Below are 57,671 nucleotides of genomic sequence, written 5' to 3' on the forward strand. Positions count from 1 at the left end.
GCCCATCGAACCCTATGAGACCGGAATGCTCGATGTCGGCGAAGGGCACTCGATCTATTACCAGCGCGTCGGCACGCCCGGCGCGAAACCGGCGGTGTTCTTGCACGGCGGACCGGGCGGCGGGATGGCACCATCGCACCGCCAGCAATGGGATCCGGAACTGTATGACGTTTTGCTGTTCGACCAGCGCGGCTGCGGACAATCGACACCATTCGCAGAGATCGAGAACAACGACACTTGGCGCATTGTTGCCGATATTGAGCGGCTGCGCGAAATGTGCGGGCACGATGCTTGGCAAGTGTTCGGCGGCAGCTGGGGAGCCACCCTAGCCCTCGCTTACTCTCAAAAGTATCCGGACCGTACGACGGAGATTATCCTGCGCGGTGTGTTTCTGGCTCGACAGCAGGAGAAGGGATGGCTTTACCGCTTCGGCGCGAGTCAGATCATGGCCGAGCAATGGGATCGCTTTATCGGTCTTATTCCCGAGGACGAGCGCGACGACCTTGTCAAAGCCTATCATGACCGTCTTACCAGCGATGACGAGGAAACCCGCCTAGCCGCCGCGCGCGAATGGTCTCTTTGGGAAGGTACGGTTGCGACTTTGCTGCCCAACGAAGGCTTGCTGGAAGAATTTGCCGATCCATCGAAAGCGCTGCCCTTTGCCCGTATCTGCGCGCGTTACTTCCTCGAGGATTTCTATCTGGAAGAGGCGCAACTCGTGAACGATTTGCACACAATCAAACATATTCCCGGCATCATCGTTCAGGGCCGCCATGACATCTGCACCCCGCCTACATCGGCGTGGGAACTGAAGAAAGCATGGCCCGAAGTAGACCTACGGATCGTGCACGATGCCGGCCATAGCGCAGGCGAACCGGGCATTATCGACGGGCTGGTTCGGGCAACCGACGAATTCGCTGGCAAGAAGGCCTGACACGCAAGCGAGCTTTCCTTGCTTGATTGCGCGCCGGAGACAGGCAAAGGCACTCCCATGATCCTCGTCATCGACAATTACGACAGCTTCACTTTCAACCTTGTCCATTATCTGATGGAATTGGGTGCAGAGGTGCAGGTCGAGCGCAATGATGCGATCTCTGCGGCCGATGCGATTGCGACGGGTGCAGAGGGGTTTCTGATCTCTCCTGGCCCCTGCACGCCGAACGAGGCCGGTGTCAGTCTGGATTTGGTCGCGGCCTGTGCGGATGCGGAGAAGCCGTTGCTAGGCGTGTGTTTGGGCCATCAGTCGATTGGTCAGCATTTTGGTGGCACAGTCGTTCGCGGCGGATTGATGCATGGCAAGACCTCGCCAGTTACACATGATGGAACGGGCGTGTTTGCAGGCCTCTCCTCACCCTACACCGCAACGCGCTATCACTCGCTGATTGTTGAGGATATTCCTGATGTTCTAGCCGTGAATGCTCGCAGCGACACGCCGGGGCTCGAGGGCGATTGCGCGATGGGCTTCCGCCATCAGACACTACCAATCCACGGCGTGCAATTTCATCCGGAAAGCATTGCGACCGAGCATGGTCACGCTTTGCTGGCGAATTTCCTGCGCATTTGCGGGATCGAACCGAAAGACCTGTAATGAAGACGCTCCCGCTCGAAGTCCCGCATATGAATGCGCAAGAGGCCGAGGAGGTCTTCGGCTGGATTCTAGACGGGGAAGCAAGCGAAGAAGAAATCGCACGTTTCCTGCTGGCGATGACCGAACGCAGCGAAACCGCTGACGAAATCGCAGGCGCAGCACGCGCCTTGCGGGCTCGGCTCATTCCGATTGAAGCGCCTGCAAATGCCATCGATGTTTGCGGCACGGGCGGAGACGGACACCATACATTGAACGTCTCGACTGCCGTTTCTCTGGTCGTTGCTGCGACCGGCGTCCCGGTGGCCAAACACGGCAATCGCGCAGCCTCTTCTAAATCTGGTGCAGCTGATACTCTCGAAGCGCTCGGGCTGGATATGGATGTCGCGGGTGAGACTGCCGAAAAGACACTGGCCGAACTCGGCATTTGCTTCCTGTTCGCCAAGAACCACCACCCTGCCATGGGTCGTATCCAACCAATCCGGCTGAAACTTGGGCGGCGGACGATTTTCAATCTAATGGGCCCGCTTTCAAACCCTGCAGGTGTCAAGAGTCAACTGATTGGCATCGCGCGCCCTGGCTATGTGTCGATCTACGCGGCGGCCAAGGCCGCGCTCGGCACCGATCGTACGATGATCGTTTCGGGTGATGAAGGTTTGGACGAACTCAGCCTCGCAGGTGGCAACGAAGTCGCCGATGTGCGCGGCAATGAGTTTGAAATGAAGCGCGTCGATGCCTCTATGATTGGCGTTCCCAATGCTCCTGTCGAAGCCATTCGCGGCGATGATGCAAAGCACAACGCTGCGGCTTTGAAAGCGCTGCTGGACGGCAACCCTGGCCCATACCGCGACGCAGTGATCTTCAACTCGGCTGCATCGCTAATCGTCGCAGGCACAGCCAAAGGCTGGAACGAAGGAGCAGACCAAGCTCGCGAGTCACTCGACTCCGGCAAAGCGCGCGAACTGCTGCAAAGCTGGATCGCGATGACGCAATGAATAAGCTGGATGAAATCTGCGCGACCAAGCGAGACGAGGTCGCAGAGCGCAAGGCAAAGACAACGCTCGCTGATCTGGACGCCAAAGCGAGCGGACAAAGCGCACCGCGCGGGTTTCGCGCCGCGTTGGAAGCGAAAGCGCAATCAGGCTACGGACTGATCGCAGAGATCAAGAAAGCTTCCCCGTCCAAAGGCCTGATCCGTGCAGATTTTCGGCCTGCCGAACACGCTAAGGCCTATGAGGAAGGCGGCGCAGCATGCCTCTCGGTACTGACCGATGCGCCTTACTTCCAAGGACATGAGGACTTCCTGATTGAAGCGCGCGCAGCGTGTAACCTTCCTGCTCTGCGTAAGGATTTCATGGTTGATCCGTGGCAAGTAGCCGAGGCGCGCGCGATTGGCGCTGATGCAATCCTGATCGTTGTCGCCGCGCTGGAAGACAGTGTTATGGCGGAGATTGAAGCCGCGTCCATCGAATACGGTATGGATGTATTGGTCGAAGTCCATAATGAGGCTGAGATGGAACGCGCAACCAAGCTCCAATCACGACTGATCGGCGTCAACAATCGCGACTTGAAGCGGTTTGTGACCGATTTGGGTGTGACCGAAAGGCTCTCGAAGCTGGTACCCGAGGGAACGCTGCTAGTGGGCGAAAGTGGAATCACAACGCACGAAGATTGCCGGAGGCTTGAACAATCCGGTGTCCGAGCATTTCTGGTTGGCGAGAGCCTAATGCGGCAATCAGATGTTGCCGCCGCAACGCGGGAGTTACTCAACGGATGAGTAAACTCACTCACCTTGATGATGACGGTAAAGCCCGCATGGTCGATGTCGGTGCGAAAGCGGAAACCGCTCGCACAGCGACTGCTACGGGGCGGATCACGATGAGCGATGATGCCCTTGCTGCCATTCGTGACGGGAATGTGCCCAAGGGCGATGTGCTCGCGGCGGCGCGGATAGCGGGAATTATGGCGGCCAAAAAGACTGCCGAACTGATCCCGTTATGCCATCCGCTTGGGCTAGATTCGATTACGGTTGATTTTGCGATAGAGGACGGGGCGGTTCACGCGACGAGCACCGCATCGTTGGTCGGCAAAACCGGCATTGAAATGGAAGCGCTTACAGCAACCTCCGTCGCACTGCTGACAATTTACGATATGGCCAAAGCGCTCGACAAAGGCATGGTGATTGAGGGCGTCAGGCTGCTAACCAAAACCGGAGGCAAATCCGGCGATTGGCACGCAGCGGAATGAACCCGCCAATTCCCTTGCACGAAGCGCAGGCACGACTACTCGATCTGGTGCGGCCGACTGCAACGGAGGCAGTTCGCTGCGAAGATGCTCTTGGGCGGTATCTGGCCGATCCGCTAATCGCGAAACGCACTCAACCTGCGGCTGATCTCTCGGCAATGGACGGCTTTGCCGTTTGCGGCGAAGCTCCGTGGAAAGTCATCGGCGAGAGCCGCTGCGGCGCACCATTTGGTGGCTTTGTCTCATCGGGCGAAGCAACGCGGATTTCGACCGGTGCACATGTGCCCGAAGGCGCCGATTCCATCGTCCTGATTGAAGATGCGGAAGTGAACACGGTCGACAGCTTGACGGCAACCGAGAAGCCGACACCCGGTCGCCATATCAGACGCGCCGGATCGGATTTCGAAATAGGTGCACAATTGCTCGACGCGGGCGTTCGGATCACCCCAGCACGGATCGCTCTGGCGCGAATGGCGGGCCATGCCGAGCTAACAGTTCATATGGCACCGAAAGTCGCGATTCTCGAATGCGGCGACGAACTTTCCTACACACCCGACATGTGCAACTTTGATGAAATTCCCGCCACTAACGGGTCGATGTTAAATGCGATGATTTCCTTGGAGAACATAACAGCAGCAACTGTTCCGCCTGTTCCAGACAATCTAGACTCATTGGCCGCAGCTATCGACGCCCATGCCGATCATGAATTGCTAGTAATCAGCGGCGGTGCATCGGTTGGCGACCACGATCTGGTGCGCCCGGCTTTGAAGAAACTCGGCGCGACCATCGACTTCTGGCGGGTTGCAATGAAGCCGGGAAAACCGCTGATGGTTGCAACGCGCGGCAAGCAAATCATTCTCGGCCTACCGGGCAATCCCGTGTCGAGCTTTGTCACTGCATTCCTGTTTATGCTGCCGGCGCTTCGCAAGATGCTGAGCGCAACGGATTGCTTGCCGCGACCGATAGATATCCCCTGCACCGAAGCGCTACCCGCAGTAGGCCCCCGCAGGACCTTTATGCGCGCAACGCTTGCCGATGGACAGGTCACGCCCATCGCTCAACAAGGTAGCGGCGCATTGGGCGCCCTTGCCGAAGCCAATGTGTTGATCGAACGCGCAGAGCATTGCGATGAGACGAGAGCGGGAACATCTGTTCCGGTCTACCTAATCGAAAATGGCGGTATTGCTTGACCTTCTGAATTAAGTTGCCTACTTGTTCCGCATTCGTTCACCATTCGGTAACGATGCAACTGATGCGATTAAGGAGCATTTTGCAATGCTGACGGCAAAGCAGCACGAACTTATCCGCTTTATCCAGCAACGTCTGGAAGAGACTGGTATCTCTCCCTCTTTTGAGGAGATGAAGGCCGCACTCGATCTGAAAAGTAAATCAGGCGTCCACCGGTTGATTTCTGCATTGGAAGAGCGCGGCTTTATCCGCCGCCTACCCAATCGGGCACGCGCGCTGGAAGTGCTCAAGAATCCTGAAGATGTACTGCCGAGTGCGATAACGAAGCCCGCCAATGACGTGGTCGCGCGGACAACTGCTCCGCCAGTTGCTCAACCTGAACCAGCCAATGACGTGATCGAGCTTCCTTTGCATGGCCGCATCGCTGCGGGTGCCCCTATTGAAGCGCTTGAAGGTCAGAGCAGTCTGCCGGTTCCGGCTGCCCTACTCGGCCCCGGTGACCATTATGCACTGGAAGTATCTGGCGATTCGATGATTGAGGCTGGTATTTTTGATGGTGATTTCGCACTGATCAAACGAACCACGACGGCCCGCGATGGCGAGATTGTCGTTGCATTGGTCGACAACGAAGAAGCCACTCTGAAATACCTACATCGCGATGGTTCGATGGTTCGCCTCGACCCTGCGAATGCGAGCTACTCTGCGCAAGTCTATCAGCCGGGGCAGGTGGAAGTTCAAGGTAAGCTTGCGGGCCTTCTGCGGCGGTACCACTAAGTTTTTGATGTGCGGGCGAGAGTTTAACGGCGTTCCCCGCGCCACCATCCGTGCTCTCCTTGAGAGTCGGCTACGGCGTCAAAACTCTCGTCGGATAGATTTATGGTTAGGCCGCCGGTTCTCTCCAGCAAGTTACGATCGGCTTTCAGCCATTTCGGCTGGCAGGAACGCGGCAGGTAACGGTCAGCGACTACGATATCCGCTCTATCGCAAGCGGCCGCCAATGCGCGCATCTCAACGCGATTGTTACTTCGCGCCATCAGCACCTGCCAATTACGACCATCTCGGCGTAGCGGGATGGTGCAGAAGTCAGCGCTGCACGATGCATCTGGCCATTGATCAAGCGGGATTGGCTTTCCATCCATGCCCGCCAGTTCGAGCAGGTTGTCGCGGGCATAATCGCTTCGACTTTCTCGAAGAACGAGCAATTCCTCACTCTCACCTGCGATCCCGACATGACGGCCATCGCCCGATATCAGGATATCGGGTGCAGCCTTGGTAAGAAACAACAAAGTGGCCAGTGCTGCGGGAGCGAAACCAAGCAAGCGCACACTCCCCCGCCACAGCCCGATCCACAACCCACCAATCACGAACAGCGCAAAAGTCGCACCACCCATTTCAGGCATCAGCTTGACGGCACCTGGTTGATCGGCCGTGAAATGTGCAATGCCGATGAGCAAGTCGAGCGACTTGCCTGTCAGCCACCAAAGCGGCGCGCCCACCCCGACAAGGTCCGCCAACAGCGACAGCGCGATCAGCGGCATAGATGCAAAAGTGGTGAGCGGAATACCAATGACGTTGGCGAAGGCCCCGTAAACCCCTGCACGATGGAAGTGAAACAGCACTATCGGTATCAAGGCGATCTCGATCACGAAGCCAGTAACAAGCAGCATCAACGTCCGCCGCCCTAGCCGCGTTGCCCAGCTCTCCTCGCGCGGCGCCAGGAACGCTCGCACGGGGGCAGAATTGTGCAACGCAACAATGGCTAGCACGGCTGCAAAACTCATTTGAAAGCTTGGCCCAACAAGCGATTCCGGCCACAGAAACAATACGAACATGGCGGCCACCGCCACCATTCGGAGGGACAGCGCTTCTCTGCCTAAAGCCAAAGCAATCAAGACCAGAATTGCTCCGACACAACTGCGAACAGTGGGGACTTCAGCGCCAGTCAGCAGTGTATATCCGACACCAGCCAAAGCCGCGACACCCGCAGCAACTAAAGGTAGACGAACGCGCAATGCCAGCCACTGCCAAAGCGCGAGCAACTTTATCGCAAGCAAATAGGCAGCAGCAATAACTGCACTGACGTGCAATCCGCTGATCGATAGCAGGTGCGTCAAACCGGCATCGCGCATCGCCTCCTCGTCAGCGTCACTGATACCACCGCGGTCGCCACTAGCGAGCGCCGCTGCGATGGAGCCTGCGGATCCTCCCAGCTGACTTCGGACATGGCTGGCCAATGCGCGCTGAGTCGACGCCAACGCTTCTTCCTTCGCCGCTGGTGCAATGACTTCAATCTCACCTAAGACCGAGCCAGTAGCGGCGAAGCCTTGAAACCATGCCGACCGGGCAAAATTGTAAGCCCCCGGCAACATCGGCGGAGCCGGCGGCATCAAACGTGCTCTCAAACGGATCACTGCGCCTTCCGACAATCCAGCCATATCTTTGTCAATCGGCACGTTGACGCGAACTTTCCGCGCGGTACCCACTTCTGCATCGCGATAAGCCAGAATCAAACGTACCCGGTCCCTAGCAGGCTGTTCGTCGCGCTCTAGAATACGTGCTTGCAGCATCATCACTTGCGGCCGTTCGATAGATTCTGCACCAACAATCTCCGAGCGGCTCCAGATAACAGCGACGCCCAGCGCAACCAACAGACTCACGGCAATTGCAGCTCTACTCAGATCAATGCTGCCTGCACTGTGCCGCCCCATGGACAGAGCGCCGAGCGCAATCAGCAAGCACACTCCAATCGCCGCAGACCATTGCCATGGGCTATCCAGCGTAAACCAAGCAGCAATCCCGCCAGCAAAAGACACCGTCAGCCACGGCCCCTTATCAAAGCCGGATTCGCTCAAGAATTGATTGATTTGGTCAGCAATGCTGGACAATCGCGGTCCAACCCGCCAAGTGCGCTGCACTGCAGCATATTCTGTGTCTGAGGCAGTCTCTGGCGCGTCATCCTGCCCATCATTATGGGGCACAAGAGCGTCACCATTGGCCATCAAGACTATTGGATAGGAAACGAATACTTATGGCAAGCAATAGAGCCGTAACCGATCAAAAAGTTGTTACCCGCTTTGCGCCGTCACCAACCGGATTTCTCCATATCGGCGGCGCACGAACTGCACTTTTTAATTGGCTTTTCTCACGTCGTTACGGCGGGAAGGCGCTGTTGCGTATCGAAGATACTGATCGCAAACGCTCAACCCAAGAAGCGATTGATGCAATTCTTGACGGCCTCGATTGGCTCGGACTCGATTATGATCAGGAGCCAACGTTCCAATCTGCGCAGGCCAACCGCCATGCCGAAGTGGCTCAGATGCTACTCGACAATGGTCATGCATATCGGTGCTACGCGACGCCCGAAGAACTCGAAGCAATGCGCGCGGAGCAGCGCGTGAACAAGCAGCCCATGCGTTATGATGGCCGCTGGCGTGATCGGGACCCATCAGAGGCACCGGAGGGTGCGTCCTTTGCCGTACGCCTAAAGACGCCAATTGATGGCGAAACTGCCATTGATGACCTTGTTCAAGGCCGCGTGACAGTTCGCAACGAAGAGATTGACGACTATATCATCCTCCGTGCCGACGGCACGCCGACGTACATGCTCGCAGCGGTGGTCGATGATCATGACATGGGTTGCACGCACATTATTCGCGGCGATGACCATTTGAACAATGCATTTCGCCAATTGCCGATCTACCGCGCAATGGACGCAATCGAAGGCGGTTGGTCCGATCCGACTTACGCGCACATCCCGTTGATTCATGGCAGCGATGGCGCGAAATTGTCTAAACGCCACGGTGCTTTGGGCGTCGAGGCATATCGCGATGAAATGGGCATCCTGCCCGAGGCGCTGTTCAACTACTTGCTCCGGCTTGGCTGGGGGCATGGTGACAAGGAAGAGATCACCCGCGAAGAGGCGATCGAATTGTTCAGCCTCGACGGTGTCGGCAAAAGCCCCTCACGCTTCGATATCAAAAAGCTCGAGAACTTGAATGGCCACTACATCCGCGAGGCTGACGATGCCCGCTTGGCAGAAATCGTCGCCGCAAAGCTAGGCGATGAAGCCGATCCGGAATTGCTCGAACAAGCTATGCCGGTAATGAAAACGCGAGCCAAAAGCGTCGAAGAACTGGCTGATGGCGCAGGCTTCTTGTTTGCGAAAGTACCATTATCCATGACCGACAAAGCTGCAAAATTGCTGACCGACGACGGGAAAGAGTTGCTTTCGGTAATCTCGGCCCGTCTGAAAGCAGAAAATAGCTGGACAATTGAGGCTCTCGAAGCCACTACGAAGGCACTTGCAGAGGAGCTCGAGCTGGGCTTCGGCAAACTGGCGCAGCCAATGCGAGCCGCGCTAACCGGAACGACAACGTCACCCGGGATTTTCGATGTGCTGGTCCTTTTGGGACGAGACGAGGCTCTTGCGCGAATTGACGCGCAGGCAGTTTCGCCAAGTCAGGACTGACGGGCGCGCGATTAAACCGGGCAAAGGAGAATGAATTTGGCGGATAAACAGGCAAAGCTGACGCTGAACGGAAACGATCACGACTACCCCGTTTTGCAAGGTAGCGTTGGCCCCGATGTAATTGATATCCGTAAGCTTTATGGCCAAACGGGTGCATTCACATTCGATCCTGGCTACAAATCGACCGCAAGCTGCGAAAGCGCGCTGACCTATATCGATGGCAATGAAGGGGTGCTACTGCACCGCGGTTATCCGATTGGCCAATTGGCCGAGCATTCCAGCTTCATGGAAGTCGCTTATCTGCTGCTTAACGGCGAACTGCCGAGCGGTGACGAGCTTGCCGATTTTGACAATACCATCACACGCCACACAATGCTGCACGATCAGCTGCGCCAATTCTATCAGGGTTTTCGCCGTGACGCCCACCCCATGGCAATCATGTGCGGTGTCGTTGGTGCGCTGTCTGCGTTTTACCATGACAGCACTGACATTTCCGACCCAGAGCACCGCAAGATTTCCAGCCACCGCCTAATCGCGAAAATGCCGACCATTGCGGCAATGGCGTATAAATATTCCATCGGTCAGCCGATGATGCAGCCGGATAACTCGCTGAGCTACACCGGTAATTTCCTGCGCATGACTTTCGGTGTGCCCGCTGAACCCTACGAAGTGCATCCGGCGATCGAAAAGGCAATGGACCGGATTTTCATCCTCCACGCCGATCATGAGCAGAATGCATCAACGTCAACGGTACGTCTTGCCGGTTCGTCGGGTGCCAACCCGTTCGCCTGCACTGCTGCCGGTATCGCGTGTCTGTGGGGTCCAGCCCACGGCGGCGCTAACGAAGCGGCGCTCAACATGCTGCAGGAAATCGGCTCTCCGGACCGCATTCCGCACTATATCGAGCGCGCAAAGGACAAGAACGATCCGTTCCGCCTGATGGGCTTCGGTCACCGCGTGTATAAGAATTACGACCCGCGTGCGACCGTGATGCAGAAGACTCTGCGCGAAGTGTTCGATGCACTGGAAGTGAGTGATCCGGTCTTCGAAACCGCATTGCGCCTCGAAGAGCTTGCGCTGAATGACGACTACTTCAAAGAGAAGAAGCTGTTCCCGAATGTGGACTTCTATTCAGGGATCATTCTCTCGTCGATCGGCTTCCCGACCACTATGTTCACTGCGTTGTTCGCCCTCGCCCGTACGGTTGGCTGGGTCGCACAGTGGAACGAAATGATCTCTGATCCAGGCCAGGTCATCGGTCGCCCACGTCAGCTTTACACTGGCCCGACAGAACGTGATTATGTGCCCGTAGACAAGCGGTAATCGCTACTCGGTGGCTTCAGCTACCGGTAGATCGAGTATAAAGCGCGCTCCCTGATCGGGCGCGCTTTTTACCGTCAGGTTTCCGCCCATCGCACGCGCGATTCGGCGCGAAATGTAAAGGCCAAGGCCGGAACCGCCATCACCGGTGCGGCCTAACCGTTCGAACTTCTCGAATACGACGGCTTGCTGGTCTTCGGTCAGGCCTTTGCCTTGGTCGGTCACGGTAACGCTGACACCACCATTCGATTGCGCAACGGCAATCTCGACGCTGGACCCTTCAGGTGAATAGCGGATCGCATTCGTCACCAGATTGAGCAGAATCTGCAATACGCGGCGAAATTCAGCGGTCGCTGGCGCTGTTTCTTCCGGACCCGGTGCAATTAACTTGATCCGGTTCTCCTGAGCGCGAACATTCAAAATGCCGACAGCGCGCCGGGCGACATCTGCCGCATCGATCTGATCAGGTGCCGTGGTGAAACTTGCAGACTCAACGACCTCCAAATCCGATAGGTCTTCAATCAGTGCCATCAAATGCTGCCCGGCATCGGCAATGTCAGATGCATAATTGCTATATTCTTCCGCTAGCGGGCCCGCCATTTTGGAACGGATCGTCTCCGCATTGGCGATAATGCGCGCAATTGGCTGGCGTAGCACTGGCGAAAGATCCCGCCCGATGGAATGCATAGTCTCCGGCTTTGGCGGCGCGCTCGCTTTACGCCGATCAACCAAGGGACGATTTGGCACGAGATAAAGGTCGAAACCATTGCTGCCCGGTTCAGGTTGCCCCAGCGGGATTAAGCTTGCGGTCCAGATACGTTCAGAGCCTTCGACATGGCATTCCGCACCATCCAGCAAACGCCAATGAAGCGGTTGCTCATGGCTATTGCCCGGGAAAGTAACGAACTCGGTCCATGGATGCCCACGCGCCTGCCGCATCCGGGCAGTCAAATCGGCCAGATCCCGGGCCTCGCTTTCAACGGTCAATACGCCTTGCCTCGTGTCTAAGCGGGCGGTTAACTCGGCAACCGATTGATCAATATCCCTCTTACGAGCAATCTTAACCGCCTCAGAAGGATCGGGTTGCGGTGCCGTCTGCCAGTTAGCCACGCCGATAAAGCACCCCCCACCTTCTCGACCAGTCGGTGTCGCTTCCACCCAAGCTGTGATCATTTCTTCGCCGTCGAACGCTGTAATCGTCCGCGCTAGTCGCAGCCCAGACTCTTGCACCTTTACGATCAACTCGCGCAGTTCAGGAATAGCGATTTCCCCGGGAATGACGCCGCCGCACCGCTGCTGCAGCGTTGCCAACGGTTCTTGCGATTCCACCAGCAGGTTTGCCGCGTCAGTGCGCGCACGAGCCAAAAAGGATCCTGAAAGCGAGGCCATCGTATCAGCCCGCAGCCAATCCGCTGGATGCCGCCAATATCTCCGCAGCGCGGTCGCGACGTAGCAAGTCAAAGCCATCGGGCAACGCGACGTTCGGGTGGATCACCACAAACTGCTCTTCAACCTCGTTCGGTTTGAGACCACCAGCGCGCAACGCCAACGCTAGGCGACCTAATTGCCGGTCATTGGTCGATTGCACGGCGAGATCGCGATCTTGCTGCGAAGCGGCCGCCAAAGCGGTTAGGAAGATTGCTACGCCTGCATGCGCAGCCGATAATGCCGCCATCGCCCCATTACCCAATCCGGCAACTAGGCGTGACATTAGACCAAGTCGGCTAGCGCCCTCGTCATATTCCGCCCTCAGATGCATTTCCGCCGCTGCAGTAATCTCATCCAAGCCCTCGCCGGCATGCGTTCGCCAAGTCAACACAGCCGCATGGAAAAGGTCGCCAGGAAGTTCTTTGAGCGGCAGCTCCATCCGGCCTTGTTGCTGGATAAAGCGCGCTTGCGCCGTCAGCACCGCCATCGCGTTACTGGACACATCCGGATCATCTGACGCGATAAGCGCTTGAAGCAGAGGTGAAAGAACCAAATCAATCGCGCTGCGATCATGCAGGCGTTGCGCCAGTTGACGTTCAATCGACAGAGCATGGCAGTGTGACAGGAAACCGGCATTGGTCAGCAAGTGGCCGACAAGTTCTTCGGAATGTTGTTCAACGAATTCGGGCAAATTGTCGTCACGGGCCTCACGTCCTTGAACGCCGAGCATCTGCCCTGCTACGCTGGAAGCCATTCCGCGAACCTGTGCTACGATCTCGTCGCTAAACAATGTATTGTCCGGGCTGACCACCAAATGCCCCAAAATCGGCGCAACTGTGCCGAGCGCGGCGTCGCCATGCGCAAGCTCGTCGCGCAGAACCGCTTCTACCGGTATTTCAGTTGTTTGGTTCATCGCCGTCTCTTCCATCTCCTGCTCCTACCGCAGCATGGTTAAGCCCGCGTTATCCTCAACGAGTAAGTTTGAAACAAAAGGAATATCAGCACCAGGACAGCAAGTAACTGAATAACTGGTACTAACTGACCGGCCACAAGGCCAATTCCCAGTACAATCGCCAGAACACCGCGATCTTCGAACAAATCTTGCAATTTTTTCGATCCATCTGGACCGTGCTGTTCCGCAGCCAATCGCAGCAACCCGACGAGAATTGTGACAGCAAATAGTGCCGAAACTTGCACGCTCTCCACCACGGAATACCAAGCCAGCGCGATGAGCGCAGCATCAAGCAAAACCGTAGGCAATATCGACAATATCCGGCGAACACCGGTTCGAGCAATACGTCCCTTCAAAATACCCGAGATCGCTCCACCAAAGCGAAACGCAAACGCCGCGATTGCTGCTAACGCAAAACCCGCAGCAGAATATCCGAGATAGCCGCACAATACCGCGACCCCGGTCAGGGCATAACCCAAACCGCCAACTGCTTGTGCAGCCTTCACCGGATGAGAATGCCTCCTAAGAACTGTTAGCCCTGCGTAATCTGCACCAGCACTCACCGGTGCAATCGGTGCGGCCGGGCTGAACATATTGCCCAACCAATTGTTCTCAAATGCCTGTAAAGCCTCATCATCGCGGAGGATTGCCCAATGATGATCAGATAAGGCGCTCTCGGCGATCTCACCCGTTTTTGTGCCGGATTGCAGAGCAAGCCTGAGCAAACTCGATTGCGGATCGACATCAGCAGGCATGTCGGCCAATTTTTCCACGAGTGAACCATTGGCCAGCATAATGCCTGCCCATGCAAATTCACGATCAAGCCTTTCGAAGCCCTCGGCAACAGCCTTCTCCGCTGGCAAAGTAAGAACCGTCTTCCCGCCATCGAGATGCTGAGAGGCCAGTTCCTCATCAAATGCGAGCCCGTCGGCAATGACCAGCAACTCGTCGGCAGCCTTAACTAAACCAGACAATGGGCGCGCATCGCGGATGACCTGGAACTGCGCACCAGCATTCTCAACGGCCTGCTGTAGCTCGACAAGTTCGGGATGGAGTCCGTCCGACAGACATGCGATTTGCTCACACCCCATCGAGATTGCGAAATCGATCTGCCGCTGCAAGATCCTTCGGCCACCAACACGAGCAAAAGCCCGCGGCTTCCCTTCACCACCGGAAAACTCTTCAACTGACGATAACAGTGCGACCCGCACTCGTATGCTCCTTGAAAGGGAGCACGTGTCTAGGCTGGGTAGGAGACGGTGCCAAGCGCCGATATTCGGCAAGGCATCTGCGCGATGCGCTCGTTACGCGACGAAATCCATATAAAAGGCTTCAATTTTGCGCACGATGGTCGGCTCACCGGGCGCGGATTCCAGCGCATCTGCTGACAGTTTGAGCAGCTCGTCGGCATGAAAACTGGCTGCCAGGCCTTTCAAGCGAAGCGCCGCCATTTCCCAGTTTCCGTCGCATCGCGCCCGCTTTAGAAGGTCGATTTGACGCTCTACGCTTTCTGCGAATGCACGGCGCAACTCCGCCAGGAGCGCAGGATCCTCACCTGCGGCGGCCGCAAAAGTAGCATCAAGAGTGCCGTTTTCATACAACATCATCTCATCAAATACGGCCCCGAAAGTTAAAATGAGGTTTCCCCCTGTGGAAAACATGTTAGATTCCGCACATGACCGGAGGACCAAACATCCGGGCGATAGGCCCAGAAGACGCGCAGGAAGCGCAGGTTGAAACCATATCCGAGGAAGCGGAGGACACCCTTTCGCTTACCGATGAGTACGAGAGCGATTGGGAATATGAAGAACCCAAAAGCCTGCAGTTAGGGTGGATTACACCCACTCTCGCGGTATTGGCCATCGCCGGTTGGACCGGGTTTTTTGGCTGGGCACACCAATCAGAGATACTGAGTGGCGGCACTCCGCAGCAATGGACCAGTTGGATCACCAGCTGGGCAATTCCTACTCTATTGATCGTATCGCTGTGGCTGCTGGCTATGCGCAATAGCACGCGCGAAGCGGCTAAATTTGGCGCAACGGCGCACATGCTGTCGGAAGAGTCAGCCCTGCTTGAGCAGCGTTTGACCACGGTAAACCGCGAGTTGAGCTTGGCGCGTGAATTTCTCGGTTCACAATCGCTGGAGTTAGAATCGCTTGGCCGTGTCGCTAGTGAGCGCTTGTCAGAGCATGCCGACCACTTGCAAAGCCTGATCACGGACAATGGCAGTCAAGTTGATGCCATCGCAAGTGTCAGCGCTACCGCATTGGAAAACATGGGTAAATTGCGCGACGACCTGCCGGTTGTCGCGAACTCAGCAAAGGATGTATCCAATCAAATTGGTACCGCTGGCCGGACTGCGAATGGTCAAATTGCCGAACTGGTCGCCGGGTTTGAGCGGCTGAACGACTTCGGCAAAGCCAGTGAGAGCCAGGTTGATTCCATCCAAACCAAAATCGAAGCGGCGTTGACCACTTTCGAAAACCAAACGGAAGAGATGGAAGAACTCGCCGAAACCCGCTTTGCCGCGCTGCGCGACAAGAGCGATGAGTTCCGTACCGAATTGGATGGCCGCGAAGTCGAAGCCTTGGCAGCAATGCGCCGCCGCGCGGAAGCATTGGCCGATGAATTCGCCAAATCACGCGAAGGTTTGGATCTCGAAGAAGAGGAAGCACTTCGCTCGCTCCGTGCGCGTCTGACGGCGATGCGTGAAGAAGCTAGCACCGTTAGCAATTCAGTGCAGGAAAGCGAAACCAACGCGCTCGAAAGCTGGCAGGCACGGATTGCGGCTTTGAAACAGCAACTCAATGAAGCGATTGTCGAGATTCAGAATATTGACGAGGCCGCGCTCGCTTCTGCCAACGCTAAGCTTGACGCTCTCCGGTCAGAGGCCGAAGCGGTCGATGCCCATATTATGGAACGCGACGGCAAATTGGTCGAACAGGTCGAGGCGCGGCTGGTAGCGCTTGGGGAAAATGAGGATGTAGCCATTCAAGCGTTGACTGCGCGGTTGGAAACGCTCGACAGTGAAATTGCAGCGCGCCGTGAAGCGCAGGAAAGCCAATCGGAACGTCTTGCCGGACGTAGCGAAGCAATTGCCGCACGCATTGACACTTTAAGAGCCTCTCTGGTCGCCATTTCAGACCTTGGCGAACGTACCGAGGAAAGCATGGCACGCAGTGCCGAGCAGTTGGTGTCTACATTCGACAATAGCCGAGAAGCCATTGAAGCCACGGATAGGGCGGTCAAGGACCTTACGGAGGCGAGCGTGCGCTTGCTGGAGCTTATCCAAGCCAGTGCGCAGCATAGCGGTGTCGAATTACCCGAAGCGTTGACGACTGCAGAAGATCGCCTGAAGGAAATTCGCGATCAGGCAGAAGAACTCAAAGGCGTGATCGGACAGGCTGGCGATAAGAGCCAGGAGCTTTCCGAATATGTCCTAGCAGCCCAATCAACTGGTCATGCATCGATTGAGCAAGTTGATGCGCTCCGTGACCGTATTGCCGGTTCCAATGCAGCAACTCATGAAGCGATCACGCTGCTGACCAGCGATCTGTCCAAACTGAACGATGAAAGCGATTTGCTTTCGTCCAAAGCACAGGACCAACTGCGAGAGGCTATTTCTGCGCTTGAAGAAGCAGCACGCAATGCGCCCTCAACTATCGAAGCTGGCCTGAAGGAAAGTGTCCAATCCGTTGCGAGCAAGCTTGGCCAGGACGCCGGAGAAGTGCTCGACAAGACACTCCACAGCGCTTCACAAGAGTCGATCAGCAAGCTCGAAGAGTCCGCTGCAAAGGCCAGCGGTGTCAGTCGTGATGCGGCTATCCAACTGCGTGATCAGCTATCCAAGGTCAACGAACTCGCCGCAAACCTTGAAACTCGCGTTTCAAGGGCACGTGAGCAAGCTGAAGAGCAAGTCGGTAACGACTTCGCACGCAGGATGGCTCTGATCACCGAAAGCCTTAACTCGAACGCTATCGACATTTCCAAGGCAATGTCGAGCGATGTGACCGATACGGCTTGGGCGTCATATCTGCGCGGTGATCGTGGCATCTTTACCCGCCGTGCAGTCAGCTTGCTCGATAGTACCGAGGCGCGTGATATCGCCGAGGTCTATGATGAAGATCCGGACTTCCGTGAGAACGTCAGCCGGTACATTCACGATTTCGAGAGTATGCTACGCAGCATGCTCTCAACCCGTGACGGCAACGCGCTCAGTGTCACCCTGCTGAGCTCCGATATGGGCAAGCTCTACGTGGCGCTTGCGCAAGCTATCGAGCGGCTTCGCGACTAAGCTGTTAGGAAGGCTCGGCGAGCAATTCCTCGAACAGATTGATCGTATCTGCACCGACCCATCCGTAGGTGTAGTTTGCTATATATAGCGCAGTTAGAACTGCTGCGATGATGGTCGCACGCAGCGCATGTCGCCCTGGTCGGAAATTGGCCGGAGCGCTGTCGGCTTGCCCGGGCACTTTGGGAATGCCCGCTTCGTCATGCGTTTTGACGCCGAAAGGCAGCATGACGAATGCCGTCATAACCCAGACCAATGCGTAGATCGCGACAATTGATGTGATCTTCATGTTGCTTACTCTGCCACCAGCATAACTCTGACCTGCGGTTTCTTCCCGCTCCAGCGCTGGGCGGCTCGGCGTGTTGCCAATCGCGTCGCTTCTGCAATGGCTTTACCATCCTTGCGGTCAGCGCCTTTGAGTCTCTTGAGCGCGCTAGAGATGTCAGACTGAGTCTCGTTCACAAAATCCGCGTAATCTTCATCCAACGGCAACCCGAAACACTCAATGCTCGCCCTACCCTTGGTATCAAGCGCCACAACGATCGCGCCGTTGTAGGCGATACGCCGCCGCATGGTGATCGATTCGCCATCGGCCGGAACAATGATGTCGCCATCAAGGACAAGCCTGCCCGTGTGGACCTGCGCGAGCCGGCTTGGCTTTCCAGGAGCAAGCCGCACGATATCGCCGTTCTTCTGGAAGACGTTCTCGGGAATCCCCGCCGCTTTGCCAACCCGCACTTGCTCCTGCATGTGGCGGATTTCGCCGTGTACGGGAACAAGTATCTCGGGCCGCAACCAAGAGTACATTTCCTCAAGCTCCGGCCGTCCCGGATGACCGGACACATGGATCTCGCTCTGACGGTCAGTAACCATCACCACTCCGCTATCCGCGAGCTTGTTCTGGATTTTGCCAATCGAGATTTCGTTGCCTGGTATCTGACGGCTGGAGAAGAGCACTACATCCCCGCGAACGAGTGCGAGCCGGTGATTTGACTCGGCAATCCGGGAGAGAGCAGCGCGCGGCTCACCCTGCCCGCCCGTTGCGACAATCATAACCTCACCGCGCGGCAGCCGCATTGCGGTGTCGAAATCCACTGGATCGGGGAAATCGAGCAGATAGCCGTGTGATTGCGATACTTCGAGGATACGGTCTAATGATCGCCCCGCGACACATACCTGGCGCCCGTGTGCTTTTGCCACTTCGCCGAGTGTCTGCAAGCGCGCGACATTGGATGCGAAAGTCGTTACCAGCACCCGCTTGCCAGCGTGCTTGCCGACTTCTTCCATCAGCCCCTGATACACAGCGCCTTCAGAACCACTTGGCTTCGGATTAAACACATTGGTGGAATCGCACACCATAGCAAGGACGCCCTCGTCGCCGATTTGCGTCAACTCTTCGCCGGTGGTGGGTTCACCGATGATTGGGTCCTCATCCAACTTCCAATCACCGGTGTGGAATATCCGGCCATACGGCGTGTCGATCACCAAAGCGTTACCTTCGGCAATTGAGTGCGCCAGCGGGACATAGCCAATATCAAATGGCCCGACCGAGAAGCTGTCAGTGCCCTCTATTACATTGAGCTCGACCTGATTGGATATTCCAGCCTCTTGCAGTTTTCGGCGGATCAGTTCGGCGGTGAATGGTGTCGCGTAAAGCGGTACGCCGATATCAGCAGCGAAGTAGGGGATCGCGCCGATATGGTCTTCATGCGCGTGAGTCAGGACAATACCTGCGAGATCGTCGAGCCGATCCTCAATGAATTCCAAATCGGCAAAGACCAGATCAACACCCGGATATTCGTTGCCGGAGAATGTCATACCGAGATCGACCATCAACCATTGGCCATCGCAGCCGTAGAGGTTGACGTTCATCCCGATCTCGCCAGAGCCACCAAGTGCTAGAAAGAGCAGCTCTTTTTCGGGGGTGAAGTCCTTCTTCACGAAGCAGCCCGATTGGCGAGAATTGCCAACCCTTGAATGGTCAAATCGGCGTCAACCACGTCGAAAATCTCAGTGTTATCGTCGAACAGAATCGCAAGCCCGCCGGTCGCAACGACCTTCGCTGGCCGCCCGATTTCATCGCGCATCTTCTGGATCAGTCCTTCCATCATCGCTACATAGCCCCAGAACACGCCGATCAGCATTTGATCCTCGGTATTCCGCCCGATTACACTCTTGGTGCTCGGTGCTTTGATAGCGATCCGCGGAAGTTTGGCAGTCTTTCCAACCAGCGCGTCGAGCGAGAGATTGATACCCGGTGCAATGATTCCGCCCTTGTAGGTGCCATTGAAATCAAGCGCTTCGAATTTGGTCGCAGTGCCGAAATCAACAACGATCAAATCGCCTTCATATTTCTCATGCGCGGCGACACAATTCAGCGCACGGTCTGCGCCCAAAGACTCCGGATGATCGACATCGATCTCGAAGCCCCATGGCGTGTCGCCTTTGCCTGCGATTAATGGCGTCAGGCCGAAATACTTCTTCGAAAGAACAGTCAGATTGTGATCAGCACGCGGCACGACCGAGGCGAAGATAATCTGTGTGATATCTTCCTTCTTGAAGCCTTCGATTCTCAATAGCTGAATCAGCCAAACCGCATATTCATCGCCCGTGCGGCGCGGATCGGTGGCAATGCGCCAGCGTGCTTTGATTTCATCGCCCTCAAACAAAGCGAAGACAACGTTGGTATTTCCGACATCGGCTGCAAGCAGCATAGTTTCGTTCCTTTAGGCCAATATCTTCAGGCCAATATCTCTAGGCCAGCATCACATCGCCAGCATGGATGGCACGGGTTGAGCCATCCGCCAAGCGCAGTAGCAGAGAACCATCATCAGCAAGACCGGCAAATTCGCCAGATTGCGTGGCTGTTTCAGTTTCGTGGAAAGTCAGAGGCGTTCCAACGGGATGGGCAGCATTGGTCCAACGCCTTAGCAACGGTTCCAAGCCATAGGTCCTCCAGCGCTCCAATTCGGTGTCGAACTGGACAGCTAGCCTTTCCGCAAAACCATTGCGGTCGGGTGCAGGGCCAAACTTTGCAAACGATACGGTTTCCCGATCAGACAAGTCGGGCGCCACCGCAAGATTTACACCGATACCAACAATTACCGCCTGCCCCTGCCCTTCGAGCAGGATACCAGCGAGCTTCGCGCGACCAATCAACAGATCATTGGGCCATTTAAGCGAGAGAGCATGAGGGTCCGGTACAAGTGACAAACATGCTTCGTATGCCGCCAACCCGGTCAGCAATGCCAAGGTCGATGCCGGAGGATCCGACTGAGCGATATGAACGACGGTCGAGCCCATAAAATTGCCGGAGCCATCAAACCAATCGCGCCCTTGCCTGCCGCGACCCGAACTCTGTCGGTCAGCAACCAACCAATGCCTCTCAGGCACACGCTCATTGTTGCTTAGACGCGTGGCCAGATCGCTGTTGGTCGACCCGGTTTCTGAAACGTATTCGATCAAATGACGAAGAACATCGCCGACGCGGCGCGCGCTGCGAGATCACCAAGCCATGGTGTCAGCAGATAACCGAGCGGCGACACAAAGATTGTCGTCACCAGAAGTACAACCCAGCGGGACGTTTCGCCCTTGGCTTCCACGACATCAGCAGGATCGTCAAAATACATGATCTTGACGATTTTGAGATAGTAGAACGCACCAATAACACTCGCTGCAATACCCAGCGCCGCCAGAATAATCATGTCCGCTTGGACAGCAGCTTGGAATACAACAAACTTGCCCCAGAAACCGAACAACGGCGGAATACCGGCAAGGCTCAGCATCATGATTGCAAGACATAGCGCAAGCAGACCGTGGGATCGGGACAGCCCGGCAATATCGGAGATATTCTCAACCTGATTGCCATCTTTATCCCGAAGCATCAGCACAGCGACGAAGCTACCCAAGGACATCGCCACATAGATCGCCAGATAGACCAGCATCGCAGCCGCGCCTGCTTCGGTCGCCGCCGCAAGACCGACCAGAATGAAACCGACATTGTTGATCGAACTGTAGGCGAGCAAGCGCTTGATATTCTCTTGCCCGATAGCCCCGAGTGCACCGACGACAATCGAGGCCAATGCGGCGAAGATAATGATCTGCTGCCATGCATCCGATTGCGCACCGAACGGATCAAGCGCAATCCGCATCGTGATCGCAATCGCGGCAACTTTGGGTGCTGTCGCGAAAAACGCGGTGACGGGTGTCGGTGCGCCTTCGTAAACATCCGGCGTCCACATGTGGAACGGCACAGCGGCAATCTTGAAGGCAAGACCAGCGAGGACAAATACCACGCCAAACAATGCGCCTGTGCCCATTCCATCGGCCAAAGCAGCGCGGATCCCAAGGTAGCTGGTAGAACCGGTAAAGCCGTACACAAGGCTCATACCGTAGAGCAAAATACCGCTCGCCAATGCGCCGAGGACGAAATATTTGAGACCAGCCTCTGCAGAGCGTTCATCGCTGCGGCTGTAGCTGGCCAGCACATAGGATGAGAGGCTGCTTAGCTCGAGGCCAATATAAAGTGTCATCAGATCAACGGCGGATACCATGATCCCCATGCCGACGGCACCAAATATCATCAGCACTGGATATTCAGGGCGATACTCGCCCTTCGCATCGAAGAATTTGGGCGTGACGATCAGACAGCCGATAGTCGCCAAATAGATCAGCAGCTTGGTGAAATTACCAAACGCATCCATGCGGTAGAGACCGCTCCACGCATCCGCACCTTGCGACAGGGCGTCGTTGGTGAACAGCTCCACCACAACCGCTCCTGCAGCTACAAGCGAAGCAATTGCGAGATAGGTGACCGTTTGGGCTGACTTGTTGCCTGCGAAGGCCGCAACCATCAGCAGGACCAGACCGGCGACCGCCAGAATAATTTCAGGCGCGGACAATTGGAATGAAAGCAGGAAGTCCATCAGTGCGCTCCCTCTGCTTTCTTGTCGATCTCAGGCATTGCGTTGGCAGCCTCTTCTAGCGGTTCGCCGACTACCAGTTTCGCATCCCCTTCAGGAGCGGCACGAGCAAGCCGCGCATCCAGCGCTGCAATGTCAGCACGCATTGGTGCAAGGAAGCTTTCGGGATAAACACCCATCCACAGAACCGCTGCAGCAATCGGGCCGAGCATGATCCACTCACGCAGCGACAAGTCCTTCATCGCGGCGGCGTCAGCGTTCTTCTGCTCACCAAAGGCCACCCGGCGGTAAAGATACAGCATATAACCAGCACCCAAGATGATGCCCGTCGTCAACACAAAGGTCGTCAGACTGGAAACCTTGTAGACACCCGCAAGGCTGAGGAATTCCGCGACAAACCCGCTAGTACCCGGCAGGCCAATGCTGGCCATCGTGAACAGCAGGAAGAACAGCGCATATTTCGGCATGTTGATCGCAAGGCCGCCATAACGGTCAATCTCTCGCGTATGCAGCTGGTCATAGATGATGCCCACGCACAGAAACAATGCGCCCGACACCAAACCGTGGCTCAGCATCATAATCATTGCGCCTTCAAGGCCCTGCACATTGAACGCAAACAGGCCCGCAGTCACAATCGCCATATGCGCGACCGAACTATAGGCGATCAGCTTCTTCATATCGTGCTGCACCAGCGCAATCAGGCTGGTGACGATCACTGCGACCATGGACAGACCGAAGATCAGCCACACGAATTGCGCGGATGCTTCGGGGAACATTGGCAGGCTGAAACGGATAAAGCCGTAACCGCCCATTTTCAGCAGAACACCCGCCAAAATGACTGAGCCTGCCGTTGGCGCCTGAACGTGCGCATCGGGCAACCAAGTATGCACCGGCCACATCGGCATTTTTACGGCGAAGCTGGCAAAGAATGCGAGCCATAGCCACGTTTGTGCCTCTGGCGCGAAATCGTAATTCATCAGCGTCGGGATGTATGTCGTGCCCGCTTCATTCACCATCCACAGCATCGCGATCAGCATCAGGACCGAACCGAGCAGCGTGTAGAGGAAGAATTTGTAGCTAGCGTAAATCCGGTTATCGCCGCCCCAGATGCCGATGATCAGATACATCGGGATCAGACCTGCCTCGAAGAAAATATAGAACAGGAACATATCCTGCGCGGCGAACACGCCGATCATCAGCAATTCCATGAACAGGAACGCTGCCATATATTCGCCCACACGCTTCTGGATCGATTCCCAGCTTGCGAGGATGCAGATCGGCATCAGGAATACAGACAACACAATCAGCATCAGCGCGATACCGTCGATGCCCAACGCATAGCTAAAGCCTGCGAACAGCTCTGCCCGCTCGGTAAATTGCCACTGAGCGCCGCCAATATCGTAGTTGACCCACAGCAGAATGCCGCAGGCTAGATTGATCAGCGTAGCGACCAAAGCAATGACACGTGCGGCCTCTGCCTTAACGAACAGACACGCAACCGCTGCAACGGCCAGAACGGCAAGCATAGTAGAAAGGATGGGAAAACCGCCCATTACATCAGCACCCATGTCACCGCCGCAACAACCCCGAGGATCATCACCAGCGCATAAGAATTAAGATAGCCCGACTGGATCTTCTTCGCCGCGACGGTGCCCTTTTGGACGACCCACGCCGCGCCATTGGGACCAAACCGGTCAATGATACCTTGATCACCAATGATCCAGAATTTCCGGCCCAGCCAGAATGCCGGACGGACAAACAAGAAGTTATAGAGCTCGTCGAAATACCACTTGTTGAACACGAACCGGTGCACATAGCGGAACTGGTCGACGAACTTGCCCGGGATCGAAGTGTCCTTGATGTAGGCCAGCCACGCGCCGAACAGGCCGAGCAGCATAACCACAAAGGCCGAGTATTTCACCCAATACGGAACCGCATGCATCGCATCGATCAAGTTTGCGTTGAAGAAGATCGAGCTGCCCCAGAACGCAGCATCATCGAGGAAGCTTGGCGCAAACACTTGTCCGGCAAAAATCGCACCGAGCGACAGCACGCCAAGCGGAACCAGCATTGAAACCGGGCTTTCGTGTGGTTGATAGCCACCAGTTGTGTCCTCGCCAGCTCCTTCCGGTGTCTTGTGGACGCTGTGCTGAATATGCTCGCTTTCGATCCAGCGTGGCTTGCCCCAGAAAGTCAGGAACATCAGTCGCCAGCTGTAGAAGCTAGTCAGCAACGCTGCGAACACACCCATCCAGAATGCAAAGGTGCCGAGGCCGGTTCCGCGCGCAAATGCAACTTCGAGAATAGCATCTTTCGACCAGAAGCCGGCAAAGCCAGCGCCGAGGTGATAAACACCCACGCCAGTAATCGCGAGCGTACCAAACATCATCGCCCAGAATGTGATCGGGATCTTCTTACGCAGGCCGCCATAATACCGCATGTCCTGCTCGTGATGCATCGCATGGATCACCGAACCGGCACCAAGGAACAACAGCGCTTTGAAGAATGCGTGGGTGAACAGGTGGAACATCGCCACGCCGTAAGCGCCTACGCCAGCGGCAAAGAACATATATCCCAACTGCGAGCAGGTTGAATACGCAATAACCCGCTTGATGTCCCACTGCGTGGTACCGATTGTCGCGGCGAAGATACAGGTTGCTGCACCGACGAATGTGACCATTGCGAGAGCTACCGGAGCAGCCTCAAACATTGGCGAGAGGCGGCACACCATGAATACGCCCGCGGTCACCATAGTCGCAGCGTGGATCAGGGCAGAAACAGGTGTAGGCCCCTCCATCGCGTCGGGCAGCCAAGTATGCAGACCAAGCTGCGCGGACTTACCCATCGCGCCGATGAACAGCAGAATGCACAGAATATCCATCGTGTGCATCCGGTAGCCCATGAAGCCAATAGTTGCGCCGCTCATCGTAGGGGCAGCTTCGAGAATTTCGGGAATGCTGGTCGTGCCGAACACGATGAATGTGCCAAAGATACCCAGCATAAAGCCAAGGTCACCCACTCGGTTTACCACGAAGGCTTTGATCGCCGCTGCGTTGGCGGTTGGTTTCTTGAACCAGAAACCGATCAGCAAATAGGATGCGAGGCCTACCCCTTCCCAGCCAAAGAACATCTGGACGAGGTTATCGGCGGTCACCAGCATCAGCATGGCAAAGGTGAACAGGCTCAGATAGGCGAAGAAGCGCGGTTGATCCGGATCCTCGTCCATATAGCCCCAGCTATACAGGTGAACGAGCGCAGACACGGTGGTGATCACCACCAGCATAACGGCGGTGAGCGTGTCGACGCGCAGCGCCCAATCGAAGCTCAGATTACCTGACTGGACCCATTGCAGAACCGGAACGACTTCAGCCGTAGCGGTGCCTGATATAAAGCCGTAAAAGATCGGCCAGCTGAGCAAGCAGGATACGAACAGCGAACCGGTCGTAATCGTTTTGACGACTGTATTGCCAAACGCACGGTTGCCCAACCCGCCGACAATTGCGGCGAGCAAAGGCAGGAATACGATAAGCAGTATCGAAGTGTGGAGCACCGGTGCTTATCCCTTCATCCGGTTGACATCATCGACCGCGATAGTGCCGCGGCCACGGAAATAGATGACGAGAATGGCAAGCCCGATAGCCGCTTCTGCCGCAGCGACGGTCAGCACGAACATCGCAAACACTTGCCCGGTCAGATCATTCAAGAACGCGCTAAAAGCGACCAATTGAATGTTCACCGCGAGCAGGATCAACTCGATCGCCATCAGAATGATGATCACGTTCTTCCGGTTGAGGAAAATGCCCAACACGCCGAGCACGAACAGGATCGCGCTGACCACGATGAAGTGCTCGATAGCGATACCACCTAGATTGGTCATAGCTCGACCCCCTTGCCCACTTCGGGGTTCTGCATTTCGGTCGCGTCTTCGGGACGGCGGCGGTTCTGTTTGCCGATGTCTTGCTGGCCGCGAACATCCGCAGCGCTTTTCTCAAGCGTCAGCACAATCGCGCCAATCATCGCCACCAGCAGAATGATACCAGCAGCTTCGAACAGGAAGATGTACTTGCTGTAGAGCAGTGTACCGAGCGAGGTGATATTGCTCTCGCCAATCATCGGTGCAGCAGACCCGTCAGCTACACCGAGTTCCAAGGCACCTGCTTTGTAAGCTCCGATACCGAGTACCAGCTCGGCCAGAAGCACCAGCGCAATCGCGATTCCTAGTGGGAAATTCTTGATGAAACCGGCCCGCATCTCGGCGAAGTCGATATTGAGCATCATTACTACGAACAGGAACAACACCGCGACTGCACCGACATAAACGATGACCAGCAGCATCGCGATAAACTCCGCGCCAACAAGGACCATCAGGCCTGCCGCATTGAAGAATGCCATGATAAGCCACAACACGGAATGCACCGGGTTACGCGCGGTAATTGTGAACACGCCACTGGCGATCACAAGAAGCGCGAACAGGTAAAAGGCGAGTGTTTGGATCATTGTTACGCGCGGCCCCTATCTGTACGGCGCATCGGCTTCAAGGTTAGCGGCCAGTGCGCGCTCCCACTTGTCCCCGTTGGCCAACAATTTCGCTTTGTCGTACAGCAATTCTTCGCGTGTTTCGGTTGCGTATTCGAAATTCGGTCCCTCGACGATGGCATCAACTGGGCACGCTTCTTGGCAGAAACCGCAATAGATGCACTTCGTCATATCAATGTCATAGCGCGTGGTGCGACGCGAACCGTCATCGCGCGGTTCTGACTCGATGGTGATCGCTTGCGCCGGGCACACCGCCTCACACAGCTTACAGGCGATGCAGCGCTCTTCCCCATTGGGGTAGCGGCGTAGCGCATGCTCACCGCGGAAACGTGGGCTAAGCGGGTTCTTCTCGAACGGATAATTGATCGTCACTTTGGGTTTGAAGAAATACTTCAAGGTCAGCATATGCGCCTTGACGATTTCCCACAGAGTGAACGATTTAATGAGATGTGCTAGAGTGCTCATGATGCCTCGCCTCCGCTGGCTGTTGCCACGGAGCATGTGCCCTTGATTTCCATAGTTTCGCCATCAGGCGTGGTACCCTTGATCGCAATGGAACTTGTACCAGCGTCTGTATCGAGATCACTAATGTCCAAATCGACATTAAACTCGGGTGCGGTCAGTTTTATATACAGGTTGGTCGGTAGAGAATCGAAGACCTGTGCGATCTTGCGGTCCTTCGCCAACACTTCACCATCGCCGGTAACTTTGTATAGCGTCAACACATTGCCGCGATGTGCCGCAGTAGCTTCCTCGGAAGGTGCGAACACAGTCAGATAGGCTGTCTCAGCGCGACAATCGAATGTCGTGCCGGACATCGCAGCAGCTGCGGCTGTGGCTAGGAGAATGCTCATAGCGGCGCATACCTCGTCAACATCAGATATCCGGAGATCAGGAATACGAACAGCAGGCTCAGCGGCAGGAACACTTTCCAGCCAAGGCGCATCAATTGGTCATAGCGGTACCGGGGCACGGTTCCCCAGGTCCAACTGAAGATGAAGAAGAAGACAAACATCTTCCCGAACAGCCATATCCAGCCCGGTATTGCGTAGAGCGGTTCCCACTCGACCGGCGGCAACCACCCGCCGAAGAATAGGATCGCACATAGCGCGCACATCAGCAAAATGTTGGCGTACTCGCCGAGCCAGAACAGTGCGAAGGACATCGAGCTATATTCGGTCTGATAACCGGCGACGAGTTCGGACTCAGCCTCGGTCAGATCGAATGGTGCACGCGCCGTCTCTGCCATGGCAGAGATCAGGAACATCACGAAGAGTGGGAACAGCAGCGGATTAAACGCAAAGGCATTCACGAAGCCCAGCCCGTGCCCCTTCTGCGCCACGATAATATCGTTGAGATTAAACGAGTTTGCCCACAGCACTACACACACCAGAATGAAGCCGATAGAGACCTCATAGGAGATCATCTGAGCAGCGGCGCGCATCGCGGAGAAGAACGGATATTTGGAGTTGGACGCCCAGCCCGAGATAACCACGCCGTATACACCCAGCGAACTCACCGCGAGAACGTAGAGCAATCCGACATTGATATCCGCCAGCACCGCTCCGGAGTTGAACGGAATCACCGCCCATGCAGCGAGTGCCACGGTGAACGTGATAATCGGCGCGAGCAGGAAAAGGCCCTTATTCGCCGCCGAGGGAATGATCGTTTCCTGCAGGAAGACTTTCAAGCCGTCGGCAAAGCTTTGCAGCAAACCGAACGGACCAACCACATTGGGCCCGCGCCGCATCATAATCGCGCCGAGAACCTTGCGGTCGACATAGATAATCATCGCAACTGCCAGCATCAGCGGCAGCGCAATCAGCAGAATACCTGCGATGGTCGCAGTGAACCACGCAAATTCGTAACTCATGCCGAAGGATTGGAAATATTCGGTCATCAGTCGCAGTCCCCGCCTTCGCTGTACGAGCCGCCACCGCCATTAGACGATTCAGAATTCGGCCCCCGGCCCAACTTTCCCATGAAAGATGGAGCGAACGTCGACAGCAGCATCAAGACAATAAGGAAAGCCAAAGCACCTCCAAAGAGTATCAGCACATTCATTCCGCCGCCTCCGCCAGTTCTTCACCGTGGATCAGTTCTGCAGAACATTGCTGCATCGTCGCGCTGGCGCGGGCGATGGGATTGGTCAGATAGAAATCCTTGATCGGATAGGCCGCAATCGTTCCTTCCGCTTTGGCCTTGCTGTCCGCTTTCGGAAGATCGCCAAAATCGGCCAAACCTTCTTCGCCCAGTGCAGGCACAGCTTTGATCATCGCGGCTTGCAATTCGGCAAAGCTGTCAAAACCAACGCTCACGCCCAAAGCATCCGCCAGCGCGCGCAGGATAGTCCAATCCTCGCGCGCATCGCCGGGCGCAAACACGGCTTTTTCGGCAAATTGCACGCGGCCTTCAGTGTTGACGTAAGTGCCATCCTTCTCGGCATAGGACGCCGCTGGCAGAATGATATCCGCGGCATGCGCGCCTTTATCACCGTGGTGGCCGATATAGACTTTCAGCGCGTCGACAAATGGCTCGAAATCCATTTCATCCGCGCCCAGAGAGAACACCACTTTCGGTTTCGCTTTGACGACATCCGCCATGCCGTTTTTCTGCGCGTAGCCGAGCATCAACCCGCCCATCCGTGCAGCAGAGAAGTGCATCACGTTGAAGCCATTCCAGCCATCTTTGACGAGCTTGAACTTATCGACGAGTTTGAGGCCAGCACCGAGCGCACCTTGCGCCAGTGCAGCACCGCCGAGGATAACCGCCGGCCGTTCAGCCTTCTTCATCGCATCGCCAAGCGCTTTGGGAATACGGTTTAGGACAGACAGATCTTCGCCGAGGAAGGTCGCAGGATATGTGGTTTCCCATTTAGGCCCGACCACAAACACTTGTGCGCCGTTCTTCACAGCCTTTCTAATACGGGCATTGACCAGCGCCGCTTCCCAGCGAACGTGGCTGCCCACGATCAGGATCGCATCAGCGGTCTCGATACCAGCAAAGGTCGTGTTGAAATTGACCGCAGCCAAGTTCGACACATCATAATCCATGCCGGTCTGGCGGCCTTCGAGCAGTTTGCTACCCATCGCGCCCAGCAGCGCTTTGGCCGCGAACATCGTTTCACAATCGACCATATCGCCCGCAATTGCAGCGACATTCTTGCCCGGCTTGGCTTTGGCGATGGCCTTAAACGCCTCGTCCCAGCTGGATTCAGCCAGCTTACCACGCTTGCGCATGAAAACTTTGTCGAGACGGCGCTTGGTCAAGCCATCGACTTGATAGCGGCCTTTGTCGCTGAGCCATTCCTCATTCACATCATCATTGATGCGGGGGAGCGCGCGCATAACTTCGCGCCCACGGCTATCGAGACGGATATTCGCGCCAACCGCGTCGGACACGTCGATGCTCAGTGTCTTCTTGAGCTCCCACGGACGCGCTTCAAATGCGTAAGGACGCGAGGTGAGCGCACCAACAGGGCACAGATCAATCACATTGGCGCTCAGTTCGTGCGCCGCAGCCTGTTCAAGATAGGTGGTGATCTGCATATCTTCGCCGCGATACAGCGCGCCGATTTCGTCCACGCCAGCGATCTCCTCGCTAAAACGAACGCAGCGAGTACAGTGAATGCAGCGGGTCATAACCGTCTTGATCAACGGGCCCATATATTTCTCGGTCACCGCACGCTTATTTGCGTCATAGCGCGTTGCACCGCGACCATAGGCCATGGACTGGTCTTGCAGGTCGCATTCGCCGCCCTGATCGCAAATCGGGCAGTCGAGCGGGTGGTTAATCAGCAGAAATTCCATCACGCCTTCGCGCGCGGTTTTCACCATCTCGCTGTCGGTACGGATTTCCTGGCCTTCGGCAGCCGGCAGCGCGCAGCTAGCCTGCGGCTTAGGCGGTCCAGGCTTCACTTCGACCAGACACATGCGGCAATTGCCGGCAATGCTCAGCCGTTCATGATAACAGAAGCGCGGGATCTCTTTGCCCGCAAGCTCACAAGCCTGAAGGACAGTCGCGCCTTCAGGGACTTCGAGTTCCTGTCCATCTACGGTTAGCTTAGGCATTATTCAGCAGCCTCCGCGAATTGCGCGTTATGCTCTTCGATACGTCGTTCAAGTTCAGGGCGGAAATGCCGGATCAAGCCCTGGATCGGCCATGCGGCTGCGTCGCCAAGTGCGCAGATTGTGTGACCTTCAACCTGCTTGGTAACCTGTTGCAACATATCGATTTCTTCGATAGCTGCATCACCAGTGCGCAGGCGCTCCATCATCCGCCACATCCAACCAGTGCCTTCACGACATGGCGTACACTGGCCGCAGCTTTCGTGCTTGTAGAAATAGCTGATCCGGCTGATCGCGCGGACGATATCGGTGGATTTGTCCATCACGATAACCGCTGCAGTACCGAGGCCAGACCCGACAGCCTTCAGACCATCGAAATCCATCGGCGCGTCGATAATATCCTTCGCCGGAACCAACGGAACCGAAGAGCCACCGGGGATTACAGCCAGTAGATTGTCCCACCCGCCAGTGATGCCGCCGCAATGCTTTTCAATTAGCTCGCGGAAAGGAATGCTCATTTCCTCTTCGACGACGCATGGCTTTTCGACATGGCCGCTGATCTGGAACAGTTTCGTGCCGTGATTGCCTTCATTGCCGAAGCTTGAGAACCAGCTTGCGCCACGCCGTAGGATCGTCGGCACAACCGCGATACTCTCGACATTGTTCACTGTGGTCGGGCAACCATAGAGGCCCGCACCCGCCGGAAATGGCGGCTTCAGGCGTGGCTGGCCTTTTTTACCTTCAAGGCTTTCGATCATCGCGGTTTCTTCACCGCAAATGTAAGCGCCTGCACCGCGGTGCATGAACACGTCGAAGTCGTAGCCGGAACCGCTAGCATTCTTGCCGATCAGACCGGCAGCATTTGCCTCATCAATGGCTTTCTGTAGCACTTCAGCTTCGCGAATATATTCGCCGCGAATGTAGATATAGGCAGCCCGCGCACGCATCGCGAAACCGGCGACCAACGCGCCCTCAATCAGCTTGTGCGGATCATGGCGGATAATCTCGCGGTCTTTGCACGAACCCGGCTCGGATTCGTCGGCGTTGATGACAAGGAAGCTCGGCCGACCGTCTTTGCTCTCTTTCGGCATAAACGACCATTTCAGGCCGGTCGGGAAACCAGCCCCGCCCCGCCCGCGCAGACCCGATGCTTTCATCTCGTCGATGATAGCATCATTGCCGCGCGCGATCAGCGCTTTGGTATTGTCCCAATCGCCGCGCTTCTTCGCAGCCTTAAGGCCAGCGTCCTGGAAGCCGTACAGATTGGTGAAAATGCGGTCTTTGTCTTGAAGGCTCATAGTGGCAGCCCTCCTTGCGAAACGAAGTAAATGGCGCCCACCACGATCAATGCGATGACGCCGAATTTGATCAGGCCCATCAAAACCTTCCACGCAATTACGACCAGAATAATGGCGATGATAATCGTGCCGATTTCCATCACATGTCCCCTGGTGAGCTTTGGTGACGGGCCGCTCTGATCCCGCGCAGTGCGAGCACTTGGAACAGCAAGCCAATACCCATCAGCGCGATGCCCAATGTCCGCTCACCAGCTGACGCATTATATGCGCCGATGAGGAAACTCGCGAGGCCGCAAATGGCGTAGAGGATGGTGCGGATGCCCATCACGCGCCCTTGCTTTTCGACATACGAATAGCAGCCAGCGAGAAAAACACCGCTCCAACGCCCATAAACACTGCGCCGCTAGACTGCCCTTCTCCGAAAGACAGATATGCACCGATTGCGACCGATAAGACCGCCGCAAAAAGTATCGCGAGAATGCCGCCATTCATTACCAGTCTCCCCGATAATCGTGATTGGCGTCGACCATTTCTTTGAGCGTAGTCGGCCCGCCCGAAGGCTCGGATGTGTGACGACCGGGCTCTTGCGTGCCCTCTTTCGGCTCTTCGCCCGCAGCGAGTGCATCCAGCACCGCATCAAGGCGTTCGACGGTCAAATCTTCGTAATTGCCATCATTGATCTGAACCATTGGCGCAGTCGCGCAATTGCCCATGCATTCGACTTCGGTCAGCGTCCACAGGCCGTCTTCGGACACTTTGCCCTTCTCCATCCCGCGTTTCTTGCAGGCAGAGATAATGTCGTCCGATCCGCGTAGCATGCACGGCGTGGTGCCGCACACTTGCACGTGGAATTTACCCACCGGAACAAGGTTATACATGAAATAGAAGGTCGCGACTTCGAGTACGCGAATAACCGGCACATCGATATAGGCAGCGACATATTCGATCACCGGCAGCGGCAACCAGCCCTGCGTATCGGTCTCCTCACCCACCTGGCGCTGCGCCAGATCGAGCAGCGGCATCACCGCCGATTTGGCGCGACCTTCAGGGTATTTGGCAATATGCCAGTCCGCCTTCTTGGCGTTTTCTTTTGTCCAAGCAAAAGAGTCCCAGCGCTCGCGCAGTTCCGGCGTATCGGGTGCGATGTGACGATCAGCCATCGGAATGTCCAATCAGATCAGCGTTATGTAACGTAATCAACGAAATCTTCTCGCCTTTGAATGACAACGAAATACCGGGCGGAGTTCTACGCGAAACACCTTTACAGCTCCACAATATGTAGACTGTGGACGGATCGCTTGCCCCACGAAACGGGCTGCGCGGCGTGCAAGACGCAAACTTCTCGAGCGCACCACGGCTCTCGCCGCTGGCAGATTTGGTGAAGTCGGAAACCTCCAGCTCGACCCCACCGACAATAGCTTCAACCAACCGCTCCGCAGCTGCAATTTGTGGATCAGAGCTATGTGCCACCGAAGTTAATATGAGAGCCGCGAGCAAACTCACCGGTCACACTCCCCGAACACCACATCAATCGCGCCAAGAATCGCGGTGGCATCAGGCAGCATGTGGCCTTTGCTCATAAATTCCATAGCTTGCAGGTGGCTGAAGGCCGTCGGGCGGATTTTGCAGCGGTATGGTTTGTTGCTGCCGTCGCTCACCAGATAGACGCCAAACTCACCCTTGGGGCTTTCGGTCGCAACATAGACTTCGCCCGCCGGGACGTGGAAGCCCTCTGTGTAGAGTTTGAAGTGATGGATCAGCGCTTCCATGCTCTGCTTCATCTCGCCGCGTTTTGGCGGGGAGACTTTGCGATCATCGCTGGCAATCGGGCCTTCGGGCATTTCTGCGAGGCATTGCTTGATGATCTTCGCGCTCTCGTACACTTCCTTCACGCGAACCATGAAACGATCATAGCAATCGGAATTGGTGCCAACCGGAATGTCGAAATCCATCCGGTCATACACTTCGTAAGGCTGCGATTTGCGCAGATCCCATGGAATACCCGCCGCACGGATCAGCGGGCCGGAGAAGCCCCAAGCCAGCGCATCTTCTTTGCTCACCAGAGCGATATCGACATTGCGCTGTTTGAAGATGCGGTTGTCGATCACGAGGCTCATCGCATCGCCGAACAGTTCCGGCAGGCGGCCATCGACCCAGTCACCAATATCGGTCAACAGCTTCAACGGCACATCCTGATGGACACCGCCGGGCCGGAAATACGCGCTGTGCATTCGTGCACCGGACGCGCGTTCGAAGAAGTTGAGGCAATCCTCGCGCAGCTCAAACACCCACAGATTCGGCGTCATCGCGCCGACATCCATCACATGCGCACCGATATTGAGCATGTGATTGCAGATGCGGGTCAGCTCGGCGAACAGCACGCGCAGATACTGCGCGCGCTCTGGCACTTCTATATTGAGCAACTTCTCAATCGCGAGCACATAGGAATGCTCCTGCGCGAGCGGCGAACAGTAATCGAGACGGTCGAAATAGGGCAGCGCCTGCAGATAGGTCTTATGCTCAATCAGCTTTTCAGTGCCGCGGTGAAGCAAGCCCACATGCGGATCGACGCGCTCGATGATCTCGCCATCAAGCTCCATCACCATCCGCAAAACGCCGTGCGCCGCAGGGTGCTGGGGACCGAAATTGATCGTGTAGTTGGAGATGACTTCGCCGTCAGTGGTCAGCGATTCTTCGAGCTGCATGCTCATTTCGCGTCTCCTGATGGTTTGGCGGCTTTCTTCGTCGCCTTTTTACCGGCGCCAGTGTCTTTCGGACTGTCCGTCGTTTTTGGCGTATCAACCGGTGGTTCTTCCGCCTTTTCATCGCCCGGAAGCACATACTCCGCACCTTCCCACGGGCTCATAAAGTCAAACTGGCGCAAATCCTGCGCGAGTTTGACCGGCTCATACACCACCCGCTTTTCCTCTTCGGAATAACGCAGCTCGGTGTAGCCGGTGAGCGGGAAGTCTTTGCGGAAGGGATGCCCTTCGAAACCGTAATCGGTCAGAATGCGGCGAAGATCGGTGTTGCCGTCGAACAGAACGCCATACATGTCGAACACTTCACGCTCGAGCCAGCCGGCATTGGGCCATAGCGTTGTGACGGTTGGCACAGCGGTGCTCTCGTCAGTCGAAAGCTTCACCATCAGACGGTGGTTCTTGGTGACTGACAGCAGCATATAAACGACTTCGAACCGCTCTGCACGATCCGGATAGTCGACACCGGCAATTTCCATAAGTTGCTGATACTGATGCTCGTCACGCAGTAAACGCAGCACATCTTCGATACTGTCGCGTTTAACCGTGAACAGCAACTCGCCATGCGCTTCGGCGGCATCAACCAGATGCACGCCCATCGCCTTCGAAAGCGTATCGAGCATACCATCATTGCTGGCATATTTCGGAGCGGAGTGAAGGACAGCCATCTTAGCGCTCAATCGTCCCGCTACGGCGGATTTTCCGCTGCAACTGCATCACACCGTAAAGCAGAGCTTCTGCTGTCGGAGGGCAGCCCGGAATGTAGATATCAACCGGCACAATCCGGTCACATCCGCGAACTACGCTGTAGCTGTAGTGATAATAGCCACCGCCATTGGCACAGCTGCCCATCGAAATCACATATTTCGGGTTGGACATCTGATCGTACACTTTGCGCAGCGCCGGTGCCATCTTGTTGCACAGCGTACCGGCGACGATCATCACATCCGATTGACGCGGGGAAGCGCGCGGGGTCACACCAAACCGCTCCATATCATAGCGCGGCATGTTCACGTGGATCATCTCGACCGCACAGCATGCGAGGCCGAAAGTCATCCACCACAATGAACCGGTCCGCGCCCATTCAAACAGGTCCTCAGTGCTGGTGACAAGGAAACCCTTGTCATTCACTTCTGTTTGCAGCGCGTTGAAATAATCCGCGTCGGGCTGGCGAACTTCACCACCCTGTGCCGTCGGAAGCAGCGAGCTTTGCTCGGCTAAAGGTATCTGCTGATTGCTCATTCCCAATTCAGAGCCCCCATCTTCCATTCATAGGCAAGGCCAATGGCCAGAATGCCGAGGAATACCATCATTGCCGTCCAGCCAGCCCAGCCGGTGTATTCAAGGCTAACCGCCCAAGGAAACAGGAACGCTGCCTCAAGGTCGAACAGAATGAACGAAATCGCAACGAGATAGAAACGCACGTCGAACGGGCTGCGCGGGTCTTCGAAAGCGGGGAAGCCGCACTCATACTCGCTGTTCTTCTCGGTGGTCGGCTCGTGCACACCTGTAAGGCGCGAAACGCCCATTGGGAGAAACACAAAAAGCACCGAGATTCCCAATGCAATGAACATGAAGATCAGGATCGGAAGATATTCCAAGGGGTCGAACAAAGCGCCACACTCTATCAGCTTCAAAAGATAAGCCGCGCCCTAGTCCTCTGCCCCGCGCTTCGCAAGGGGGCATAAGGTGCAAAATTGGCGAAAACCCGTGCGTTTTGCACAATGTGTCAATCGAGCGGCAGTCGTCGTATTTGAGTCGGGATTGGCGGTTTGTCCGGAATGAGGGCGCCGCCTTTGCCAAAACGGTCCCATTGGCCGTTCGCGACGTAGTACAGCGCACCGTCGTGAATGCTACCACCAAGCGGCTCGGTCCAAGCAGGATGGGCCTGCTCCAGAACTGTGAGATTGGTCGCGCTCATTCCATCTGGCGATAATTCTATCGAGACAATCCGCATTGGATTGGTTCCATTCTGGACAGCTATCAGCCGGTTGCCATACCGCCAAAGCCCGTCAATGCCGTCTAGAATCATTGGGGCTTGTGCCGACAGCCGGTGAACCGACATGGTCTGAAAATCAAACACGCCGATACCGTAACGATAATCGCTGATGTAGAGTTTGCTACTATCGATACTCGTGGCCAGACCCTGCGGCGAACGAAATTGTCCGGGCTCAATCAAAGTGTTTATGTAGCGGTACGATGGCTCTGCAAAATACACGCCTCCACCTACTGGATCACTGAAATATGCAGTGCCACTATCGGCAACTGTCACGTCGGAAAGATTGACGTCTTCCGGTGCGCGCAGCCGGGAAATTGTCGTCGTTTCGGCGTGCCGCTCCGTATGGTAGGCGCCGACATGGTAGGCACCTTCTTTCGGCGTCATTCCAAGGGCTCCGGCTGCAATCCAGCGATGTGTACCCGACGGATCAAATGCTATCCCGCTTAAGCTCTGTGGTTCCAATCTTCCATTTCTGGACAGATCTTTTACGCCCCACGAGCCATCGGCGCTTTGTCGGTGGAGTTTTCGCGAAACAACCGAGGTGGCGTCGAGTAAACCTGTCTGTGGATCAATCGCGACGCCCTCCACCAAGAGGGCATCGGCAGGGATGGTAGCCGCCAAGGAGCTTGCGGCAATTGGACCAGAATTCCGGTCCAGCATACTGCCCAGCTTTGCGGCAATAGCGGTATCACCTGCCATTTCCAGGATTTGCGCGCGCGCCGCATCGCTGAACGAGTAGCCCCTTTCGGCAAGCCACATCGCTTCTTTCACGGCACCGGCGATGTTCTTGGCTCCGGCATGATGTCGAAGCAGCCTCAGCCGGACCGAAGAGCTATCCGGAAACGCTTCCGCCAATTCCTGCAGGCCCGCTAGGTCGGCAATCTTGCCCGTTTCAGCATCAACTTTGCGCCAGACAGAGGCGGGCGAAACCGTCGAACCCGCGCCTGCGGCCGAAACCGGCTTAGGCGGCGGTGCGTAGGCGCATGCTGACAGCAGCAATACGCCTGCGATGCCTGCCGCCGCACGCATCATTTCAGTTGCGTCGCAATCGCTTTCTTGGTGGCTTTGCCATAGGGCGGCTTGAAGCCCGCCAGTTTCGCCACATCGATCTTGGGTTGCTGATAGACCGACCGCGCGTGGCTGAACTCTTTGAAGCCTTCCGGCCCATGATAGGAACCGATGCCCGAGGGTCCGACACCGCCAAACGGCAGATCATCCATCGAGATATGGAAGATCACGTCGTTCACAGTCACCCCGCCGGAAACTGTTTGTTTCAAGACCTGCTCGCGCTCGCCGCTGTCCTCGCCGAAGTAATACAAGCCAAGCGGGCGATCGTTCTGGTTCACATAATTAATCGCCTCGCCAACATCCTTGTAGGTTTTGACGGGCAGCACAGGGCCGAAAATCTCTTCCTGCATCGCTTCCATATCGTCGGTGACGTTGCGAAGGATCGTCAGCGGCATCTTGCGGCCGTTGGAGTTGGAGAAGTCTTCATCTGCCGGATTGACCTCAATCACATCCGCACCCTTCGCCTTTGCGTCCGCTACCATGCCTTGCAGTCGGTCAAAATGGCGGTCGGTGACGACAGAGGCATAGTCCTCATTGTCGAGCAATGTCGGGTATTGTTCGTGTACGCCAAGCTGGACGCCAGCGATGGCAGCCTCTTCCTTGTCTTCGGGTACGATCATGTAATCGGGCGCAAGGCATATCTGCCCGGCGTTCATCATTTTACCCATCGCTACGCGCGAACCGGCTTTTTCCAGATCAGCGCTACGCCCCAAAATGACCGGTGATTTGCCGCCAAGTTCAAGCGTTACAGGCACTAGGTTTCGGCCCGCAGCTTCCATCACTTTGCGACCCGTTGCGGTCGAACCGGTAAACAGCAGATGATCGAATTGCAGTGATGAGAACGCCTGAGCCACTTCGGGGCTACCGGTAATGACCGCGACTTCATCTTGCGAGAAATATTCGCCGACCAGTTTTTCCATCATTGCCGAAGTCGCTTCAGTGAACTCCGAAGGCTTGATCATCGCGCGGTTGCCGGCGGCCAAAATCTGCATCAGCGGATTGAATGTCAGTTGAACCGGGAAATTCCACGGACTGAGAATACCGACAACACCTTTGGGCTCGTAACGAACCTCTGCCTTAGCGCCCAGCAAGCCCAGCGGAAACGTAACCTTACGCTTGTCAGCCTTGGACCATTTGTCGATGTGCTTGAGGCAATATTTGCCGAAATTCACCGAGCTGACGATATCGGTCATCATGCCCATATCTACGCTGCGATTACCGAAATCGGCGCTCATCGCTTTGCACAACTCTTCGCCGTGATCTTTTACCAAAGACATGGCGCGTTTGATGCGATCTTTGCGCACGCTGATATCTTCCGGGCGCGCGGCGGTGAAAGCATCGCGCTGCAGTTTCAGGATTGCTTCCATTTCAGCTTTTTTGTCGGCGGCCATTATGTCTCTCTCCATTGGTATCTATTTGCCACCGATTGTCGCGGAGTGTGCAGCGAATGACAAGCCCGAATGACCACGCTGACTTGCAAAGTGAATCCGTCGCATAGCTATGTCGATTGATTTTGATGCGCTGCAACATTAGGTCACTTGGCAACGATACCCCTAACTGGAAAGCATCCCATGACCCAATTCTCTGCCGCCGACCCAATTGTTATCTTGTCCTATGCCCGTACACCGATGGGTAGCATGCAAGGCGCATTGTCCGATGCGTCGGCAACAGAACTGGGCGCGACAGCGGTGAAGGCTGCGGTGGAGCGCTCGGGCGTATCGGGCGATGCAATTGACCGCATCTACATGGGCTGCGTGCTTCCTGCCGGTTTGGGTCAAGCCCCTGCCCGCCAAGCTGCGTTGAAGGCTGGTCTGCCAAAGTCAGTTCAAGCCACCACAGTCAACAAGGTCTGCGGTTCGGGCATGCAAACGGTCATCATGGGCGCAGAGGCTCTGGCTGCTGGTTCCATCGACACGGCAATCGCAGGCGGTATGGAGAGCATGACCAATGCGCCGTACCTGCTCAAGAAGCACCGCTCGGGCGCGCGGATCGGGCATGACACTGCCTATGATCATATGTTCCTAGACGGCCTTGAGGATGCTTACGAAGAAGGCCGCGCAATGGGCACCTTCGCTCAGGATACCGCCAACGAATATCAACTGACTCGTGAGGAAATGGACGAGTACTCGATCGAGTCGCTTCGCCGCGCCAATGCTGCCATCGAAAGCGGCGCGTTTGCCGACGAAGTTGTTCCGGTGACGATCAGTACCCGCCGCGGCGACACAGTGGTCGACACCGACGAAGCTCCAGGTCGCGGTTGTCCGGATAAGATCCCGACACTTCGCCCCGCTTTCGCCAAGGATGGGACGATCACAGCAGCCACTTCGAGCTCGATTTCGGACGGTGCTGCCGCGGTTGTTCTGACTCGCAAGAGTGTTGCTGAAGAAAAAGGTCAGGAAGCGGTTGCCACCATCGTCGCGACCGCCGCTCACGCTCAGGAGCCTTCAGAGTTCACCATCGCGCCAATCGGGGCGATCAATTCTGTCTTGGAAAAAGCTGGCTGGTCCACTGACGATGTCGATATCTGGGAAGTCAACGAGGCCTTCGCATGTGTTGCCATGTTCGCGATGCGCGACATCGGCATCCCGCATGACAAGATCAATATCAACGGCGGCGGCACGGCTCTGGGACACCCCATCGGCGCCAGCGGGACACGGATCATCGTGACCTTGCTCAATGCTCTGAAGAAGCAGGGTAAGACGCGCGGCGTGGCAAGCTTGTGCATCGGTGGCGGAGAAGCAACCGCTATCGCTGTCGAAATGGCCTAAGAACCAGCCACTTACGGTTTTGATTCGGATACCGGACTGATTGGTGGTACCTAGCGCGCTTCGTTTCATGGAGGGAATATTATGAAAAAACTGATCGTACTCGCTAGCTGTGTCGCTCTTGCTGCTTGCTCAAAAGGTGAAGCCCCTGCTGAGCCTGATGCCGAAGTGACCGCAGAGGCACCTGCTGAAGAAGAAAGCATGGCGGGAACCTATGATGCGACCTATCCCGATGGCACCAAGCGCACCACCACCATCGACGCCGACGGCAACTTTGTGAACTATGATGGTGAAACAGAAGTTGGCCGCGGTACGGTTGCAATGGTCAACGATCAAACCTGCTTCAACTCGGCTGAAGAAGGCTCTGCTCCTGTATGCTATACCGATGGCGAACCAGCCGAAGACGGCAGCTGGGTAGCGACCGCTGATGACGGCACCGAAGTGACTGTTATGAAGCGCGCTGAGGAAGCTGCTGCTGAATAAGCTAGCGCTTCAACCACCTACGAAAAGGGCGGCACTTTTGCCGCCCTTTTTTGTGCTTTAACGATTGAAACAGAACCCTACGGTTCACCCGCGCCCCATATCCTGTTTTGCTTGATCCAGCCCTCTCGGCCGCCCACGTCGAACTCGCACCATCCGGCTGAACAATTGCCAAGCGAACCGACAACACCAACGGCCGCGTTCCACTTCAGTTTGCCAGTATCAGCGGGCGCATCACGCATCGCCGCCACGCCTTCTCCGACAACAACAGCACCGCGATTGGCGCTGAGCAGGTTGCCGCTGACCCAACCTTCAGTCCCTTCGGAATCGCGCACAAGACGCCAACCTTCAGCCACGCGCACGACCTTCACCGGCAATCCGTCACGCTTATAAACCCACTCGATCTTATACTCACGGCTGGGTCCGACACGCATGTTCAGTTCCGACGTGTCGATGGTAGCCCAATACGGCGTTTCGCGCTTTTGCGCTTGCCCAGGAACGGACACCAAAGCTGCGACCATAATGATAGGGAGAATCCGAAACTTCATGATAGCTTCTTAACGCGTTCGCAGGTCATGCCACAAGCAGTCATCTTAACCTTCGGAATGCTTCACGCTTGACGCTTCGCCCTGCCCCGTCCTAGCGACTTCAGTATGCCCAATAGTAATGACACAGCGACGCGGCGGGTCGACGGCACTCCAAAGGTCGTCGTCACTCGCCAATTGATGCCATCGGTCGAAGCGCGGATGGTCGAGTTATATGATACGTCGCTGAATTCAGGCGATACTCCGTTTTCTCGCGAGCAGCTCGTCGAGGCGATGCAGGACACCGATGTGATCGTGCCGACGGTAACCGACCGTATTGATGCCGATTTGATTGCCAAAGCCGGTGAGCGGCTCGGACTAATCGCAAGCTTCGGTGCCGGAACCGATCATATCGACCTGAAGGCTGCGCGCGATCGCGGCATTATGGTGACCAACACGCCGAGCGTATTCACCGACGATACCGCTGACCTCACCATGGCTCTGATCATCGGCGTGCCGCGAAGGGTGCGTGAGGGTGTTGCATTGGTCCGCCGCGGCGAGTGGACCGGTTGGGCACCTTCTGGAATGCTGGGCCGTCAACTGGGCGGCAAAACGCTGGGTATCATCGGCATGGGCCGGATCGGCCAAGCGGTTGCCCACCGCGCCCGCGCCTTCGGTCTCAAAACTGCCTATCACAACCGGCATCGGCTTCCGCTCGCCGTCGAAACCATGCTTGGCGCAGAATTCTTCGAGCATGAAGACGAACTGATCGCCGCATCGGACATTGTGACACTCCATTGCCCTGCGACAGAGCGGACCATCGGTTTCTACGATTCCGGTCGGTTCGATCTGATGAAGGACGGATCCTGCCTGATCAACACAGCGCGTGGTGATCTGGTCGATCAAGAAGCGCTGGTTGCAGCGCTTGAAAGCGGCAAACTGGCGGGCGCCGGTCTGGATGTCTATCCTGACGAACCGAAGGTCGACAAACGTTTGCTAGCACACCCGAATGTTATGACCCTCCCCCATATCGGTAGCGCAACCGCCGAAGGTCGCGAGGCCTCAGGCCTGAAAGTCATCGCCAACATCCGTATGTGGGCCGATGGGCACAGACCGCCGGATCAGGTTCTGGACGCGTTGGTCAGCTAGCCAATTGCGCTCGCGCATCGGCGATAATGGCCAGTATTTCTTTCACCGTTTTGCGCGATGAACCCATCTCGAAATGCTTTGCCGAGACCGCATATCGCCGGTCGGACTCGCTTACCTGACCACGTGCACATTCGGGAGCAACAACACCGTCATGCTCCGACCAGATTGCAACGGTCGGAACCGATGGCTTCTGAGCCGGGTCTTCGTCGAATGGCGGATTTTCAACCGTGTGATCGTTGATCGCATCGTAGAGACGCCAAGCGCGGTTTGCATGTCGATTGCCGGAGAACGGTGAACCGAGCGTCACCACCATTGATACCAATTCTGGATGCCGTTGCGCCAGAACGCGAGCGTATATTCCACCAAGACTCCAACCGATGATCATCGCTGGACAGTGCTCGGTCATCTCAACCAGTCGCTGTTCAGCGCAGGCCATGTAGTCTTGCCTGATGCCGGTATTCACGCGAACGCCCCAACCTTGGGCATCAAAGCCAGCTTTGCGAAGCGATTTGCGCAACAGGGCGGTTGCCTGATCGCCTGACATCATTCCAGGGATGACCAGCGCAGGTTCGCCATCTGCAATTTTCGATGCGGCGACCGGCCGTCTGAACGGCGTGACCAAAACCTTCGGCACCGCAAGCAATTCTCCAAGCGAGTATCTTAGCGACGGCGCCTTCACAAATTGCCAGTCTACAAATTGTCGTGCTGTGGCATACCCAGTACGTGGAAACCGCCGTCTACGCGGATGATCTCGCCTGTGGTGCATGCACCGGCATCACTGCATAGATAGACCGCAGTACCGCCCACTGCCTCCAGCGTGGCGTTAGCACGCAGCGGCGCGTTCGTTTCGGTATGCTTCCACGTTTTGCGCGCACCGCCAATGGCCGACCCTGCGAGAGTTTTCATCGGACCCGGGCTGACCGCGTTGACGCGGATGCCTTCAGGACCAAGATCATTGGCAAGATAGCGAACAGCCGATTCCAGCGCCGCCTTGGCAACGCCCATAACATTGTAATTCGGCGTCACCCGATTTGAACCCATATAGCTTAGCGTCAACAGCGTCCCGCCATTCTCGACCATCATCGGATGCGCGCGGCGCGCCACTTCGATGAAACTATATGCAGAAATATCCATCGATTGTTTGAAGTTTGCCCGCGACGTATCGAGGATACGCCCGGTTAATTCAGATTTATCCGAAAAGGCCACGGCGTGGACAAGAAAGTCGAGCCTCCCCCACCGCTCCTGCAACGCACCAAAGGCTGCGTCCAGCGAGGCGTCATCGGTCACATCCACGTCGACCATGAAATCGGAGCCTATGCTTTGCGCGAGTGGTTCCAGACGCTTTCCGAAAGCGTCGCCCTGATAGGTGAATGCGAGCTCTGCTCCCGCCTCAGCACAAGCCTTGGCTATCCCCCAGGCGATTGACCGATCATTGGCAACGCCCATGATCAAGCCTCGTTTTCCCGATAACACGCCCATCTTGCAACACCTCACATAGCGGCACTTTGGCCTCAAAATCGGGTTACGTTCTACCCATGGAATCTCGACAACAGCATCGTCCCATTCGTCCCGCCAAAGCCGAAGCTATTGGTCATCACCGTATCAAGCCCTGCGTTTTCAACCAGTGCAGTGGCGATCTCTTGCGGTTTCAACGCCGGATCAAGCGTCTCGACATTGATTGACGGAATGATGAAGTCGTTTTGCAGCGCCAGCAAACAATAGACAGCCTCCTGTGCGCCAGTTGCTCCTTGGCTGTGCCCGGTCATGGACTTGGTCGAGCTGACCGGAGGAGTCGCGCCATCACCAAAGACGCGGCGTACCGCCTCAATCTCTCCGACATCGCCAACCGGCGTAGATGTTCCATGCGCGTTGATGTAGCTGATTGTGCGGTCTTCGCTGAGCGTCCGAAGCGCACTGAGCATTGATCGCTCACCACCCTCTCCTGATGGGGCAACCATGTCAGCGCCATCAGAAGTGGCACCGAACCCAGTCACTTCCGCGTAAATCTTGGCACCGCGCGCTTGTGCGTGCTCGAGGCTTTCCAGCACCACGATCGCACCCCCTCCACCGATGACAAATCCATCACGGTCTGCATCGAACGCGCGGGAGGCTCTCTCTGGCGTGTCGTTATATTTGCTCGACATCGCGCCCATCGCATCGAACAGGCAAGACAGAGTCCAATCCAACTCTTCGCCGCCACCGCCAAACATCACATCCTGATTGCCCAGTGCAATCTGCTGCGCGGCCATCCCGATACAGTGAAGCGAGGTCGAACATGCCGAGGTGATCGAGAAGTTCATGCCCTTGATCTTATACGCGGTCGCCAGATTGGCGCTTACGGTCGAGGACATCGTCTTTGGCACCGCAAATGGTCCAATACGCTTGGTCGCACCCGTTTTAAGAACGATTTGGTGCGCTGCGAGCATTGCCGAGGTTGAGGGGCCACCGGACCCAGCAATTACGCCGGTCATCGGGTTGACGACATCCTGCTCTTCAAGGCCTGCATCTTCGATTGCTTGACCCATGGCGATGTGCGCATATGCAGATCCTGGGCCCATGAAGCGCAGGGTACGCTTATCGACATGTTCTTTAATATCGAGGTCGATTGCGCCTGCAATCTGCGAACGGAAACCATGCTCGGCCATATCCTCGTTAAAGGTAATACCCGACTTGCCCGCCTTAAGCGAAGCAAGCACTTCCGCCTGATTATTTCCAATCGAGGATACGATCCCCAGCCCAGTGATGACAACGCGACGCATAGTTTCTCTCACGCCCCTGACCGACTAAGCATCGGAAAGGGCGACTTTCATATCTTTGACCTGATAGATGACTTCTCCGTCGACCTCGACCCGGCCATCGGCCACACCCATAGTCAAACGACGGGTTTGTACCGCTTTGGTGAAGTCTACGAAATATGTGAGCATTTTTCGGTCAGGGCGTACCATACCGGTCAGTTTGACTTCGCCGACGCCCAGCGCGTAGCCGCGCCCCTGCCATCCGCGCCAACCGAGATTGAAGCCAGTCAACTGCCATAGGCCGTCCAATCCGAGACAGCCGGGCATGATCGGATTTCCGGGAAAATGACAGTCGAAGAACCAGAGGTCGGGATTGATATCAAATTCTGCCACGACATGGCCTTTGCCATGCTCGCCCCCATCGCCTGAAATATCGGTGATCCGGTCCATCATGAGCATCGGCGGTTCGGGCAATTGAGCATTGCCAGGGCCGAACAACTCGCCGCGCGCACATTTCAACAGGTCCTCGCGGTCAAAGCTGGTTGGAAAATCGGTCATTCCCGGCATTACTCCTTGGTTGTAACGAATTACGCGTGATTGCGACTAGCACCGTGCATTCAGGAGGGAAAGAACGCACAGCCATTTTAGGTTGATTTCGTTCACACAGCCTATTTTGCTACGTTGCTTGCTCCATCCGCAGCGCCAAGCTCTGGCCCACGGCAAGGTTTGATGTCTTGTGGTTCCGGCCTTGTGGCCGCTGCCTTAAACTGGGCATAGTAGCCAGCCAGTTCGGGTCGGTCCTTAAATGTGACCAGCTCAAAACCAACTCGCTCGAACTCGCAGGATAGCAACAGCGGATCGATACCGTGTTGATCGGTTGGCCGATCAACATCGACCACAATCACTTGGCCGCCCTCTTTCAGCGCGGGCCATAGACGATGAAGGAACGCATAGGGCTCCTGCACCTCATGATACATATGGACGAGAAAAATCCGGTCGAAGCTTTTCTCGGGCAGTCGCGGATCGTCAGGCGCGCCTAGCTTTATCGAGACATTGTCGAACCGCTCTTTCTCGACCCGGTTACCGAGGCGCTCAAGCGCGTCCTCATCGATATCCTGCGCAAGCACACGGCCTTCTGCGCCGACCCGCTTGGCCAAACGAACGGTGTAATACCCCTCGCCTGCGCCGATGTCGGCGACAGTCGTGCCGAGTTCGATCTCCGCAAGGTCCATAACGGTTTCCGCTTCGCCCGCCGCATCACGCGCGGTCTCGGTCGAGAATTCATTCGAACCCAAATCGGATACCGGGCGATCTGGCAGAGGGAACGCACGCGCAGTTTCTGGGCGATCACTCTCGTCGACGGTCGGCTTGCAGCCAGCAACCGCCACAATAATCGACAATGCCACAACCGCGCCGCGCATTATTCCACATCCTCCACGTCTACCGTTTCACCGGTAACACGTTGCGCCAGCGCAGCCGAGATAAATTCGTCAATCTCGCCATCAAGGACATTGCCCGGCGAACTTGAAGTCGCGCCAGTGCGCAAATCTTTGACCATTTGGTAAGGCTGTAAAACATAGGAACGTATCTGGTGGCCCCAACCGATTTCGGTCTTGGATTCGTACTCCGAACCCGCAGCCGCTTCACGCTCAGCCATCTCTTTTTCGTAGAGACGCGCTTTCAGCATATTCATCGCGGTTGCGCGGTTCTTATGCTGGCTACGGTCATTCTGGCTGGCGACGACAATGCCCGTGGGTTGGTGCGTTATCCGTACCGCAGAGTCGGTCGTGTTGACGTGCTGTCCGCCCGCGCCCGAGGCGCGGTAAGTGTCGATCTTCAGATCGCCTTCATTGATATCAACTTCAAAATCATCGTCGATGACGGGATACACCCAGACCGAGCTAAAGCTCGTGTGCCGCTTCGCAGCGCTGTCATATGGGCTGATCCGAACGAGGCGATGAACACCACTTTCGGTCTTGGCATAACCGTAAGCATTCTCGCCTTTGACCAGCAAAGTTGCCGATTTGATGCCAGCTTGATCGCCGGCGTGGTAGTCAACCATTTCGACTTTGTAGCCGCGCTTTTCGGCCCAGCGCGAATACATCCGCTGGAGCATTTCGGCCCAATCCTGGCTTTCTGTACCGCCGGCACCTGCGTGAATCTCGATATAGGTGTCATAGCCATCAGCTTCGCCCGCGAGCAGTGCTTGAACCTTGTCTGCATCAGCACGGTCGGCAAGCTTTTGCAAGCTGGCGTGACCATCGTCGACGATGTCCTCATCGCCTTCAGCTTCGCCCATTTCGATGAATTCAATCGCGTCAGCCATTTCGGAGGAGATTTCGCGTACCGTGCCGACACCGCTTTCGAGCACGCGGCGCTCGCGCATAATCTTCTCGGCCTCTTTCGGATTGTCCCACAGAGTCGGGTCTTCGACACGCGCATTAAGCTCGTCCAAGCGGCGCAAAGCGCGCTCCCAATCAAGCGACATCCGCACCAACTGCAGCGCAGCTTCGATCCGTTCGATATTGGCCTGCCCTTCGGCACGCATGACATTATTCTCCCAAGGGTAGGCCCAGCATTCGCGGTCCGCTTAGCGGACAGATGAGGTTTGTAAAGTTAAGCAGCACAGTAAGCGGGGGCACAGGATGGCTAATAGATACCACCTTGATCTTCGACAAAGTCCTCCGGCGCTTCTTCCCTAGAAGACGCCGTTGCCTGCTCACCCTGCGCTGCAGAGCCCTGCTTGATCAGCGCGATGATTTCTTTGCGCTTGCTCTCGATCTCATCACGGCGAGTAATCCGCGGTGGTTCGGTATCAGGCTTGAAAGCTTCCCAAATCACGCTCGCTTTGGGATCGCTACCGGGCCACGCGTCGAACACACGCTTGCCCGAGATACGGTCCACGCGCACCATTCGCACACCGGCGGGCGCTACAAACGGATCACCGCTCATGCGCTCCTTGGTTTCGCTAAAGAACTGGCGAACAATCGGCGCAGCGACCGTGCCGCCCTGCGCATAGCCGCCCAGATTACGCGGTGTGTCATAGCCGATATAGGCGCCTGCAATCACATCGGGCGTGCCGCCAACAAACCAAACGTCCTTTGGACCTGTGGTCGTGCCGGTTTTGCCGAACATTGGAAGACCAAGGCTACGTAGCGCTGTGCCAGTGCCCCGTTTTACAACACCTTCGAGCATATGCACGGTCTGGAACGCGGTACGCGCATCGAGCGCTTGTTCGCCGCCTGGTGCTATACGCGGCATGGCTCCACCATCCCATTCGGGCATATTGCAGCCATTGCAGGCCCGCTTATCCGCGCGGTAAATCACCTTGCCACGGCGATCTTGCACATAGTCGATAACCGTCGGCTGGTTGAGACGCCCATGATTGGCGAGCGCAGAGTAAGCGCTGACCATCTTCATCACAGTAGTCTCGCCCGCACCCAGCGCGAACGCCGGATAAGGTTCGTAGCTGCCAATACCGACATTCTCGATCATATCGACGACTTTGGGCATTCCTGATTCCATCGCGATATGAACGGTCATCAGGTTGCGCGATTGCTCGAGCCCCCAACGCATAGTGTGGAGACCACCACCACCACCGCCTGAGTTGCGGAAACACTTCTCGCCGAGACGGGAACCTTGATAGTAACAGTAGGTCTGGTCGGGGATTTCGCTCGCTGGAGTCATCCCATTATCAAGACCCGTCGCATAGACGAACGGCTTAATCGTCGAGCCCGGCTGGCGGTTGGCCTGGGTTGCGCGATTAAAAGAACCAAGCCGACTATCAAAACCGCCTTGCATGGCCAGCACGCGGCCAGTCTGCGGGTCCTGCGCGACGAAGCCACCAGACACGCCGGGAAGCGTACGCACGCGGAAGCTATTGCCCGATTGCTCGACCGCAATAACATCGCCAGCCTTCAACGCGTTTGGCAAGTTAGTCAGCGGCGCTTCCTCGCCATCAGAAAAGCCGATTTTCGCAGAACCGCCTTCTCGCTCTGTCACAACACCGACACGCCAGCCCTCGTAATTTATGCCCAGGAATGAGCTGGCAAGCTGCCCGCTCCAATTGCCTGCATCCATATCGATGGTTGCGATCGGACCACCCCAACCACGATTTCCGTGATAGCGGACCATGCCGCGGCGCAGAGCATTGCGCGCTGCATCCTGCATTTCCGGATCAAGCGAAGTGCGCACCCACAACCCGCCGCCATAGACGCTGTTCTTGCAATCATCCGCAGCTTCACAGAACTGACCGATCAGCTCGCGTCGCACTTCCTCGAGGAAATAACCTGCATCGACCGAGCGGGTACGCGAACGCTGTGTAACCAGGCCCAACGGGAGAGCCTTGGCGGCATCCGCCTCTGCTGCTGTGATAAATTCGTTCTCTGCCATTTGCCCGAGAACAAAATTGCGCCGTGTCAGAGCACTCTCGGCATTCTTCGCACGGCCATAGACCTCTGGTGCCTTCGGCAAGATCGCGAGGAACGCCATTTCATGCAGTTCCAGATCGCCGACATCCTTGTCGAAATAAGCGCGCGATGCAGCCTGCACGCCGAAGCTCCGGCGGCCCAGCGGAATCTCGTTGAGATAAAGCTCCAAAATTTGCTGTTTGGTCAGCACGCCTTCGATGCGGCGCGCCAGCATCATTTCTTTCAATTTCCGCGTGACCGAATATTCGTTGGTCAGCAGAATATTCTTCGCGACCTGTTGTGTGATGGTTGAACCGCCTACCGCACGCTCATCCGACCCCAACTTACTGACATAGTCGATTACCGCGCCAGCCAAACCGCCGGCATCGATACCGCCATGGCTGAAGAAGGTTTTGTCTTCCGCAGCAAGATAGGCTTCGATCAGCGTTTGCGGAAAATCAGAATATTGCAATTGCACGCGGCGTTCACGCGCATAGGAGTGAACAATGTCGCCCTCAATACCGCGCACCACTGTTGGCAATGGCGGTTCATAGTCGAGCAGCGTTTCCGCATCAGGCAGATTGCGAGCGAGTATGATCCAAAGAACCAGCCACAACGCGAGGAATATGCCGAGCGCAACCGCGCCCCAACGGAACCAGCGCTTCTCGCGCCAGCTGTTCTTGCACCAAGCCCAAACGCCGCTTGCGTCGCGGCGAATGCGATAGCTCAAATTCTCAAATGTCGATGTCTCAGCCATAATTTGCGGAAACCTCTAGCATGGCGATTCTGACTAGCGCCAGAGCGTTTTGCACTCTCGCTGGTGATGGTGATAATTCGGTCACTTACCTACCGATTCATTCGGTGCTTTGCCGCGCGAAATATATACGGATTGCGCGAGCCATAACTTCGGCAAATTGCTGGCGCCCATTCTCGGACGATAGGCGCGCCGCATCGCTGGGATTGGTGATGAAGCCTGACTCGAATAGCACCGCAGGCACGTCAGGAGCGCGCAAAACCCCTAACGCGGCAGCACGGCGGCGTTGAGGGTGGAATTTGAGAATGCCGTTACCTTCGCGGGTTATCAAACGCGCGAACTCATCCGAGTTTTGCTGCACACGCCGCTGAGACAATTCGACCAGAATATTGCTAACATCCTGACTTTGCCCCGCGATAACGGCACCGTTTAGCGCACTCGCTTCGTTCTCGCGTTCGGCAAATCGCGCCGCAGCTTCACTCGATGCTTCGTCAGACAGCGTATAAATGCTCGCACCGCTCACGGTGGTGACCTCACCAGACGAATCGGCGTGGATTGAAATGAACAGATCGGCATCCAACCTGCGGGCAATCTCGGGGCGCTCCTCGAGAACCAGAAATGTGTCGTCATCCCGTGTGAGCGCTACGCGAATACCACCCTCTTCAACCAGCTGATCTCGCAACGCTTGTGCCAGTCCCAGCACCAAGTCTTTTTCGCGGTAACCTGCGCCAATCGCTCCCGGATCATGCCCACCGTGCCCAGCATCAATGACGACAAGCGGACGCGAACGGTCTTCCGGCCCCAGAATCTCGGGCAGATCAACCGGTTGGCCAGCCTCCGGCAACGCGAGACGAATGACATAGTCGCGCCCCAAATGCGGCACAGGAATCGATAGTCCGAGCGCATAGAGCCCGCCAATAAGCAGAACAGGTGCCAGAAAAATCAGCCAAAGTTGCATACGCAGCGACATTGCGCGCCTTTGTTACTGTCTTGCGTATACATTGCGCAATATGGTTGCGGTAAGAAACCCACGGTGCTAGCAATCGCTGCGTTGGAACGGGTTCGCCTTATTCACTCCGCAGGATGGAAATTCAGCGGCTTAGAATTAAGAAACTCACCAACAAGAACTCGGGCAATCGCCCAAGTCATTCACAGGTTGATGCAGACATGAGAAGCCTCTCCCCGATCCACTCGCAGCAGCCACAGCGCTGCGGCGTAGCGTGGACGGACCGGGCAGCGCACACAATGCGCACTCTCCTCTCGGCAGACACATCACCCCGGCATGATGCGCAGAAACGCGTCGGCCGGTTTTATAACACCGCTGCGACCAAGATGGTCGGCGGTTTTCACACATATTTGCGTCACTCATCGGTAGGACTGAACCCGTGTTTGGGCCCGCCCGGCGGCGCATGGAGACAATTCAATGGCAACGCGCATGCTAATCGATGCGCGCCACTCGGAAGAGACCCGGGTGGCGGTACTAAAAGGCAACCGGATTGAGGAATTCGACTTTGAATCTGCCGAACACAAGCAGATCAAAGGTAATATATATCTAGCGAAAGTTACGCGGGTCGAGCCCTCGTTGCAGGCGGCATTTGTCGACTTTGGCGGTAATCGCCACGGCTTCCTTGCCTTTAACGAAATCCATCCAGACTATTACCAGATCCCGACAGAGGATCGCGAAGCGCTGCTCGCTGAAGAAGCTGAAGCCGCTGAGGAAGAGGCGCGCCTGCGCGCTGAAGAGGAAGAAGAAGGCAATGTTCCCGGTGAGGAATATGATGCCGATGACGAATCCTCCGAAGCGCTAGCGGAAGACCTTGCCGAAGACGGCATGGAAGAAATCGACACATCCGAAAAAGACAAAGTCGCGACCATCGAAGAAGGCCATGTTGATGGCGACGATGATGACAGTGACGATGACGATTCGGACGATGAAGAAGATACTTCCGAAGACGGCGACGGAGACGAGAAACCCAAGGGCCGTCGCGGTCGCGGACGCCGGGGTCGCAATGGCAAAGGTCGCCGCCAAGGTGGCGGTAAAGGCCGCAGCCGTGCAAAAGAAGTAGACGAGGTTCGCGCCAAGCGTATGGCGCTGCGTCGCCGCTACAAGATTCAGGACGTTATCCAGCGCCGTCAGGTTCTGCTCGTCCAGGTCGTAAAAGAAGAGCGTGGCAATAAGGGCGCTGCTCTCACCACCTATCTTAGCCTTGCCGGTCGCTACACCGTGCTTATGCCCAACAGCAGCCACGGCGGCGGTATCAGCCGCAAGATTTCCAGCGCGCAGGATCGCAAACGCCTGAAGCAAATCGTTGGTGATCTTCAGCTGCCCAAGACGATGGGGCTGATCGTCCGCACTGCCGGCCTCAGCCGCACCAAGACCGAGATCAAGCGCGATTTCGATTATCTTGCCCGCCTATGGGACGAAATTCGTAACAATACGCTTGGCTCCAGCGCCCCTGCCCTGATCCATTCGGACAGCGACCTGATCAAGCGCGCGATCCGCGATATTTACAATCGTGAGATCGAAGAAGTGATTGTCGAGGGTGAAGACGGCTACAAGCTGGCCAAGGGTTTTATGAAGATGCTGATGCCCAGCCATGCGCGCCGGGTGAAGGCTTATTCAGACCCGGTGCCGCTGTTCCAGCGCTACGGAGCGGAAGATCAGCTGCGCGCGATGTATGACCCCGTGGTCCAGCTCAAATCGGGCGGCTACCTGGTTATCAATCCGACCGAAGCCTTGGTTTCGATCGACATCAACTCAGGCCGTTCGACCAAAGAGCACGGTATCGAGCAAACTGCGACCGCCACTAACGTAGAAGCCGCGCGCGAAATCGCCCGTCAACTGCGTTTGCGCGATATGGCCGGTCTGGTCGTGATCGACTTCATTGACATGGAATACAATTCCAACGTCCGCAAAGTCGAACGCGCGATGAAGGACTCGCTCAAGAACGACCGTGCACGCATTCAAGTCGGGCGTATTTCGGGCTTTGGTTTGATGGAAATGAGCCGTCAGCGCCTCCGCACCGGCGTGCTCGAGGCATCGACTCGCGAATGTCCGCACTGCGATGGCACCGGCCTTGTCAGGACCGCATCGTCTGCCGGTCTATCGGCCCTGCGCTTGATCGAAGACGAAGCAGCCAAAGGTAAGGGCACTGTCATCCAACTGGGTGCGAGCACCGAGGCGGCTGTCTATCTGCTCAACACCAAGCGCAGCGAACTGACTGAAATCGAAGATCGCTACAATGTGACCGTCGAAGTCATGCCCGAGGGTGAAGACGAAGGCGCGAAAATGTCGGTCGCAAGCTCCGGCCCTCGTCCGACCGAAGCGCCAAAATTCGAACCAATCGTCGATGATGACGATGATGATGACATCGAAGAAGAAGCTTATGAGGACGAAGATGATCGTCCGCAGAAGAAGCGTCGTCGTCGCGGCGGTCGTGGCCGCAAGAAAAACACCGATGGCAGCGATGAAAGCGGATCCGACCAGCGCGGGCATCAGCGTGATGAAGAGCTCGATGAAGACGGTAAGCCTAAGAAAAAGCGCCGCCGCCGTGGTGGACGCGGTCGCCGTGGTGGCCGTAACCGGAACAATAATGGCGCCGAAAACGGTGACAATAACGGTGACGACAATGAGGTAACGGCAGATGACGCCAAAAACCTCGATAACGTGTCGGAGCAGGTGAAAGAGGACATGGCGGTCGTTGCTGGTCCGGATGATGCACCGCAAACCGCGGAAGCTGCAGCCGAAGAGAAGCCAAAGCGGAAGCGTGCCCCTCGCAAGAAAAAGGCGGATGACGCAGCCACTGAAGAAGCGGCGGCTGAAGAGAAGCCCAAAGCTAAGCGGGCTCCACGTAAGAAGAAGGCTGACGCTGATGCTCCCAAGGCCGACGTAGACGCACCAAAGGCGGAAGAAGCTGAAAAGCCCAAAGCCAAACGTGCTCCACGCAAGAAGAAGGCTGACACTGCTGACGCATCTGCCGAGGAAGCTAAGGAAAAGCCGAAGCGCGCTCCTCGCAAGAAGAAAGCCGATACCGAGGCTGCCGATCCGGCGAAACCCGCACCGGCAGCGAAAGCCAAATCATCTGCTAAAGCTGACGAAACCGCCAGCGAAGATCAGCCCGCCAAGAAGCGCGGCGGCTGGTGGCAGCGTACTTTCGGCGAGTAATTAACTCTCCAGAACAATCGAACGCCACTCTTGTGAAAGCAGGGGTGGCGTTTGGCTTTTCTGACGAAAGGAAAGTCTAGGTGGCCGCCTTCACGCCAACGCCCCATTCCATCCACCCGACAGGCTTCGGTGTTTTGGGTGTGTAGCGCTCACCCAATTGCTCGACTTCGAAACCGCCATCGCGCACAGCGGTGGTGATCGGACGCGTCAGATGGCAACCGCCTGCAATCGGTTTCCAGATCGGCTCGATCCGATCTTGCCATTTTGCAACGGATGCATCAGGCGCCCGGCCGTGCTCCAAATAGAGCAGCTTCCCACCCGGCTTCAGAATGCGCCGCATTTCACGGACGACCTGCGCCTGATTTTGAACCGAACACATCGTGTAAGTGCACACCACGGTGTCAAAGCTGGAATCTTCAAACGGGATTGCCTCGCCAATCCCGTCGCGAATATCGGCTTTCCAGCCCTTCTTCTCAGCCTCTGACTTGGTATATTCTAGCAGCTTCGCGCCCGGATCGATCCCCGCATAGCTGGTGATCGCAGCATCATTGTAGAATTGCTGGTTGATCCCCCCGCCACAGCCGATCTCAAACACATCGCCTCTGGCCATAGGTACGAGCTGTGACCGCAACTTCATAATTTGCGGCGCGCCGCAGGCCAGCTTGATTACGCGCGGCACGCCGTGCTCATCCCACCATTTTACAATGCCCATTTTCGCTCTTCCCAATTGCGTGCCCCGGCGGCATGATACCCGAAAAATAACCGTTGAGGGGATAATTCATGGCCAAGGTTCATCGCACACCGGATTCACGCTTCGCAGATGTCCCCGACTACCCCTTCGATCCACGCTATCACATCCTCAAAGATGGGCTTCGGCTGCATTATGTTGACGAGGGCCCGCGCGATGCCACTCCCGTCCTGATGATGCATGGTGAGCCAAGCTGGAGCTTCCTCTATCGCAAGATGATCGGGCCTACGGTCAACGCAGGATATCGAGTTTTGGCGCCCGACCTCATCGGCTTTGGCAAATCAGACAAACCGACGTCAAAGAGCGAGTTTTCCTATGCGGGTCACGTCGCGTGGATGCGCGAGTGGTTCGAAGCGATGGGGCTGAACAATGTTGTCCTCGCTTGTCAGGACTGGGGTTCGCTGCTTGGATTGCGGTTAGTTGCTGCAATGCCCGACAAATTTTCTGCGGTAGTACTATCGAATGGCGGTTTGCCCGCAGGCCAAGAACCACCGCCAGCCTTCGCAAAGTGGCGCACTTTCGCCAAAATGAGTCCGATCTTCCCGATTGGCGGAATCATCCAGAAGGCAACGACATCCGAACTAAGCGATGCCGAGGTCGCTGCCTATAACGCTCCTTACGATACGCGCGGTAGCAAGGCCGCAGCACGGATATTCCCCGCCCTCGTCCCGCTGGGCGAGAATGTGGCGGTGCCCGATCAGTTGAAAGCGTGGAAAGCGCTCGAGCAATTCGACAAGCCCTTCACCTGTTGCTTTAGCGACAAAGACCCAATCACACGCGGCGGTTTTGCGACATTTCAAGAACGCGTTCCCGGAGCAAAACACGACTTGCACCGCACTCTAAAGGGCGGACACTTTATTCAAGAAGATGATCCGGAAGGGTTCGTCGGCGCAATTCTCGACACGGCGAAAATGGCCGGAGTCTAACAAGCCCGCGTCTGAGTAATCGGCGACTACGGCTCGATCCGTGAGCCATCGAATGCAAACAACCCGCCGCTATCGCTTGGCGTAAGGCCATTTAGCGTGCGGAGCAGATTGCGCGCGGCGGCCACGGGTTTGGTCAACTGACCATCGGGCAAATTGCTCTGAAATGGCTTGGACAAATCGCTATCGACTGTGCCGGGGTGAAGTGCGGCGACCACAGCTTGCTTGTGTGTCCGGCCAAGCTCGATGCCGAAGTTCTTGATCAGCATGTTCAGCGCCGCTTTTGAAGCACGATAGGAGTGCCACCCGCCCAAGCCATTGTCACTGATCGATCCGACCCGCGCAGACAGCGCAGCAAAAATTGCCCGCCTGTCACGCGGCAGCAACGGCAGGAAGTGCTTGGCAATCATTGCCGGACCGATCGTGTTCAGGTGCAGCACTTCAGCCATCGAGGCGCCATCGAGCGCGCGATAGCTGCGCTCCGGTCCAGTGCCATTGCTCAAGGTCAGAACACCAGTGGCAACGACTACGAGATCGGGCGCGAGATCAGGCTGATGCTCTTTGACCAACGTAGCAGCAGCAGCGATGCTGTCTTCGTCACGCAAGTCAAAGCGGAACGGGATGGTAGTATCTCCCGCAACCGCGTCACCATTTCGTGATCCGGCGAAGATTGTTCCGGTGCCATCTGCGGCCAATGACTCGCACAGCGCCGCCCCGATTCCGCCGGAAGCCCCGAAGATCACCGCGCAGCCCGGCTTTCCGGCTTTGTCATATCCTACATTGCTCATGTCGGTTAGACGGGCGAATGGCTCGCTCGTTCCCCCATTCGTTCCACTGTTCGTTCAATCCTTTGCAATGAACGTGAAATATTGTTCATCAGAACCCTGTTCCATG

General features: G+C 56.4%; 56 protein-coding genes (1 of these 56 only partly in view). 15 read left to right on the forward strand and 41 right to left on the reverse strand.

Going from position 1 to position 57,671, the window contains the following annotated elements:
* The 7 genes from pip to lexA all read left to right on the forward strand — a co-directional run.
* Positions 1-934 carry the 3' portion of a prolyl aminopeptidase gene (pip, locus tag J9777_RS05190; RefSeq protein ID WP_209347691.1) on the forward strand. It extends 29 nt beyond the left edge of the window, so 934 of the gene's 963 nt are visible here — the last part of the coding sequence; its start codon lies off the left edge, out of view; it ends in the stop codon at positions 932-934.
* A 57-nt stretch (positions 935-991) separates the two neighbouring features.
* Positions 992-1,588: an aminodeoxychorismate/anthranilate synthase component II gene (locus tag J9777_RS05195; protein ID WP_209347692.1), complete on the forward strand. Its 597-nt coding sequence runs from the start codon at positions 992-994 to the stop codon at positions 1,586-1,588.
* A complete protein-coding gene (gene trpD / locus J9777_RS05200) occupies positions 1,588-2,580 on the forward strand; it encodes an anthranilate phosphoribosyltransferase (RefSeq protein WP_209347693.1) in 993 nt (330 codons plus the stop codon). Before J9777_RS05195 ends, trpD begins: the two co-directional genes overlap by 1 nt.
* Positions 2,577-3,362 (forward strand): indole-3-glycerol phosphate synthase TrpC, encoded by a 786-nt coding sequence (gene trpC / locus J9777_RS05205; protein WP_209347694.1) that lies wholly within the window; start codon positions 2,577-2,579, stop codon positions 3,360-3,362. The genes trpD and trpC overlap by 4 nt, the downstream gene beginning before the upstream one ends.
* The gene (moaC, locus tag J9777_RS05210) at positions 3,359-3,832 is read left to right on the forward strand and encodes a cyclic pyranopterin monophosphate synthase MoaC (RefSeq protein WP_209347695.1); all 474 of its coding nucleotides are present in this window, start codon (positions 3,359-3,361) and stop codon (positions 3,830-3,832) included. Before trpC ends, moaC begins: the two co-directional genes overlap by 4 nt.
* Entirely contained in the window at positions 3,829-5,019 is a 1,191-nt protein-coding gene (locus J9777_RS05215) for a molybdopterin molybdotransferase MoeA (protein ID WP_209347696.1), read from the forward strand. The genes moaC and J9777_RS05215 overlap by 4 nt, the downstream gene beginning before the upstream one ends.
* An 85-nt stretch (positions 5,020-5,104) precedes the next feature.
* The gene (lexA, locus tag J9777_RS05220) at positions 5,105-5,791 is read left to right on the forward strand and encodes a transcriptional repressor LexA (protein ID WP_209347697.1); all 687 of its coding nucleotides are present in this window, start codon (positions 5,105-5,107) and stop codon (positions 5,789-5,791) included.
* A gap of 23 nt (positions 5,792-5,814) precedes the next feature.
* Here the strand turns inward: lexA and J9777_RS05225 are convergent, their stop codons facing one another.
* On the reverse strand, positions 5,815-8,016 hold the full coding sequence (locus tag J9777_RS05225) for a ComEC/Rec2 family competence protein (protein ID WP_209347698.1): 2,202 nt from the start codon (positions 8,014-8,016) through the stop codon (positions 5,815-5,817).
* A gap of 29 nt (positions 8,017-8,045) precedes the next feature.
* Between J9777_RS05225 and gltX the strand changes: the two genes are divergently transcribed.
* Both gltX and J9777_RS05235 read left to right on the forward strand, forming a co-directional pair.
* Positions 8,046-9,485 carry a glutamate--tRNA ligase gene (gltX, locus tag J9777_RS05230; RefSeq protein WP_209347699.1) on the forward strand — a complete coding sequence of 480 codons (1,440 nt, stop codon included), beginning with the start codon at positions 8,046-8,048 and terminating at the stop codon, positions 9,483-9,485.
* A 36-nt stretch (positions 9,486-9,521) separates the two neighbouring features.
* The gene (locus tag J9777_RS05235; protein ID WP_209347700.1) at positions 9,522-10,808 is read left to right on the forward strand and encodes a citrate synthase; all 1,287 of its coding nucleotides are present in this window, start codon (positions 9,522-9,524) and stop codon (positions 10,806-10,808) included.
* Positions 10,809-10,811: 3 nt separating this feature from the next.
* Here the strand turns inward: J9777_RS05235 and J9777_RS05240 are convergent, their stop codons facing one another.
* From J9777_RS05240 to J9777_RS05255, 4 genes are all read right to left on the reverse strand, one after another.
* The gene (locus J9777_RS05240) at positions 10,812-12,170 is read right to left on the reverse strand and encodes a HAMP domain-containing sensor histidine kinase (RefSeq protein ID WP_348631941.1); all 1,359 of its coding nucleotides are present in this window, start codon (positions 12,168-12,170) and stop codon (positions 10,812-10,814) included.
* A gap of 28 nt (positions 12,171-12,198) precedes the next feature.
* On the reverse strand, positions 12,199-13,146 hold the full coding sequence (locus J9777_RS05245; protein ID WP_209347702.1) for a hypothetical protein: 948 nt from the start codon (positions 13,144-13,146) through the stop codon (positions 12,199-12,201).
* A 38-nt stretch (positions 13,147-13,184) separates the two neighbouring features.
* Complete coding sequence (locus J9777_RS05250) at positions 13,185-14,396, reverse strand: hypothetical protein (protein WP_209347703.1); 1,212 nt, start codon at positions 14,394-14,396, stop codon at positions 13,185-13,187.
* A gap of 93 nt (positions 14,397-14,489) precedes the next feature.
* The gene (locus J9777_RS05255; protein ID WP_209348611.1) at positions 14,490-14,789 is read right to left on the reverse strand and encodes an Hpt domain-containing protein; all 300 of its coding nucleotides are present in this window, start codon (positions 14,787-14,789) and stop codon (positions 14,490-14,492) included.
* Between the two features lie 71 nt (positions 14,790-14,860).
* Between J9777_RS05255 and J9777_RS05260 the strand changes: the two genes are divergently transcribed.
* The gene (locus J9777_RS05260) at positions 14,861-17,479 is read left to right on the forward strand and encodes an ATPase (RefSeq protein ID WP_209347704.1); all 2,619 of its coding nucleotides are present in this window, start codon (positions 14,861-14,863) and stop codon (positions 17,477-17,479) included.
* Positions 17,480-17,483: 4 nt separating this feature from the next.
* On the opposite strand, the gene J9777_RS05265 is transcribed toward J9777_RS05260, so the two are convergent.
* From J9777_RS05265 to J9777_RS05385, 25 genes are all read right to left on the reverse strand, one after another.
* Complete coding sequence (locus J9777_RS05265; RefSeq protein ID WP_209347705.1) at positions 17,484-17,765, reverse strand: DUF1467 family protein; 282 nt, start codon at positions 17,763-17,765, stop codon at positions 17,484-17,486.
* A gap of 5 nt (positions 17,766-17,770) precedes the next feature.
* On the reverse strand, positions 17,771-19,417 hold the full coding sequence (locus tag J9777_RS05270) for a ribonuclease J (protein ID WP_348631942.1): 1,647 nt from the start codon (positions 19,415-19,417) through the stop codon (positions 17,771-17,773).
* The gene (locus J9777_RS05275; RefSeq protein ID WP_209347706.1) at positions 19,414-20,190 is read right to left on the reverse strand and encodes a type III pantothenate kinase; all 777 of its coding nucleotides are present in this window, start codon (positions 20,188-20,190) and stop codon (positions 19,414-19,416) included. Before J9777_RS05275 ends, J9777_RS05270 begins: the two co-directional genes overlap by 4 nt.
* Positions 20,191-20,230: 40 nt before the next feature.
* Complete coding sequence (locus J9777_RS05280) at positions 20,231-20,941, reverse strand: biotin--[acetyl-CoA-carboxylase] ligase (protein WP_209347707.1); 711 nt, start codon at positions 20,939-20,941, stop codon at positions 20,231-20,233.
* On the reverse strand, positions 20,938-22,401 hold the full coding sequence (gene nuoN / locus J9777_RS05285) for an NADH-quinone oxidoreductase subunit NuoN (RefSeq protein WP_209347708.1): 1,464 nt from the start codon (positions 22,399-22,401) through the stop codon (positions 20,938-20,940). Before nuoN ends, J9777_RS05280 begins: the two co-directional genes overlap by 4 nt.
* On the reverse strand, positions 22,401-23,951 hold the full coding sequence (locus J9777_RS05290) for an NADH-quinone oxidoreductase subunit M (protein WP_209348613.1): 1,551 nt from the start codon (positions 23,949-23,951) through the stop codon (positions 22,401-22,403). The genes nuoN and J9777_RS05290 overlap by 1 nt, the downstream gene beginning before the upstream one ends.
* Complete coding sequence (nuoL, locus tag J9777_RS05295; protein WP_209347709.1) at positions 23,951-25,948, reverse strand: NADH-quinone oxidoreductase subunit L; 1,998 nt, start codon at positions 25,946-25,948, stop codon at positions 23,951-23,953. Before nuoL ends, J9777_RS05290 begins: the two co-directional genes overlap by 1 nt.
* Before the next feature lie 6 nt (positions 25,949-25,954).
* Complete coding sequence (gene nuoK / locus J9777_RS05300; protein ID WP_209347710.1) at positions 25,955-26,275, reverse strand: NADH-quinone oxidoreductase subunit NuoK; 321 nt, start codon at positions 26,273-26,275, stop codon at positions 25,955-25,957.
* A complete protein-coding gene (locus tag J9777_RS05305; protein WP_209347711.1) occupies positions 26,272-26,895 on the reverse strand; it encodes an NADH-quinone oxidoreductase subunit J in 624 nt (207 codons plus the stop codon). The genes nuoK and J9777_RS05305 overlap by 4 nt, the downstream gene beginning before the upstream one ends.
* Before the next feature lie 15 nt (positions 26,896-26,910).
* Positions 26,911-27,399 carry an NADH-quinone oxidoreductase subunit NuoI gene (gene nuoI / locus J9777_RS05310; protein ID WP_209347712.1) on the reverse strand — a complete coding sequence of 163 codons (489 nt, stop codon included), beginning with the start codon at positions 27,397-27,399 and terminating at the stop codon, positions 26,911-26,913.
* The gene (locus tag J9777_RS05315) at positions 27,396-27,788 is read right to left on the reverse strand and encodes a hypothetical protein (protein WP_209347713.1); all 393 of its coding nucleotides are present in this window, start codon (positions 27,786-27,788) and stop codon (positions 27,396-27,398) included. Before J9777_RS05315 ends, nuoI begins: the two co-directional genes overlap by 4 nt.
* Entirely contained in the window at positions 27,785-28,834 is a 1,050-nt protein-coding gene (gene nuoH / locus J9777_RS05320) for an NADH-quinone oxidoreductase subunit NuoH (RefSeq protein ID WP_209347714.1), read from the reverse strand. Before nuoH ends, J9777_RS05315 begins: the two co-directional genes overlap by 4 nt.
* A gap of 160 nt (positions 28,835-28,994) precedes the next feature.
* Positions 28,995-31,004: an NADH-quinone oxidoreductase subunit NuoG gene (gene nuoG, locus J9777_RS05325; protein WP_209347715.1), complete on the reverse strand. Its 2,010-nt coding sequence runs from the start codon at positions 31,002-31,004 to the stop codon at positions 28,995-28,997.
* Positions 31,004-32,299 carry an NADH-quinone oxidoreductase subunit NuoF gene (gene nuoF / locus J9777_RS05330; RefSeq protein ID WP_209347716.1) on the reverse strand — a complete coding sequence of 432 codons (1,296 nt, stop codon included), beginning with the start codon at positions 32,297-32,299 and terminating at the stop codon, positions 31,004-31,006. The genes nuoG and nuoF overlap by 1 nt, the downstream gene beginning before the upstream one ends.
* Positions 32,296-32,439 (reverse strand): hypothetical protein, encoded by a 144-nt coding sequence (locus J9777_RS05335; RefSeq protein ID WP_209347717.1) that lies wholly within the window; start codon positions 32,437-32,439, stop codon positions 32,296-32,298. Before J9777_RS05335 ends, nuoF begins: the two co-directional genes overlap by 4 nt.
* On the reverse strand, positions 32,439-32,624 hold the full coding sequence (locus J9777_RS05340; protein WP_209347718.1) for a hypothetical protein: 186 nt from the start codon (positions 32,622-32,624) through the stop codon (positions 32,439-32,441). Before J9777_RS05340 ends, J9777_RS05335 begins: the two co-directional genes overlap by 1 nt.
* Positions 32,624-32,791: a hypothetical protein gene (locus J9777_RS05345; protein WP_209347719.1), complete on the reverse strand. Its 168-nt coding sequence runs from the start codon at positions 32,789-32,791 to the stop codon at positions 32,624-32,626. Before J9777_RS05345 ends, J9777_RS05340 begins: the two co-directional genes overlap by 1 nt.
* Complete coding sequence (gene nuoE, locus J9777_RS05350) at positions 32,791-33,459, reverse strand: NADH-quinone oxidoreductase subunit NuoE (protein WP_209347720.1); 669 nt, start codon at positions 33,457-33,459, stop codon at positions 32,791-32,793. Before nuoE ends, J9777_RS05345 begins: the two co-directional genes overlap by 1 nt.
* Positions 33,452-33,802 (reverse strand): hypothetical protein, encoded by a 351-nt coding sequence (locus J9777_RS05355; RefSeq protein ID WP_209347721.1) that lies wholly within the window; start codon positions 33,800-33,802, stop codon positions 33,452-33,454. Before J9777_RS05355 ends, nuoE begins: the two co-directional genes overlap by 8 nt.
* Complete coding sequence (locus J9777_RS05360) at positions 33,799-35,010, reverse strand: NADH-quinone oxidoreductase subunit D (protein ID WP_209347722.1); 1,212 nt, start codon at positions 35,008-35,010, stop codon at positions 33,799-33,801. The genes J9777_RS05355 and J9777_RS05360 overlap by 4 nt, the downstream gene beginning before the upstream one ends.
* Positions 35,007-35,726 (reverse strand): NADH-quinone oxidoreductase subunit C, encoded by a 720-nt coding sequence (locus J9777_RS05365; RefSeq protein WP_209347723.1) that lies wholly within the window; start codon positions 35,724-35,726, stop codon positions 35,007-35,009. The genes J9777_RS05360 and J9777_RS05365 overlap by 4 nt, the downstream gene beginning before the upstream one ends.
* Position 35,727: 1 nt before the next feature.
* Positions 35,728-36,300: an NADH-quinone oxidoreductase subunit B gene (locus J9777_RS05370; RefSeq protein WP_245228511.1), complete on the reverse strand. Its 573-nt coding sequence runs from the start codon at positions 36,298-36,300 to the stop codon at positions 35,728-35,730.
* Positions 36,297-36,671, reverse strand: a complete 375-nt coding sequence (ndhC, locus tag J9777_RS05375) for an NADH-quinone oxidoreductase subunit A (protein WP_209347724.1) — start codon at positions 36,669-36,671, stop codon at positions 36,297-36,299. The genes J9777_RS05370 and ndhC overlap by 4 nt, the downstream gene beginning before the upstream one ends.
* A gap of 116 nt (positions 36,672-36,787) precedes the next feature.
* On the reverse strand, positions 36,788-38,089 hold the full coding sequence (locus J9777_RS05380; protein WP_209347725.1) for a hypothetical protein: 1,302 nt from the start codon (positions 38,087-38,089) through the stop codon (positions 36,788-36,790).
* Positions 38,086-39,516, reverse strand: coding sequence for a coniferyl aldehyde dehydrogenase (locus J9777_RS05385; RefSeq protein ID WP_209347726.1), 1,431 nt, complete (start codon positions 39,514-39,516; stop codon positions 38,086-38,088). Before J9777_RS05385 ends, J9777_RS05380 begins: the two co-directional genes overlap by 4 nt.
* 180 nt (positions 39,517-39,696) lie before the next feature.
* On the opposite strand from J9777_RS05385, the gene J9777_RS05390 reads away from it, so the two are divergent.
* Together J9777_RS05390 and J9777_RS05395 are read left to right on the forward strand one after the other, a co-directional pair.
* A complete protein-coding gene (locus J9777_RS05390) occupies positions 39,697-40,893 on the forward strand; it encodes an acetyl-CoA C-acyltransferase (RefSeq protein ID WP_209347727.1) in 1,197 nt (398 codons plus the stop codon).
* 81 nt (positions 40,894-40,974) lie between these two features.
* Complete coding sequence (locus tag J9777_RS05395) at positions 40,975-41,373, forward strand: hypothetical protein (RefSeq protein WP_209347728.1); 399 nt, start codon at positions 40,975-40,977, stop codon at positions 41,371-41,373.
* A 77-nt stretch (positions 41,374-41,450) separates the two neighbouring features.
* Here J9777_RS05395 and J9777_RS05400 read toward each other — a convergent pair whose 3' ends face one another.
* Positions 41,451-41,918 carry an SH3 domain-containing protein gene (locus J9777_RS05400; RefSeq protein WP_209347729.1) on the reverse strand — a complete coding sequence of 156 codons (468 nt, stop codon included), beginning with the start codon at positions 41,916-41,918 and terminating at the stop codon, positions 41,451-41,453.
* A gap of 105 nt (positions 41,919-42,023) precedes the next feature.
* Here J9777_RS05400 and J9777_RS05405 point away from each other — a divergent pair, with 105 nt between their 5' ends.
* A complete protein-coding gene (locus J9777_RS05405) occupies positions 42,024-43,043 on the forward strand; it encodes a D-glycerate dehydrogenase (RefSeq protein ID WP_209347730.1) in 1,020 nt (339 codons plus the stop codon).
* Here J9777_RS05405 and J9777_RS05410 read toward each other — a convergent pair.
* The 8 genes from J9777_RS05410 to J9777_RS05445 all read right to left on the reverse strand — a co-directional run bounded on the left by J9777_RS05410 (position 43,036) and on the right by J9777_RS05445 (position 51,911).
* Entirely contained in the window at positions 43,036-43,677 is a 642-nt protein-coding gene (locus tag J9777_RS05410) for an alpha/beta hydrolase (RefSeq protein WP_348631944.1), read from the reverse strand. The genes J9777_RS05405 and J9777_RS05410 overlap by 8 nt on opposite strands.
* A gap of 56 nt (positions 43,678-43,733) precedes the next feature.
* Positions 43,734-44,489 carry an enoyl-ACP reductase gene (locus J9777_RS05415; RefSeq protein ID WP_209347732.1) on the reverse strand — a complete coding sequence of 252 codons (756 nt, stop codon included), beginning with the start codon at positions 44,487-44,489 and terminating at the stop codon, positions 43,734-43,736.
* Positions 44,490-44,572: 83 nt separating this feature from the next.
* Entirely contained in the window at positions 44,573-45,802 is a 1,230-nt protein-coding gene (gene fabB, locus J9777_RS05420; RefSeq protein ID WP_209347733.1) for a beta-ketoacyl-ACP synthase I, read from the reverse strand.
* A gap of 24 nt (positions 45,803-45,826) precedes the next feature.
* The gene (fabA, locus tag J9777_RS05425) at positions 45,827-46,336 is read right to left on the reverse strand and encodes a bifunctional 3-hydroxydecanoyl-ACP dehydratase/trans-2-decenoyl-ACP isomerase (protein ID WP_209347734.1); all 510 of its coding nucleotides are present in this window, start codon (positions 46,334-46,336) and stop codon (positions 45,827-45,829) included.
* A 110-nt stretch (positions 46,337-46,446) separates the two neighbouring features.
* Positions 46,447-47,199: a class I SAM-dependent methyltransferase gene (locus J9777_RS05430; protein WP_209347735.1), complete on the reverse strand. Its 753-nt coding sequence runs from the start codon at positions 47,197-47,199 to the stop codon at positions 46,447-46,449.
* Complete coding sequence (prfB, locus tag J9777_RS05435; RefSeq protein ID WP_209347736.1) at positions 47,199-48,326, reverse strand: peptide chain release factor 2; 1,128 nt, start codon at positions 48,324-48,326, stop codon at positions 47,199-47,201. The genes J9777_RS05430 and prfB overlap by 1 nt, the downstream gene beginning before the upstream one ends.
* A 101-nt stretch (positions 48,327-48,427) precedes the next feature.
* The gene (locus J9777_RS05440; RefSeq protein WP_209347737.1) at positions 48,428-50,944 is read right to left on the reverse strand and encodes a transglycosylase domain-containing protein; all 2,517 of its coding nucleotides are present in this window, start codon (positions 50,942-50,944) and stop codon (positions 48,428-48,430) included.
* Between the two features lie 97 nt (positions 50,945-51,041).
* A complete protein-coding gene (locus J9777_RS05445) occupies positions 51,042-51,911 on the reverse strand; it encodes an N-acetylmuramoyl-L-alanine amidase (protein ID WP_209347738.1) in 870 nt (289 codons plus the stop codon).
* A 453-nt stretch (positions 51,912-52,364) separates the two neighbouring features.
* Between J9777_RS05445 and J9777_RS05450 the strand changes: the two genes are divergently transcribed.
* Positions 52,365-55,106, forward strand: coding sequence for a ribonuclease E/G (locus tag J9777_RS05450; RefSeq protein WP_209347739.1), 2,742 nt, complete (start codon positions 52,365-52,367; stop codon positions 55,104-55,106).
* 76 nt (positions 55,107-55,182) lie between these two features.
* Here the strand turns inward: J9777_RS05450 and J9777_RS05455 are convergent, their stop codons facing one another.
* The gene (locus J9777_RS05455; RefSeq protein WP_209347740.1) at positions 55,183-55,818 is read right to left on the reverse strand and encodes a class I SAM-dependent methyltransferase; all 636 of its coding nucleotides are present in this window, start codon (positions 55,816-55,818) and stop codon (positions 55,183-55,185) included.
* 68 nt (positions 55,819-55,886) lie between these two features.
* On the opposite strand from J9777_RS05455, the gene J9777_RS05460 reads away from it, so the two are divergent.
* Entirely contained in the window at positions 55,887-56,780 is an 894-nt protein-coding gene (locus tag J9777_RS05460; RefSeq protein WP_209347741.1) for a haloalkane dehalogenase, read from the forward strand.
* Between the two features lie 26 nt (positions 56,781-56,806).
* Here J9777_RS05460 and J9777_RS05465 read toward each other — a convergent pair whose 3' ends face one another.
* Entirely contained in the window at positions 56,807-57,565 is a 759-nt protein-coding gene (locus J9777_RS05465; RefSeq protein ID WP_209347742.1) for an SDR family NAD(P)-dependent oxidoreductase, read from the reverse strand.
* Positions 57,566-57,671 lie beyond the last annotated feature (106 nt).

Source organism: Pontixanthobacter sp. CEM42 (genome assembly GCF_017812015.1).
Classification (GTDB): domain Bacteria; phylum Pseudomonadota; class Alphaproteobacteria; order Sphingomonadales; family Sphingomonadaceae; genus Pontixanthobacter.

Excerpts from the sequence above, each read along its gene's own strand:
- fabA (WP_209347734.1), bottom strand. The coding sequence starts at position 46,336 with ATGACCGATTTTCCAACCAGCTTTGACCGCGAGGACCTGTTGAAATGT.
- J9777_RS05340 (WP_209347718.1), bottom strand. The coding sequence starts at position 32,624 with ATGGGCATCCGCACCATCCTCTACGCCATTTGCGGCCTCGCGAGTTTC.
- J9777_RS05315 (WP_209347713.1), bottom strand. The coding sequence starts at position 27,788 with ATGAGCATTCTCCTAGCCACAGCCGCAGCTGCTGCGATGTCCGGCACG.
- J9777_RS05225 (WP_209347698.1), bottom strand. The coding sequence starts at position 8,016 with ATGGCCAATGGTGACGCTCTTGTGCCCCATAATGATGGGCAGGATGAC.
- J9777_RS05440 (WP_209347737.1), bottom strand. The coding sequence starts at position 50,944 with ATGGCTGAGACATCGACATTTGAGAATTTGAGCTATCGCATTCGCCGC.
- nuoF (WP_209347716.1), bottom strand. The coding sequence starts at position 32,299 with ATGAGCCTTCAAGACAAAGACCGCATTTTCACCAATCTGTACGGCTTC.
- J9777_RS05360 (WP_209347722.1), bottom strand. The coding sequence starts at position 35,010 with ATGAGCATGCAGCTCGAAGAATCGCTGACCACTGACGGCGAAGTCATC.
- trpD (WP_209347693.1), top strand. The coding sequence starts at position 1,588 with ATGAAGACGCTCCCGCTCGAAGTCCCGCATATGAATGCGCAAGAGGCC.
- J9777_RS05380 (WP_209347725.1), bottom strand. The coding sequence starts at position 38,089 with ATGATGCGTGCGGCGGCAGGCATCGCAGGCGTATTGCTGCTGTCAGCA.
- J9777_RS05195 (WP_209347692.1), top strand. The coding sequence starts at position 992 with ATGATCCTCGTCATCGACAATTACGACAGCTTCACTTTCAACCTTGTC.
- J9777_RS05395 (WP_209347728.1), top strand. The coding sequence starts at position 40,975 with ATGAAAAAACTGATCGTACTCGCTAGCTGTGTCGCTCTTGCTGCTTGC.
- J9777_RS05400 (WP_209347729.1), bottom strand. The coding sequence starts at position 41,918 with ATGAAGTTTCGGATTCTCCCTATCATTATGGTCGCAGCTTTGGTGTCC.
- J9777_RS05260 (WP_209347704.1), top strand. The coding sequence starts at position 14,861 with ATGACCGGAGGACCAAACATCCGGGCGATAGGCCCAGAAGACGCGCAG.
- trpC (WP_209347694.1), top strand. The coding sequence starts at position 2,577 with ATGAATAAGCTGGATGAAATCTGCGCGACCAAGCGAGACGAGGTCGCA.
- J9777_RS05430 (WP_209347735.1), bottom strand. The coding sequence starts at position 47,199 with ATGCGCGGCGCGGTTGTGGCATTGTCGATTATTGTGGCGGTTGCTGGC.
- J9777_RS05365 (WP_209347723.1), bottom strand. The coding sequence starts at position 35,726 with ATGGCTGTCCTTCACTCCGCTCCGAAATATGCCAGCAATGATGGTATG.
- gltX (WP_209347699.1), top strand. The coding sequence starts at position 8,046 with ATGGCAAGCAATAGAGCCGTAACCGATCAAAAAGTTGTTACCCGCTTT.
- J9777_RS05465 (WP_209347742.1), bottom strand. The coding sequence starts at position 57,565 with ATGAGCAATGTAGGATATGACAAAGCCGGAAAGCCGGGCTGCGCGGTG.
- moaC (WP_209347695.1), top strand. The coding sequence starts at position 3,359 with ATGAGTAAACTCACTCACCTTGATGATGACGGTAAAGCCCGCATGGTC.
- J9777_RS05405 (WP_209347730.1), top strand. The coding sequence starts at position 42,024 with ATGCCCAATAGTAATGACACAGCGACGCGGCGGGTCGACGGCACTCCA.
- J9777_RS05390 (WP_209347727.1), top strand. The coding sequence starts at position 39,697 with ATGACCCAATTCTCTGCCGCCGACCCAATTGTTATCTTGTCCTATGCC.
- lexA (WP_209347697.1), top strand. The coding sequence starts at position 5,105 with ATGCTGACGGCAAAGCAGCACGAACTTATCCGCTTTATCCAGCAACGT.
- J9777_RS05460 (WP_209347741.1), top strand. The coding sequence starts at position 55,887 with ATGGCCAAGGTTCATCGCACACCGGATTCACGCTTCGCAGATGTCCCC.
- nuoG (WP_209347715.1), bottom strand. The coding sequence starts at position 31,004 with ATGCCTAAGCTAACCGTAGATGGACAGGAACTCGAAGTCCCTGAAGGC.
- J9777_RS05385 (WP_209347726.1), bottom strand. The coding sequence starts at position 39,516 with ATGGCCGCCGACAAAAAAGCTGAAATGGAAGCAATCCTGAAACTGCAG.
- nuoK (WP_209347710.1), bottom strand. The coding sequence starts at position 26,275 with ATGACCAATCTAGGTGGTATCGCTATCGAGCACTTCATCGTGGTCAGC.
- nuoE (WP_209347720.1), bottom strand. The coding sequence starts at position 33,459 with ATGGCTGATCGTCACATCGCACCCGATACGCCGGAACTGCGCGAGCGC.
- J9777_RS05245 (WP_209347702.1), bottom strand. The coding sequence starts at position 13,146 with ATGAACCAAACAACTGAAATACCGGTAGAAGCGGTTCTGCGCGACGAG.
- J9777_RS05455 (WP_209347740.1), bottom strand. The coding sequence starts at position 55,818 with ATGGGCATTGTAAAATGGTGGGATGAGCACGGCGTGCCGCGCGTAATC.
- J9777_RS05415 (WP_209347732.1), bottom strand. The coding sequence starts at position 44,489 with ATGGGCGTTGCCAATGATCGGTCAATCGCCTGGGGGATAGCCAAGGCT.
- J9777_RS05370 (WP_245228511.1), bottom strand. The coding sequence starts at position 36,300 with ATGAGCAATCAGCAGATACCTTTAGCCGAGCAAAGCTCGCTGCTTCCG.
- J9777_RS05265 (WP_209347705.1), bottom strand. The coding sequence starts at position 17,765 with ATGAAGATCACATCAATTGTCGCGATCTACGCATTGGTCTGGGTTATG.
- fabB (WP_209347733.1), bottom strand. The coding sequence starts at position 45,802 with ATGCGTCGCGTTGTCATCACTGGGCTGGGGATCGTATCCTCGATTGGA.
- J9777_RS05445 (WP_209347738.1), bottom strand. The coding sequence starts at position 51,911 with ATGTCGCTGCGTATGCAACTTTGGCTGATTTTTCTGGCACCTGTTCTG.
- prfB (WP_209347736.1), bottom strand. The coding sequence starts at position 48,326 with ATGCGTGCCGAAGGGCAGGCCAATATCGAACGGATCGAAGCTGCGCTG.
- nuoI (WP_209347712.1), bottom strand. The coding sequence starts at position 27,399 with ATGAGCACTCTAGCACATCTCATTAAATCGTTCACTCTGTGGGAAATC.
- J9777_RS05215 (WP_209347696.1), top strand. The coding sequence starts at position 3,829 with ATGAACCCGCCAATTCCCTTGCACGAAGCGCAGGCACGACTACTCGAT.
- J9777_RS05275 (WP_209347706.1), bottom strand. The coding sequence starts at position 20,190 with ATGCTGCTTGCAGCCGATGTCGGAAATACCAACGTTGTCTTCGCTTTG.
- nuoN (WP_209347708.1), bottom strand. The coding sequence starts at position 22,401 with ATGGACTTCCTGCTTTCATTCCAATTGTCCGCGCCTGAAATTATTCTG.
- J9777_RS05290 (WP_209348613.1), bottom strand. The coding sequence starts at position 23,951 with ATGGGCGGTTTTCCCATCCTTTCTACTATGCTTGCCGTTCTGGCCGTT.
- J9777_RS05335 (WP_209347717.1), bottom strand. The coding sequence starts at position 32,439 with ATGGAAATCGGCACGATTATCATCGCCATTATTCTGGTCGTAATTGCG.
- J9777_RS05255 (WP_209348611.1), bottom strand. The coding sequence starts at position 14,789 with ATGTTGTATGAAAACGGCACTCTTGATGCTACTTTTGCGGCCGCCGCA.
- nuoH (WP_209347714.1), bottom strand. The coding sequence starts at position 28,834 with ATGACCGAATATTTCCAATCCTTCGGCATGAGTTACGAATTTGCGTGG.
- J9777_RS05305 (WP_209347711.1), bottom strand. The coding sequence starts at position 26,895 with ATGATCCAAACACTCGCCTTTTACCTGTTCGCGCTTCTTGTGATCGCC.
- J9777_RS05450 (WP_209347739.1), top strand. The coding sequence starts at position 52,365 with ATGGCAACGCGCATGCTAATCGATGCGCGCCACTCGGAAGAGACCCGG.
- J9777_RS05345 (WP_209347719.1), bottom strand. The coding sequence starts at position 32,791 with ATGAATGGCGGCATTCTCGCGATACTTTTTGCGGCGGTCTTATCGGTC.